We start from the raw sequence: 40,877 nt of genomic DNA on the forward strand, positions 1-40,877 counted from the left end.
GACGGCCGGCCGTGTCGCTGCTGCTGCCCGCCGCGACGATGATCGCGTGCCCGGTCGCGCTCGGCATCGTCGCCCGGCTCGCCGGCATGCCGTACGACTGGGTCGTCGCGCTGGTGATCGCGTACTGCGCGCCGCCGTCGAGCGGCACGTCGACGATCGCGCGGATGCTGTCGCTCGACGCCAGCGTTGCGCTCGTCGCGACCCTCGCGTCGATGGTGTTCGTCCCGCTCACCGCGCCGCTGCTGACGGCCTGGTTCAGCCACGATGCAGCCGTGTCGATCTCGCCATTGAATCTCGCGTTGCGGCTCGCGCTGCTGATCGGCAGCGCCGAGGGGGTCGCGCTGCTCGTGCGGCGGTTCGCGGGTTCCCGGCTCGACCGCTATGCGACGCCGATCGACGCGACCGTCGTCGCCGCACTGCTGGTGTTCGCGCTCGGCACGATGGCCGGCATGCAGCAATCGATCATCGACGCGCCGCACCGCGCGTTGAGCGCGATCGCACTCGCGTTTGCCGTCAACGCCGGCTTCCAGATCATCGCGTACGGGCTCACGCCCGGCGACGTCCGCACGCGGCTCAACGTCGCGCTGATCGTCGCCAATCGCAACGTCGGCCTGATGTGGGCCGCGCTCGGGCTCGCCGCGACGCCCACCATGGCGCTCGTGTTCACGTGCGCGCAGTTGCCGATCTATACGCTGCCGCGCGTCGTCCAGCATCTGCTGCCGCGCCTCGAAGCACAGCGCCTGCGCCGGCGCGCACGCTAGCCGGCATGCACCGTGCGATTTCCCGATCCATCCCCGCCTACGTTCACCATGACGACCCTGCTCTCCGCCACCTATCCGCGCACGCTGCGCACCTTGACCGACCGCTTCACGGCCGGCACCGCCACCCGTGTCGAGGCCTGGCTCTTCGAAGACGAAGCGGCGCGCCGCGACGCCGAGCGCACGCTGGCCGGCCGAGGCATCGACGCCGTGTTGCGCAGCGCGTACAAGCCGCTGGTGCATTTCTTCATCGAGGAATTCGAGCCGCCGCGCACGGGCCGGATCGTGATCCGCACGCCGGCGGGCGCACACCAGCGGTTCCGGCTCGAAGCGTATCCGCTCGCGGGCTGGCTCGCGCCGCTCGAATTCGCGTTCGAGCCCGGCGACGATCCCGCGCACTATGTCGTCGAAGCCGACGGTGCGACGCACCGCGTCTTCGCGCCGAATGACGCGACCGCGTCACCGTGCGGCTGGCTGCGCGTGTGGGACGGCAGCACGTTGATCGAGGACGCCCCGCTCGTCACCGAATTCGAGGCGGCCGCCGCCGCGACGCTCGACGCGCTGCGCGCGCATCCGTGGCCCGACCAGGCGCCGTTCTTCGACATCCTGCGGATCGCGATCGCGACGTCGGGCATCGAACGCACGCTGCCGTATGGCGAGGAACTCGTCAGCACGCTCGACGCATGGCACGAGGACGCCTACTTCGGCGCCGCCGAATTTTTCCACGCGCTCGCAGGCCGCGACGCATCCGACCGGACACTGCAATCCGGGCAGATCGTGCCCGACATCTCTCGCACGCAGGGCGATACGACGCTTCGGATCACGCTTGAAACGCATGTTCGCGCGACGACGGACGAGGCCGAAGCCGAAGCCGCAGCCGCTCCGGGTGAAGCGCTTGCATCGCCGGACGCGCTCGCGGCGGTTGGCCAGCCGTTATCGCCGCCCGACGTCGCTCGCGCGCTCGGTGCGCTGCCGGGAGAACGGTTCGCCGTCACGTCGCACCAGGGCCGCGGCGTGAACGGCATCCATGTTCGCGGCGCGTTGCCCGGGCTCGTCATCACCGCCGGCCAGCATGCCAACGAGACGTCGGGCGTCGTCGGCGCGCTGCGGGCGGCCCATGCGCTGAACCGGCGCCCGGACGCGCACTACGCGCTCGTACCGCTCGAGAATCCGGACGGCGCCGCGCTGCATCACCATCTGCGCGCCACGCACCCGGCACACCTGTCCCATGCCGCGCGCTATACCGCGCTCGGCGACGACCTCGAAGCACGCACGCAGCCGCCGTTCGGCGAAAAAGCCGCCCGGCTCGACGCGATCGAGCGTACCGGCGCGCGGCTGCACCTGAGCCTGCACGGCTACCCGGCACACGACTGGACGCGGCCGCGCAGCGGCTACATCCCGCGCGGCAGCGAACTCTGGTCGATTCCGAAGGGTTTCTTCCTGATCCTGCGTCACCATGCGGGCCACGACGGGCGGTCGTTCCTCGACGCATTGACCCGCGCACTGGCCCGATCGGATGAACTCGTGGCATTCAACGAGCGGCAAATCCACGCGTGGCACGCGCACGCAGGCGACCTGCCGTTTACGCGCATCAACGGGATTCCATGCGATGTGGTCGAGGATCACCGGTCGACCGTGCCGTTCACGCTCGTCACCGAGTTTCCCGACCAGACGATTCACGACGACGCGTTCCGGCTGGCGCATACGACGCAGGCGCGTGCGGTCGAATTGGCCGCCGAGTTTTACTGGGCCGGCCTGCTCGGATGACCGGCTCGTTCGAACCTTCATGACACCGGAGACCCGGGGCGGACGAGCAGAATCCGCACCCCGGTCCGCAGAAGGCCACGCGGCAATGGGCAAAAAACGAGGGCCGTACTCGGCAGCGCGGCAGCGCGACACCGCCGCCCGGGTCGGCGGCATTTTCATGGGCAGCGCGTTACCCGTCGGCTTATGGGTCGCACGCAAAACTGCGGACAGGCACCGTCACACGCTGCGCCCCAACAACTGCCCCGGCCAGCCGTCCACGTCGAAGGTTGAAATTCGCTCATATCCGCAGGACTCGTAGAAGCGCACCAGTGCGCCAGTCCCGCCGCCATAGCAGTCCACCCGCAGGCGCTCCACCCCGGCAGCCCGGGCGCGCTCATCCGCGAAGGCCATCAGGCGCCGGCCGACACCCCGCGCCCGCGCATCGCGCGACGCAACCAGCACGCGCACATAGATTTCCGGCTCGGTCGCGGGCGGCACGTAGGGCATGGACTCGCCGAGGATCAATGCGCCCAGGACGCGGCCCTCCTGATCCTCTGCGACCCACGCGTCGGGCAACGCACAGGCTTCGGTCACGAGCGCAACCCGCTTGGGTTGCGTCGACCACGGCTCGCGGCCCCATTGCCCTTCGTTACCGATGGAAACGAACCACGCAATCACGTCATCGAAGATCCCCAGCACGGCCGGGGCATCGAGCGCACTGGCACGACGAATCACCCGTTCATCCATTCCTGTCTCCGCCACGTTCAACACTCCTTCGCCGGATTCGACGACCGGCGCGCAATGGGATGGTGCGCCGAGCCCCCCAGGGACGTGCGATGGAAGCCCGGCGATCAAGCCTGCTACGGTACTGAACTTCGCCCCGGTTGATCAAGGCATGACGGCCGGCGAGTCGACATGACCGGTTGTCTTCCTGAAAATCGAGGAAGGTCAGCGCCAGGCGGGCTGTCAATCGCCTTTCGCATGCAAGGGCGCGGCCGACCCACACCAACGACCCGCAACTTCGCCAGTGGATCGGTACGGCACAAGCAGTTCAGTGCCGTGACGAGGGTGCCGAACAACCCTGCCGCAACGCATGACCGACCGCGCTCACCCGATCCGGCGGGCCGACGCGACGCCTGCGCCGCACCGAACCGCAGCGATTCGATTCCCGCGCGAATGCCCTCCTTCACGACAAAAAAACCTACAATCGACGCGATGCATCGCAGGCATGAAGCGCCAGCCGCCCACTTTCGCTCGCCACCATGAACGCACCCGCTGATTCCACTCCCTCCGCCCCGTCGGTACTCGGCGTCTATCGTCAACTGGCGGACCCGTCCGCCGGGCAATGGATCGTCAGCCGCTCCGAACGCGCGCACATGTACCGCATCCAGCATCACCGGGCTGACGGCAGCACGTCGGTCGATACGGTCGTCGATGCGGACAACCTCGATGCGAAGCTGCACAAGTGGATCCAGGAAGGCTTCGTCCGGCGCGACGCAGGCGACCGTGCGGCGCCCGCTCATCGCAGCGCGTTCATGCAGGCGCTACGGAGCGCACATGCGTCGCGACCGGCGGCAGCCGGCGATGCGGCGCAGGTCGCGTACGTGGGCGGCGTGCCGATGCCGCGCGGCCCGGGCGGGCCGCTCGCGCCGCCGCAGAACCCGGCCTACCTGTTCACCGCGCGCGCGACGAACGTGCTGGAAGACATCGTCGAGAACCGGCGCATCCTGCTGATCGGCCACACCGGCACCGGCAAGACGAGCCTCATCGAGCAGGCCGCCGCGCTGGCCGGCCATGGCGTGCTGCGCTCGAACATGAACGGGCAGACGACGGTCGGCGATTTCGTCGGGTTCTGGACCGTCAAGGGCGGCGAGACGATCTGGGTCGACGGCGTGCTGCCGACCGCGATGCGCGAAGGGCTGTGGCTCATCGTCGACGAGATCGACTTCGCGGAACCGGCGATCCTTGCGGTGCTGACCGCCGTGCTCGAACCGGCCGGCCGCCTGTTGCTGAAGGAGAAAGGCAACGAGATCGTCGTCCCGCACCCGTCGTTCCGGCTGTTCGCGACGGCCAATGCGGTGGGCGCGATGGGGCAGTTCCGCCATCTGTACCAGGGCGCCAACGTGATGAACGAGGCGTTTCTCGACCGCTGGCGCGTGTACCGCCTCGACTATCTGCCGCCGCCCGACGAGGCGCGCGTGCTGCAGCGCACGTTCGGCGCGGCCATGACCGCGGCGATGGCCGACACGCTCGCGGCGATCGCGGCCGACTGCCGCGCCGCGTTCGTCCGCGAGGATCTGGCCAGCGCGTTCTCGACGCGGCGCCTGATCGACTGGGCCGAGCTGATGCTGCGCACCGGCGACCCCGAATCGGCCGCCGGCCCGACGATCTATGCGAAGGTCAGCACGGAAGACGCCGACCTGATCCGCAGCATCATTCGCCACTACATCGACGTCGAGGCCTGACGCGATGGACCAGGACGACGACGCGCGGTCGCTCCACCTGACCCGGCTGGCCCGCACGCTCGCGCAACGGCACGGCATCGAAGTGCGGTTCGCGCGCCATGCGCCGGCCGCGCAGCGCGACTTGCTGGTGCTGCCCGACACGCTGCTCGCCGGCGACGTCGACGACGACGCGATCACCGGCCTCGTCGACCTCTACGCGGCACGCGAGCGCTTCGGTGGGATCGATGACATCGCTGCACTGGCGTCACCCGCGGTGCGGGCCATCGCGCAGGCGATCGACGACCGCCGCGCGGCGGGTTGCCTCACTGCGATCTATCCCGGCGCCATGACGTTCCTGCGGCGGATGCGCACGGCGACGGCTGCCGGCACGCTCCACCGGTGGCCGCGAATGGGATGGCGCGACAGGCTGGTGTGGCGCGTCGAACGCGCGCTGTGGGACGAGCCGCCGTCCGCCATCGAGCGCGTGCCGTCGCTCGACGCGACGATGGCCGCATCGGGCGATCTCGTCGAAGAGGCACGCGCCGCGACATCGACCGCCGACAGCATCCGCGCCGCGCAGCGAATCGTCGAACGCGTGCGCGCGCTGGCGTCGGCCGGTGCGAACAACATGATGTTCACGGCCGACCCGGGCAGCACGCTCGACAGCGACAGCATCGCCGCCGAGTTCGACCAGGACGGACAGGGCGCCCCGGACGACTCACGTGCGCCGGTTTCCGCCGAATCGGGCGCCGGTGCGATCGCCGACACGGCATCGTCGGCCGAAGCGCCGACGCCGGGCGATGCGATGCCCGGCACGATCCGCCTGTCCGCGGACAACCGGCCGCTGCTGTCGGTCCCGCTGACCACCGCGTTCGACACGGTGACGGACTTCACCGGCCAGGGCGAACCGGCGCGCTGGCACCGCCTGCGAAGCGCGGCCCGCGCGCAGACCGAGCCGCTCAAGCTGAAACTCGAACGCGCGTTGAAAGTGGACGAGCAGACGCGCTGGAAACGCGAACAGGAACGCGGCGAGCTCGACCGGATGTCACTCGCGCGCCTCGTCACCTCGCCCGGCTATCGCACGCCATTCCGCGTCCGGCGTGCGGCCCCCGGGCGCGACGCGGCCGTCAGCCTGCTGATCGATTGCAGCGGGTCGATGGCCGGCAAGAAGATCGAACTCGCCAGGCTGTGCGCGGCGGCGCTGTGCGATGCGCTGACGCAGCTCGGTTTCGCGTGCGAAGTGCTCGGCTACAGCTCCGTCGAGGACGCCGCGATGCGCGCGCACTACCAGCGCTGGATCGACGCCGGCCGCGATACGTTCGGCTACAACCGGTTCGTCGAACGGCTCGACCTGCGCGTCTACAAGCGCTTCGATTCCGACAACCCGAGCGGCCTCGCCTGCATCGAATGCGGCCACGAGAATCCCGACGGCGAGGCGTTGAGCTGGGCCGCCGGGCGGCTGCTGGCGAAGCGGGCCCGGCGGCGAATCCTGATGGTGCTGTCGGACGGCTATCCGGCGACCGGCGACGGCAACCCGGCAATCCTGCGCACCGACCTGCGTGCACGCGTCGAGGCGCTGCGCGAGCGGCGCGTCGAACTGATCGGCGTCGGGATACTCGACGATTCGGTCGAAACGTTCTATCCGGTCAGCAGCGTGGTCGAGCATCTGCACGAGCTGCCGGGCGCGGCGTTCAGCGTCCTGGGCGATACGCTGCTGGATCGGCGCTAGCCGCGCGCGCGACGGGGTCGAAGCAGGCTTCGAGTCGCACGGGCGTCACATCGGACGGTGAATATCGTCGATGGCAGAGTCGAATCGCCGCCGTTGCGCAGGCCCCTGCCTTCCATTGTGTTCGATCGGCCGCCTGGTTCCGATGCGCACGCGGCCGGCAGCACGAACCTTGCCCCGCGGCCCATTTCGATTTTCAACTCGACGGCGGATTCGGCCGAATCTTCCTGCCACGGCCGGCCGCCGGCAAGAGACTGCACATGCCCAGGAAAAAAACCAGCCTCTGGTTGCGGCATCTCGAGCTGCTCTCCGTCGCAACCGGCACGCGCCCGACGAAGCGCACGAGCAAGCCGCGAGCGGCCGCCAAACGGGCGGGCAAGCCAGCCGTCATCGCCCGTACCACCAGACGCACGGGTACCGCGCCCGCCCGCGCACGGACGGACAAGGCACCCGGCACGTGGCTCCGGTCGTTTCATTCCGCCGGCCCGAGTGCCGGTCGCTACGTGAACCACCTCGCCTACGCGCTGTATCTTCCCGCCGCGCCGGCGACGACGGCCGGCATGCCGGCCGTCGTCATGCTGCACGGCTGCAAGCAAAATGCCGAATCGTTTGCCGCGGGCACGCGCATGTGCCGTCTCGCCGAGCGGTCGGGGTTTGCCGTGCTGTTTCCCGAGCAAGCCGCGACGGCCCATGCGCACCGTTGCTGGCACTGGCATGGCGACGCGACGCAGTCCGAAGCCGCGGCCGTTGCATCGCTGGTCGACGCAGTCGTGCGACAGCACGGCTTCGACCGCGACCGGATCTACCTGGCCGGCATGTCCGCCGGTGCCGGGCTCGCCGCGACACTGGCCATACGGTATCCCGATCGCTTTGCGGCAATCGGACTGCACTCCGGCCCGGCCATCGCTCCGCCATCGTCGACGTTGGCGGCGATGAATCTGATGCGTCGAGGCCTGCGCGACGACCCGATACGCGCGGTCGACGCCTGCGCCGATGTCGCGTCCTATCCCGGCATGCCGGCCCTCGTCATGCACGGCGCACTCGATACGGTCGTGACCGACCGGAACGCGACACAGCTCGGCATCCAGTTCGCGCGGCTCAACCGGCTCGTCGACGAACACGGCGGGATCCGCGTCGGCGAGCAACGCATCCATGCGCGCGACGATGCCGACACCATCGACTATCTCAAGGCCGGGCGTCTCGTCGTCCGGGTCTGCATCGTCCGCCGGCTGCCGCATGCATGGAGCGGCGGCGACCCGCGCGAGCCGTTTCATTCCGCCACGGGGCCGGACGCCAGCGCGATGTTCTGGCATTTCTTTCGTCGCCAACGCCGCAAGCGACTGCAATGACGTGCGAAAACCGCGCCGGCCTGTGGCGCGCGACGCTGTCACGCGATCACGCCCGTTGCGCCAGCTCGGCCGCGTTCGCGCGATCGCCGGCCCGCCGGATCGGTATGCGGACACAGAACGTCGTGCCGCGCCCCGGCTCGCTCGTCACGTCGATGGTGCCGCGATGGCGCTTGACGATGCCGTGCGATACCGACAAGCCCAGCCCCGTGCCCTGCCCGACCGGCTTCGTCGTGAAGAACGGATCGAAGATCCGCCGGACGACGTCGGGCGTCATGCCCGTCCCGGTGTCGCTGATCGCGATCGACACCTGCTCGCCATCGCTCGACGTGCGAATCGTGATCACGCCGCGCTCGGGAATCGCGTGCGCCGCGTTCACCAGCAGGTTCATGAAGACCTGGTTCAACTGCGACGGCAGGCATTCGACCTGCGGCACGTCACCGTAATCGCGCACGATCTCGGCCTTGTACTTGAGTTCGTTGTGGACGACGTTGAGCGTGCTTTCCAGGCCCGCGCGGAGATCGACCACGCTCCACTCGTCGCTGGCCGGACGCGAGAAATCGCGCAGGTCCTGCACGATGCGCCGCACGCGCAGCGCACCGTCGATCGATTCGTCGATCAGCGTCTCGATCTCGCCGCGCACGTAGTCCAGGTCCGCCGCGCGGCCCATCGCCGCCAGCGCGTCGCGCGCGGCCGGGTCGAGCTGCGGCAGCGCGGCTTCATGCGCGGCGATCACGTCGAGCAGACTGCGCACCCACGTCTTCAACGTATTGAGGTTCGCACTGACGAAGCCGATCGGATTGTTGATCTCGTGCGCGACACCGGCCGCGAGTTGACCGATCGACGCGAGCTTTTCCGACTGCAGCAGCTGCACGTGGGTTTCCTCGAGCGCATGCAGCAGCCGCCGCTGCTCCTCCTTCTCCTGTTCGAGCCGCGCCTGCGCGACCTTGCGTTCGTCGATCTCGGTCGCCATGTTCTCGCGCGTACGCTGCAGCATCGCCGTCGTCTGTTCGTAGCGGTGCAACGCGCGTTCCAGTTCGACGGTGCGCAAGCGCACGAGCCGCTCGAGCGTATCGGTCATCCCGCGCAGGAAGGTTGTGCGCGCATCGAATCGGCTCAGCAACAGCGTGACGACCAGGGTCGCCGTCGTAAACAGCGTGACCGTCGTCGCGAGCCACGGCGTGTCGACGCCGTTCGCGGCCCCGCACCGCGCGTCCGGCGCGAAATGCGCGGCCGCCATCGCCGTGTAATGCATACCGGTAATGCCGATGCCCATGACGAAGGCCGCGCCGATCCGCTGAGCGGTCGCATGGCGCGCCTGCTGCGCGCGCAGCGCCTGTGCGATCCACAACGCGGCAGTCGACGCGATCACCGCAATGCCGATCGACGCGGCGAACAGCGCGGCATCGTAGCGAATGCCGGGCTGCATGCGCATCGCGGCCATCCCCGCGTAATGCATGCCGGCGATCCCGCCGCCCATCAGCGCGCCACCCACGAGCAGCCGCCGCCAGCCGAGCCGCGCGCGCGTGACGACCGTCAGTGCGAAGTACGACACGAGCACGGCAATCGCCAGCGACGCGCCTGTATCCGGCAATGCGTAGCCGAGCGGAATCGGCAGCGAAAACGCGAGCATGCCGACGAAATGCATCGACCAGATGCCGGTACCCATCGCCACCGCGCCGCCGCCCAGCCACGCACGCTTGAGTTTCAGGTTGTCGAGCAGCGAAATGAAGGCGGCCAGATCGAGCGTCGTATAGGAGGCCAGCGTCGCGATCGCGAGCGACAGCAGGACGAGCGGGAGATTGTAGGTGCCGTACATGATCGAGCGCCCGAATCGAGGTGAGTGCGTTGCCGCGGCGCGCAATCGCGCACCGCGGCCATCAGGCCGCGCGTCCGGGCTCAGGCCGGCGGCGCGCCCGCATTCGGTGCGCTCGACGCAGCCTTCGCCGCAGCCTGGCCGGCCAGCACGAGGATGTCGAACGACGTCCCCTCGCGCGTCTCGAAGCGGCGCACGAGTTCGATCTGGTGCGCCGACATCACGCTGCCCTTGGTCATCAGCAGTACGCCGCGATGCGTGCGCAGATCGTCGGCGAGCTGCATCCCTTCGCGCAACTGCGCGGACTTGATCTCCGCGACGGACGCCGCGATGCCGAGACTCGCCGGGTCCTGCATCAGTTCGATCAGGCCGTCGACGATCTTCGGGTCGTAACGCACGCCGCCCTGCGAGCGCATCGCGTCGAGCGCCTGCTCGACCGCATGCGGCACGCCGATGTCGCCGTTGCGCAGCCCTTCGAAATCGCGCGCGACCGCCAGGATTCGCGAGCCGAGCGGGATCGAGTCGCCCGCCAGGCCGTCGGGCGTGCCGCGTCCGTTGAAACGCTCGTACTGGTGCAGCACGATCGATGCGACCTTGTGCAGTTGCGCGACCGGCGTCAGCACCATCTGCGCGCGCAGCGGATGCTGCAGGAACAGGCCGTGTTCCTCCGCCGTCATCTTCGTGAGCGGCTTGTGCAGCAATTCGTCCGGCAGCGACAACTTGCCGATGCCGTGCAGCAGCCCCGCGAAATAGACATCCTGCGCATGCAGCTCGCTCATTCCGGAGGCCAGCGCGAGCCGCCGCGCAATCTCGCCGACCCGCATCGCATGCCCACTGGCGGACCCGCAGCGCAACTCGATCATGCTCGCGCAAACCTGGACCATCGCGGTGAAACTGCTTTTCAGGTCGCGTTGCGCGGCTTCGAGGAACATCACGGTCTGGCCGAGTTCCTCCGTGCGCGCCCGAACCTGCGTTTCGAGTTCCGTGTTGAAACGGCGCAGCGTTTCGTTCTGCGCTTCCGTCAGCGCGGCCAACCGGCCCGCTTCACGCCGCAGGCGCCGCTGCTCCAGCGCCTGTTCGATGGTCAGCAGCAGGTCGTGATCGTCCCACGGCTTGTTCAGGTAGCGATAGACGCCGCCGTCGTTGACGGCCTGCACGACCGACGCGATTTCCGCATAGCCGGTCAGCAGGATGCGCATCGTGTCCGGATAGAGCGACCGTGCGCGAGCCAGGAACTCCGCGCCGCTCATGCCCGGCATCCGCATGTCGGACACGATCAGGTCGACTTCCGTCGACGCCAGGACCTCGAGCGCCGCCTCGCCGCTTTCCGCGGTCAGGATCTCGTAGCCGGCGGGCCGGAACACGCGCCTGAGCGCCGACAGCACGCTCGGCTCGTCGTCGACCAGCAGGATCGACGGTACGCCACCCGCATCGTCGGATGTCGCTGCCGCCCCGGTCGTTTCAGGCGATACCGCATTCAGTCCGTTTGTTGCAGATGTGGTCATGATGGCCTCGGATCATGAATTTATATTCTCTCTGCATCATCGGCATGCGCCGCGTATTCCGTATCCGGGAAAACGCTGATGCGCTCGCCCGGATCGCACCGCGGATGCGATCTACACCGTCGCCGCACCCGGTGCGCGCACGTAGTAGATGTCCCACTCCGCTTCGTCGGCCTGCACGAAGCCGTGCCGGGCATAGAAGCGGTTCGAATCGCTGCCGCGCAGCGCGCCGACGCGAACAGGCATGCGCTGCGCATCTGCATCGGCAAACACCTGGTGCAGCACGGCTGCGCCGATCCCCTTCCCCTGATGCTCGGGCACGATGTACAGATGGTCGAGCAACCAGTGATCTTCCTGCGGCCGAACCACGAAGAAGCCCGCGTTCACGCCATCGACTTCGATCAAGCGGCATAGCACCGGGTCGAACGACGCGAGAAACCGGTCGCGCGCGCGCTGCGGATCGAAGCGGCCGATGCGCTCGAGGCTGTCGCGCATCGCGGCGATGCGAATCGCAACCAGCGCTTCGGCATCGGATCGAGTGGCGGGGGAAAAGGTCAGGTTCATGGGCAGGTTGTGCACTTGCGGATAAACGCCCGGCATCCCGGCGCGGGCGTCGAAACTCAGCCGCGACGCCGGCCGGCGGGCGGCACGAATAACGCGCGTCAGGGCGTCTCGATGCCTTCTGCCCGCGTCGCCAGGAATCGCAGGTACTTGCCGTCCTCGTCCTCGAACAGTTCGGGCCCGCCACCCATGTACGCGCGCATCAGTTCGTCGGCCGCGCGGTCGAGATCGCCCAGTTCGAACTGGCACTGACCGAGCCGCAGGTGCAGGAACGGGTTGCCGATCGCGTTCGGAAAATGCATCGACTGGGCGAGATTGTCGCGTCCGGCTGCGTAATCCTCTTGATGGAAATTCACGTCGCCGATGGCGGCCATCAGCCAGGTTCCGGCTTCCCAATTGGTCTTGGGTTCGGGAAGCAGGTCAAATCCTGCCCAGAATTTCGCCAGCGCGCCTTCGTAGTCGCCGTCTTCCATCAATGCATCGCCCGCGTCGCTCAGCGCGCCGATCCGTTCGTACAGCGCGTTGTCCAGTTCTGCCATGTCGAGTCCCTGTTCCGGAGTTGATATCGGCCCGGTGTGGCCGGTGGTTGCGATGCAATCGCGGTGATTGTGTGCGGTTTTGCTGCCCGGGTCGGTCATCCGGACGGCATTCATCCAGCATACTCGAGCTGTATGACGCGTGCGCCTCGACTTTCAGCGCACCTTCGTATGCGCGGGCACACCGCGTGTCGCATTACACTATCTGCCGCAACGCTACGCGTCCCGACAATCCGTGTTGCCGGGCCTGCTGCTTTCCGTAATCTGGGCCGTGCTCGCCCGCAAATTTTCGTTTGACTACCGATCCATGCTCCGCTTCGACAATCTCGGCAAGCGCTACGACAAGCGCGTCATCTTCCAGGGACTCAACTACGCATCCGGTGCCGGATGCGTGGCGCTATACGACGAAACCGGCAGTGGCAAATCGACGTTGCTCGCGATTCTCGCCGGCACGCTCGACGCGGACGAAGGCGAGGTGTGGATCGGCGGCCATTCGCTGCGCACCGCGCCGCACGATGCGAAATCCGCGCTCGCGTACGTGCCCGACGATTGCCTGGCGTATCCGCTCCAGACCGGTCGCGAGTTTCTGGATCTCGTGGCGGACGCCAGGCATACCGTCGTCGACACCCGTACGCTCGAGCTGGCCGATCGATTCGGGCTTGCACCGCATCTGGAGAAGCGCTTCGAACAGATGTCGTTCGGCACGCGCAAGAAACTGTTCCTGACGGCCACAGCGCTCGGCGCGCCCGCCGTCGTGATCGCCGACGAACCGGACAGCGGGCTCGATGCCGCGTCGCGTGCAGTGCTGATCGATCTGTTCAAGACGTTGGCTGCAGACCGTGTCGTCATCTTTTCGAGTCACGATCCGGCGCTGGCGCGCGCCTGCGACGCAAGGATCACCACTTTTGCGGACCTTGGATTCGCTGGATAGACGGTGTCGTTGCCGGCGCAGTCACTGAAAGGCCGGTGTCGCTGGGGGATGGAGGAAGGAAACGCACCGGTGCGATTCGCGCGGCAGGTGCGGTATGGGCGGCCAGCAAGGCCCCCGAGTCTATTGCGGGTTCGTGCGGACAATCACGACTGCGCCTCACGGCAGGAAAGCGGCCGACCCAAGCCATTCGGCAACCGGAGAAGCTTCTGCAATCGTCACGCCAACGATGCAGCAGCCACCCACTCCAACGGCATCATTCACGTTGACCGTTGATCTGCGCACCAACAATCGATCACTGCCTTTTCCCGGAAGGAAGTGCGAAACGGACCATCCTGCTTCGCACTTCCGTGACCTTCCCGATGCGCATGTCCGGCGTGCCGGGTCCCGATCAGCCGACTATCCAACACTCTGGCCGGCTATCGTTCGACCCGTGCACACGCCCGGGCATGCTCACCGTCAGGCCTTCAACGCCCCGAACACCTCATCCAGCATCTTCTTCGCGTCGCCGAACAGCATCCGGTTGTTGTCCTTGTAGAACAGCGGATTGTCGACGCCCGCATAGCCGGACGCCATGCTGCGCTTCATCACGATCGAGGTCTTCGCCTTCCACACCTCGAGCACCGGCATGCCGGCGATCGGGCTGCCCGGATCTTCCTGCGCTGCCGGGTTCACGATGTCGTTCGCGCCGATCACCATCGACACGTCGGCTTCGGGGAAGTCGCCGTTGATCTCGTCCATCTCCATCACGATGTCGTAAGGCACCTTCGCCTCGGCGAGCAGCACGTTCATGTGCCCCGGCATGCGGCCGGCCACCGGGTGGATCGCGAAACGCACGTCGACGCCCTTCTCGCGCAGCACCTTCGTGAGTTCATGCACGGTGTGCTGCGCTTGCGCCACGGCCATCCCGTACCCCGGCACGATGATCACGCTCTTCGCATCGCGCAGCAGCTCGGCCGTCTCCAGCGCGCTCACCGCCACCACTTCGCCGGCCGGCTGTGCACTGCCGCCCGCCGCCGCCGGCGTCCCGCTGCCGGTGCCGAACCCGCCGGCAATCACGCTGATGAAGTTGCGGTTCATCGCGCGGCACATGATGTACGACAGGATCGCACCCGACGAGCCCACCAGTGCGCCGATCACGATCAGCAGGTCGTTGCCGAGCATGAAGCCCGTGGCCGCCGCTGCCCATCCCGAGTAGCTGTTGAGCATCGACACCACGACGGGCATGTCCGCGCCGCCGATTGCCATCACCATGTGCACGCCGAACAGCAGCGACACGACCGTCATCACGATCAGCGGCATCATGCCGTCCTGGATCGTCTCCGCATGCAGGAACGCGCGGCCGAACACGATCACCACCACCAGCGCGGCCAGGTTCAGCCAGTGCCGTGCCGGCAACAGCAGCGGCTTGCCGCCGATCTTGCCCGAGAGCTTGCCGAACGCGATCACCGAGCCCGCGAAGGTCACCACACCGATCAGGATACCGACGTAAATTTCCACTTCGTGGATCGCATGCTCGGCACCCGTGAACTGCACCGACGTATCGATGTAGCTCGCGAAGCCCACCAGGCACGCGGCCAGGCCGACCAGGCTGTGCATCAGCGCAACCAGCTCGGGCATCTGCGTCATCTGCACTTTCTTCGCGGCGTAGAGGCCGACCGCGCCGCCGACGACCAGTGCCGCCACGATGTACGGAATGCCCTCGACCGACACGCGCGGGCCGAGCACCGTGGCGAGCACGGCGATCAGCATGCCGATCATGCCGAGCAGGTTGCCGCGCCGGGCGGTCTCCGGGTTGGCCAGCCCGCCAAGGCTGAGGATGAAGAGAATCGCCGCGCCGATATAGGAGACGGTAGTCAGATTGGAAGTCATTGTGGTCGTCTCCTTACTTGCGGAACATCGCCAGCATGCGGCGCGTCACCGCGAAGCCGCCGAACATGTTGACGGCCGTGAGCGTCAGCGCGCCCACCGCCAGGCCCAGGATCAGCCCCGAAGGACGGCCCTCGGCCGCGGCCTCGCCCAACGGCGGCGCGACCTGCACCAGCGCGCCGATCGCGATGATCGACGAGATCGCGTTGGTCACGCTCATCAGCGGCGTATGCAGCGACGGCGTGACGTTCCAGATCACCATGTAGCCGATGAAGCAAGCGAGCACGAACACCGTGAAGTGCGCCAGGAACGTGGCCGGCGCGAACTGGCCGACCAGCAGGAACGCGAGTGCGCCGACGGCGAACACGATCGCGAGCGACTTGGCCGACATCGGCGCGCCGCTGCCGTGGCCGTGGCCCTTCGACGCGGCGGCTGCGACCGGCGCCGCCGCGGGCTTCGCTGCGACGACCGGCTGCTGGATCGGCGGCGGCGGCCACGTGACGTTGCCTTCCTTGATGACCGTGAGGCCACGGATCGCGTCGTCGTTGAAGTCGACGTCGATCGTGCCGTCCTTGGTCTTGCACAGCTCCTCGACCACGCGCAGCAGGTTGGTCGCATACAGCGTCGACGACTGCCGCGCCAGGCGCGACGCGAGATCCGTGTAGCCGACGATGGTCACGCCATGACGCACCACCGCCTCGCCCGGCACCGTCAGTTCGCAGTTGCCGCCTTGCTCGCCGGCCATGTCGACGATCACGCTGCCCGGCTTCATCGACTGCACCATCTCGGCCGTGATCAGCTTCGGCGCCGGCTTGCCGGGAATCAGCGCGGTGGTGATGATGATGTCCGCTTCCTTGGCCTGCTGCGCGTACATCGCGCGCTGCGCCTGCTGGAAGCCTTCGCTCATCACCTTCGCGTAGCCGCCGCCGCCCGAGCCTTCTTCCTCGTAGTCGACCTTGACGAATTCGCCGCCCAGCGACTTGACCTGGTCGGCCACTTCCGCGCGCGTGTCGTTGGCGCGCACGATCGCGCCGAGGCCTGCGGCCGTGCCGATCGCCGCGAGGCCGGCCACGCCGGCGCCAGCGATGAACACCTTGGCCGGCGGCACCTTGCCCGCGGCCGTGATCTGCCCGTTGAAGTAGCGGCCGAACGCATGGGCCGCCTCGATGACGGCGCGGTAGCCGCTCACGCCGGCCATCGACGTGAGGGCATCCATCTTCTGCGCGCGCGACAGCGTGCGCGGCAGCGAATCGATCGCCAGCACCGTGGCCCGCTTCGCGGCCAGCTGCTGCATCAGTTCAGGATTCTGGGCCGGCCAGACGAAGCCGATCAGCGTGCCGCCCTCGCGCATCAGCGCGACTTCTTCGCTGCTCGGCGGACGCACCTTGAGGACGATATCGCTGCGGCCCCATAGATCGGCGGCCGTCGGCACGACTTCGGCGCCGGCCGTGCGGTAGTCGTCATCGCTGAAGTTCGCGCCGGTGCCGGCGCCGCTTTGCACGGCCACCGAAAACCCGAGCTTGATCAGCTTTTCGACGACGTCGGGAACGGTCGCTACGCGCCGCTCCTCGTGGGCCGTCTCCAGAGGGACCCCAATCTGTAATGTCATATCCTGAACTGTCAGTAGTGGCCGTCGCGAGGAGTTACGGCCTGCGTTTCAAGTCACCCAACTCAATCCATCCGTGTACGACTTTGCTTCGCGCGCAGCTTGGCACTGCCGCGCGGATTGCACAAACGGTCCATCCTCTAATTGATCGGCTTGTCAGAGCAAACCGGTCATGCTCTTGCCTGATTATCCTGACGAATATCCGGCGTCTGTTCCGATCGGATTAGACCTGCGAAGCATATCCCGTGCCAGCGTATTGCCAAAATTTATATTTTGAATCGACGCGTATTCAATCCATGAATTCCCTGTCTGGACACGATGGGCCGGCAGCCTCCCGTTCTTTCACCGAAGCCGCGCCGCGCGCCGTCTGGCCCCGTGCCAGCCGTCGCTCCATCTTCACGATCTCGAGCTCGACCTGGCTTCGTCCATGCGAAAAACGACCGTGCCCGACGACCTCGAACCCCTGTCGCTCATAGAAAGGCCGGGCGTTCGTCGTGGCCTCGAGATACGCGCGCACGTGGCCGCCGTTCGCGATCTCCGAGACGGCATGTTCGAGCAGCCTGGCGCCGACACCGCTCCCCGCCGCATTGCCACGGACGAACAGCTTGGTGACCTCGTCGCCCGCGGTCTCGACGAAGCCGCATATTCCGCCGTCGTCGGCAACCCAGATCGCGCCATCCGTTACGGCGGCCAGGTACATCGACGGATCCCGCCCGTCCAGCCAGCCCTCGATCTGTTGCTGCGTGTAATGGCCGGCGCAAAGATTGACGACCGAGTCGCGGTGTACCGCGTAGATGTCCCCGACGTCTTTTGCGACGGCGGCCCGAATCACCGGGGAATTCATTCGATTGGCTCCCTGAGGCATGTAGTTCGAGTCTTGCAAGACAGCTGATTTTTCAAGGCCATGACAGCGTGACCTGACAGCGGAATCGGTTTCATCGCGCATCCTCCGCGCGCCGGCACGATGCGATTTGTCGCGCCGCGACGACACACGCGGCGTCGCAGAGATCTTTCGCGCAACCGAGTTTAAACGAGGATGTGGGGTATTCCTGTTTAACCCCGCAACTGTCATCCGGGCTCGGCGTCGATACGGGCATGTACGCCGCGCTAGATCAGCTCGGCCACGTGCACGATGACGAGCGCGGCCGGAACGAGCACCGCCTGCGCACACAACGTGCCGAGCACGCGCGCACCCGCGAGTGTCGTGATGGCGCGTCGAAAACTGTTCTCCGATATCCGACCTTCGATGACGTCGTCGGTCATGACGGAAACCTGCGGGTCGATGACGACCGCCAGCACGACGGTCGCGAAACCGTTGATGACGGACGACAAGTTCGCGCATGTCACTCTCAGGTCGGGCTTCAGATAGCCCGCATACAGCGACGCGAACACGCCGACCGTCCAGATCGCCATGGCAGCCACGTTCAACGCGATGACGCCCCACGACACGCCGGTGTTCGCGGTCAGTTGCGTGACGTTCTGGCTCGAAGGCAGCCGTGCGCCGACGCGGAGAAAGTTGATACCCGCACGACTGCACGCGTGCAGCAGCAGGCGGGGAATCGAGCGGTTCGCCTGAAAGTGTTCAACGGCGCGACTGAAGTAACGCTGGAACGTCGGGATCAGGAATGTCCCGACGATGGTCGCCACGGTGGCGGACAGCAGGAACCACCGGAAGTCGGTCAGCAACCCGCTCCCCATCCGGTGCGCGATGTCCATTTCAACGCGTTTCGCGATGAACGGCCCCTGAAAGGAATTGGCCGTTCGGGACACGAGCGCGATGATCCCAAACAACGAAAACGACAACGCGATGCGACGCGTGCGCACGCCGGCGATCCGCACGGCATAAGCCAGTGTCGCGATCACATGGATGACGAAGGTGAGCCCGCAGATGATCCAAAGCTGACTGTCCATGCTGGTGCCGCGTGAGTGACGGGTGCCCGAGTGTACCCGAGCGTGGCCCGCGCCCGGCGCATCGGCCTGGCAAGGCCGCGTTCGCAGGAGAAACGGTTTGTCGATGAGCGTCAGGCTCTGTCGTGCGGCGCCAATCCGCGGGCTTCATTCAGCATCCATCTCGCGAAGGCCTGCAACGGCCCCTCGGCCAGTTCGATGGGTTCGGGCAGGACGAGGCAGAAGTTTTTCGTCACCGCCTTGCCGGCCGGCCACGGGGCGACCAACCGGCCCTGCTCGAGCTCCGCGTCGATGTACAGGCGCGGCACCAGCGCGACACCCAGGCCGGCCAGCGCCGCTTCGATCAGCATCGAATGGAGATCGTAGCGCGCGCCCACCGCCGAATTGGTCAGCACGATGCCGGACTCCTGCGCATAAGCCTGCCATGCGTCCGGGTTCTGTCGCCGGTGAAGTCGCGGCAGCGCATCCAGCGACGGATTCGCCCCGGCGCCCGCGAGCAGCGCCGAACTGCAGACGGGCACCAGCACCTCCTCCAGCAGCGGATGCAGATGCATCCCCGCCCATGCCGGGTGCTCGAAATGAATGGCTGCGTCGAAACCGCTCCCGGCCAGCAGGAACGGCTCCATCCGCTCGGCGATATGCACCGTGATGTTCGGATGCCGGTCCTGAAAGTGTTTCAGCCGGGGGATCAGCCAGCGGGTGGCAAAGGTTGGAATGGCGGCGATATCGATGCTTGCGCCTTCGATCGGCTGCCCCATCAGGTACAGGCTGTCCCGTTCGAGCCGATCCAGAATCTCGCGAACCTGCACCGCGTATCGCGCACCGTTCGGCGCAAGCCGCACCCGATTGCCGATCCGCTCGAACAGCGTGACGCCCAGGAACGCCTCCAGCCGGCCGATCTGACGGCTGACGGCGCCCTCCGTCCGCGCCAGTTCCTCGGCGGCGCGGGCAAAGCTGCCGTGCCGGGCCGCGGCTTCAAACGCCTGGAGCGCGGAATTGCTTGGGATCTTGCGGGACATGGGTGTCTCGTTGGTCGGAGTGTGATCGCCATCAGCTTGAGAAAATGTCACTGAAGGCTGACTTTATTTCGTTTTATCGCGCGAAATGGCGAGCTTAGCATTACGTTACTGCACTGAACATCGCAATTCCCGGATGGATGTGCATTCTGCCCAAAGGACAATCCAATGATCTACACCGTGGAATGCAGCTTCGCCGACCTCGACAGCGAAGCCGAATGGAACGACTTCTACAGCCTTGAAAAGCTGCCCGCCCTGATCTCGGTGACGGGGTTTCACACGTCGCAGCGATTCAAGGCGATCACGGGCGGTTGCCCTGTCTATCTGGCGATCCACACGATCGACGGCCTCGATGTCCTGACCGGCGACGAATATCGCCGGAAAGGCGGCGGCAATTTCGCGAAGTGGCAACAACACATCACCGACTGGCATCGGAATCTCTACAGCGATATCGGCTTTGCGCCGGCGGTAAAGGAAGGTGAACACCTCGCCCTGAGTGCCGGCGGCCCTGATTCGCTGATTCGGTTGGGCCTCGAATCGCTGGCCATGCAGGCCGTCGCGCTGGAGAGGTTTCCGGAGCGCCGCTGGCTCGCCGTCGTGCCGCGGAACAGCGCGCGGCTGGTCGAGACGCTCCCGGAAGGCATTGACCTGTACGTGCCGATGACCGAGCAACTGACAAGCACACGCTCCCTTTCGGCTACACAGGAGTAGACCGCGATGCCGAACGTCACTTTCTCGATCGACGCGACGCGGATGCCGGCTGATGAAAGCCTTGCCGGGCTGTCGCGCGATTGCGTCGAGCTCTGTACGCATGTGCTCGAGGCCGAGCTCAAGAACGTCCACGTCATTTTTCTGGCGGTTCGGCATGGGCATGGTCATCCCGTCTTCGCGGACATCCGGTATCGCGCCGGAACGCCTCGCACACCGGCGGTCATGGAGCGGTTCATGGAAGCGCTGGATCAGGCAATCGCTCGCCGCACGGGCCTGACGGCGCGCATTCGGTGTTTTGGTTACACCGCGTCGAACATTCACGCTCGCAACTAGCCGCTTCGGAGAAACACGATGTCCACTGTTACCTTTCCTGTTCAGCACGTCGGGGATGTCACGATTACCGCCATCAGCGACGGATATCTCACTGCCAGTCTCGACTTCCTGTCGAATATCGATTCGGATGACGCATCAAAAATTCAGCGGGATGCCGGGCAGAACGAGCCGGCGGCGGTGCATATCAATTGCTACGTCGTACGCGGAGCCGGCCGCACCGTGCTCATTGACGGCGGGGCTGGCGGGTTCAAACAATGGGGTGGCCAACTCCGGACGAACCTGGTGCTGGCAGGTATCGAACCCGCTGCGATCGACACCATCCTGCTGACCCATGCGCATCCCGATCACGTTGGAGGGTTGGTCGATGGTGCAGGACAGGTCGCGTTTCCGAATGCGGAACTGGTTGTGCATCAGCGAGAGGTCAGGTTCTGGCAGGACGACGGAAATCTCGGTCGTGCCAGCGAGCGGGCTCGCGGCAACTTTGCGAAGGCGCGTCAGGTGTTCGATGCCTATGGCGATCGGCTTCGCATGTTCGGAGACGCAGACGGACCCGTGCTCCCCGGTATCAGCGCGCTGCCGCTGCCGGGACACACCGATGGACATACCGGGTATGTCATTGAATCCCGCGATCGAGGCCTGCTTGTGTGGGGGGACGTGGTGGATTTCCCGCATATCCAGATTCAGCGGCCGGACGTGTCGATTGCATTCGATCACGACGCGTCGCTGGCAGTTGCTACGCGGTCACGCCTGCTCGATCAGGTCAGCTCCGACGGGCTGTTGATCGCCGGCATGCATCTGGGGGAACTCGGGTTCGCACGCATCAAGCGGACGAGCGGCGGGTACGGGTTGCATTACGAGAGCGACAGCTGAAGCCGCACGTGTACGGCCATGCAATGCCACCGCCCAACACCGGGATGCATGAGTCGTTCGATTAATCTGATTGGCGTTTTTTGAGGGTTATACGACCTTTGCGCCATACGCTTCGCGTTCCATACTTCGCGTGGAAGATCGAGTTGAGAAACGTAAAGACGCGATTGCGTTTTGAGTTTTCGGCCCGATCAATCACGACGTAGAAAGGAGCAGAAGATGAGGCTTAAAAACAAGTCAGCGTTAATCACAGGTGGTACCAGCGGCATCGGTCTTGCCACCGCGAAGCGGTTCATTGCGGAAGGCGCCCGCGTAGCCGTGACCGGTCGCGACGATGCCGTATTCGAGCGCGTGAAGGCCGAGCTCGGCGAGCATGCGCTAGTTCTCCGGGGCGACGTCCGTTCGATCACGGACATGCGAGCGATTGCCGCCGAGGTCAAGGAGAGGTTCGGCGGTCTGGATATCGTGTTCGCGAACGCCGGCTGGGCGTTCCCGTCCGCCATCAACGACATCGACGACGCACTCTATGACGAGATCATGGACATCAACGTCAAGGGCGTGGTGTTCACGCTGCAGGCGGTGCTGCCGGACTTGCGAGAAGGCGCCTCGTTCATTCTCAATACCTCGTTCGTCGCGCAGACCGGCAAGCATGGCATCTCGTTGACTGCAGCCGCGAAGGCCGCCGTACGATCGCTTGCCCGCAGTTGGTCGTACGAGTTTCTCGACCGGAAAATCCGCGTCAACGCGATCGCCCCCGGCGCGATCGACACGCCGCTGCTCACCAGGTGGGGCATGCCCGACGAATGGGTTCGCGACCGCAAGGCCGAGTTCGCCGAAGCCATTCCGGTGGGCCGCATGGGCAAGGCCGAGGACATCGCCAACGCCGCGGTCTATCTCGCCAGCGACGAATCCTCGTACGTCATCGGCACCGAACTGGTCGTCGATGGCGGCGCCTCGCAGCTTTAAGCCAGCGGCACCCGAACCCAGAGCCCGTATGTCATCGCGGCTCATCCACCCATCTGATCCCACGTCCGCCACGCCTTGAGTCGCGGCGGTTATTCCATCCGGCCCAGCCTGGTTGCGCTCGCAGCGGGGCCGGCGTGCAAGGAGAATTGATCTTGACCGACAGTAGCGAAAACAACTCTTCAGGACAGCCACTCACCAGAGCCGGTCGTTCGCGCCGCGATGTGCTCAAGTTTGGCAGCATCGCCACGCTCGGCGCCGTCCTCGGTGGCGGAGCCCTGCTTGGGCAGGCCACGCCTGCGCTTGCCCAGCCAGGCAGCGACGGAGCACTTGCCCCGAACGACCCGCTCAATATCCTGATCGTCAATTACGACGGCGGGACGCTGCTCGACTTCGCCGGCCCCAGCGAGATCTTCCATCGGCTACCGAATACGAACGTTCGCTACGCGAGCCTCAACGGTGGCAACGTGACGCTCGAATTCGGCGTCGTGTACGGCAAGACCGAGCGGCTGGCCGATATCGACAAGACAGACGTGCTCCTGGTCCCCGGCGGGTCCGATCTGTCCGCGCCGATGCAACCCGCGTATCAAGCGCAGATCCGGCGCCTGGCAGAGAGCGCGAAGCACGTGACGTCGGTCTGCAACGGATCGCTCGTGCTCGCCGCAACGGGCGTTCTCAAGGGCAAGCGAAGCGCCTGCCATTGGGCCTTCGTCAACAAGCTGGCCGAATATGGCGCCATTCCCGTGCCCGATCGCTTCGTCGAAGACGACAACGGCCGGTTCATGAGCGGCGGCGGCGTGACGGCGGGCATCGACTTCGCGCTGCGCGTGGCGGCGAAACTGCGCGGTCGGGAAGCCGCCGAATTCACGCAGCTCGTGATCGAATATGATCCCGCGCCGCCGTTCCACTCGGGCCATCCGAGAAATGCGCGGCCGGAAGTCGTCGCGATGGTCGACAAGGAACTGCCTGGTGCATCGAGGGGGCTCGCGCGCATACCAGGCGTTCGCTGAAACGCTGGCAGGCAATGTGACCCGCCCATCTACAGACTGCAAGGAATACCGCAACCGACATTGCCGGCCTCATCCTTCTATTTTCGTAGTCCTCTCCATTCAAGCCATGCTCGGACATCACTCGATGCAAAAGACTCGTATTTTCACAGCTGCTCTTGCAGCCTGCGCCACCTTTTTCGCGTTTGCAGCGCCGGCCACTGCCGCCAGTTCGCAACGCCCGCCCGAAGCGGCCATCAAGGCCGAGAATGCACGATGGGCGGATGCCTTTGCGCGAGGGGATTACGAGGCGATCGGCCGCCTCTACACCCACGACGGCACGCTCTTGCCGCCCGGAGGCGACAAGATAACGGGGAGCAGCGCGATCGTCGGGTACTTCACCAACGGGTATGCTGGATCGAAGCCCGCCACCGTATCGTTCAGCAACTACGAGTTCTACGGTAACGACCGGATCGTGACGGAGGTATCGGATGCGGAAATCCATGACCACGATGGCAAGCTCAAATACCGCGGCAAGCAGATTCTCATCTTTCTGAAAGAGGGCGGCGCATGGAAGTTGCATCGCGACATGTGGAACGATTACGGTCCGCTGACGACGGATGGCCATTGAGCATCTGGCGAAACGAATAGTGACCTGCCCACCGCGTCGCTAGTCCGTTAGAAGGACGCTGGCCCGGCAGCGCGCTGATCGGCCGGCGGTCGCTCAGCGCGCGCCGTTCGATCGGCTCTCGCGTCGAATCGCTTGCGGTGGATGCCCGTGCAGTTTGATGAAGGCCCGCCGCATCCGTTCCGGGTCGGTGAACCCGACCGCCAGCGCAATCTGTTCGATCGGTTCGCTGCCGCCCTGCAGGCGCAGCCGCGCCGCTTCGACGCGCAAGCGCTCGACCGCCTTGGCAGGTGTTTCACCGGTTTCCCGGCGAAATGCGCGCCCGAACTGTCGCAGGCTCAAACTTGCGGCTTCGGCGAGCCGTTCGACCGGCAACGCTTCGGCCAGATGTTCCCTCGCAAAATTCAGCGCGATGCGGATGCGATCCGATTCCGGCTCCATCTGCGACATGGCCGAGAATTGGGACTGACCGCCAGGCCGACGATACGGAACAACCAGGAGCCGGGAGACAGTGCGTGCCACCTCCGCGCCCATATCTCTTTCAATCATGCCGAGCGCCAGGTCGATTCCGGACGCGATGCCCGCCGACGTCCAGATGCGGCCCTCCTCGATATAGATACTGTCGCCCTCGACCCGGGTGCGCGGGAAGCGCGACTGCAATTGCGCTGCGTATCGCCAGTGTGTCGTCGCTCTCAAACCGTCCAGCAAGCCGGTTTCTGCAAGCAGAAACGCCCCCGTACACACGCTGGCCACCCGCGCGGCCCGCGCGCCCAGCTTCCTGGCGGCGGCGATGTTCTCCGGTGTCTGCATCGGGTCGACATCGCCGCCCACGAACACGACGGTGTCGAACGTGCGCCTTCCGATCAGCTTCGTTTCGATCGACAGGCCCGTATTGCCCGTAACCGGGCCGCCCGACTGCGAGACGACATGGAGATCATAGGGTGTGTGGCCCGCCGCCGTGGCGACCTGGTTGAAGGCCGACAGCGGCCCGCCCAGATCGAGCGCATCGTAGCCACGACAAACGAAGAATCCGATTCGATGCATGACGAAGTCGTTGACTGAAAACCCCGGAAAGTCGCATTTTATCGAGAACCCTCAAATAGCGCCATTCAGCCTGAAATGAGGGAAAAACGTCGTTGACGTCGTGATCGATTGTCCGTATATCCGCTTGGACTCGAAGTCGGCAGAGCAACTTTTTCAGCAGCATCTGCGCCCTCCCTGCCGAGGAATCGAATCATGCGCTACGCTGCGAGCGACACCACCCCGTTCCCCCCGCAACTTTCTCTCTGAGTTGCTCCAAACATGCACGATAAAGAATTGAAGGTGACCTCGCTGCCACATCGGTTTCTCGAAGCATCACTGGCTTTGCTCAATTCGGCGTTCGAGCAAGACCCTACGCTCGGCTGGTGCCTGTTCGCCGGAAGCCCGGGATTCGACGAGCGGCGGGCAAACTATCTCGAGTGCTACCTGAAGTATCACTACGATGCCCGCATGCCGGCATTGGGCGCGTGGCGCAATAACGACCTTGTTGCGGTCAGCTACTTCGCACCAGCCTCCAGCAGCGAATCGCCCCGCATGCTTGCGGAGCTGGGGCGCGGTATCGCGATCGGTTGCGGCGCATCATCATTGAGCAGGATCGATTTGCTTCGCGACACTCCGCCCGCGAATTCACCGGACACGGATTGCAGCCGGATCGAATTCATCGGTGTCTCCCCGGTTCGGCAAGGCGAAGGAATCGGATCGGTGCTTCTCGGTGCGACGTTGTCACATCTTCGGGACATCGATCCGTCGGCGAAAATATCGCTGGAAACGGCTGAGCCGCGCAATATCCCGTTCTATGCGCGCCACGGGTTTTCCGTCAAGGAGCGGATGGAATATGCCGGACTGACGCAATACAGATTGCAGACCATCTAACCGCTGACATCGGCCCGGCCTGAATCGGCGTCACTCCCACCCTACTCCGCATTCACCTTTCGCCACTGCATCGGCGACATCTCGTACCGTCCGCGAAACGCCCGACTGAACGCCGCTTCCGACGTATATCCGACACGACCGGCAATATCCGAAATCGGCGCGCGGCTGTACCGCAACAACTCCGCCGCCCGATCGAGGCGCCAGGTCGTGAGATAGCTCAACGGTGCCTGCCCCACGACACGCTGGAACCGGTCCGCGAAAGCCGACCGCGACAGATTCGACAACTCGGCGAGATCACTCACGCTCCACGCGCGTCCGGGATCGGCATGAATCGCTGACATCGCCGGGTTGATCCGGCCATCGATCGCACCGGACAGCCACCCGTGCCCTGCCGCGCCCTCCGTCGCCCAGGTGCGCAGCAACTGGACGAAGATGACATCCAGCAATCGGGAGATCATCGCGGCGGCGCCCGCGCGCGGGCTCAACGCCTCGTCGAGGATGAAATGGCAGCTCAGTTCCAGCCACTCGAACGGCCGTTCCCGCAACCCTTTCAGCACCAGCACCGGCGGCAGCACGGACAGCAACCGTTGCGACAGCCGGTCAGCCCTCTCCTTCAATCAATTGCCTGCGCCGAGACCATCCAGCAACGTCTGCGTCACGCCGACCCATTCACCGGCTCCGCCATTGCTGCTGTTGTATTCGACCGCGGGGTTCTGCCCGCCCCAGATCACGAACCCGCTCGCCGTCGTGCCCCTGATGTCGTTCAGCAGGTATTGCCACTGGCTGCCCGGCACGAGCACGGTGTTCCGGTCGTAGTACTGCGGCCACAGATACGGGAACACCGGATGCGTTCCCGTGCTGCTCAACGCATCCGCCTGTGCGGCCGATGCGATGTTGCGATTGAGCTGCGTCGCCCAGTCCACGCCCGTCCACGAATCGGTCCCGTTCGCGCGAATGTATGCGCTCGGGAAATGCGCGGTACGCCCGCCATCGAGGTCCATCAGTTCGGCCACGCCCCGATACGCGGCATTCGGATCGGTGCTGCTGATGTGCGCGGTGTTGACGAGCCCGTACCAGCCGAGCACACGATTGGGCCGCACTTCGCGCGCCCATGCCTGCAGCTGCTTGAGTATGGCCAGGTGATTCGCGACCGTCGCGCTGCTGCCGGTCAGGTACAGCTCCTCGCAATCGAGCACGAGATAGCCCGGCGCGTCGGCGGGCGTCGGATCGTACGTGTTGATCAGGTTGACCCACGCGCTGCGGGACGGCAGCACGGCGCGACCGCTCGCGTCGACCGTGATCGGCTTGCAGTACCGCGCCGGGATGAAATTGATTTTGACGGCGCCGTGGCCGATCGACACGTCCGTATAAGCCGTGTTGTCCAGCACGGTGAACAGTCCGGCGGCCAGCGCCCCGGGTGCGGCAATGCACGCGCCCAGGGCCAGCAGCGCGACGGGAAGACCGATCCGCGCGGCGGCCCGGCGAACGAATCCGATTTTCTTCATGGTCATTACCTCGATCGTTGGATACAGGAAATCCGGCCCGGCATCCGTACCGGGCCGCTCGACGCCGCTCGTCAGAACAGCGTCTCCACGCCGGCATACAGGCCGCTCTGGCCTTGCCCCGGCGGCGGATTGGTGCCCCAGCCGGCGCCGCCCGGCCCGCGCCCGGGGTTCTGCGGATTCACGCCGAAATTCCCCTGCGCGCTGTTGAAGACGTGGGCCGCCATGCTGTAGAGGAAGGTGCGTTTCGACAGGTTGTACATGCAACCCACTCCGAGCATCGTCGTGCGCGCTGCGCCGTCGTGATCGTCGGTCCATCGCCCCGGCCCGACGCGCATCGTGTAGACGGCACCATGCACATGCAGCGCGGGATTGACGTCGTACGAGAGCCCTGCCCACCAGAGGTCGGCGCTATCCGACAGGCCCGCCGGCGTATCCGGCGCCGAATAGTGCGTGTAGGCGGCCTGGACCTGGAACGGGCCGTAGCGGTTGCGGATGCCGACGAACGCTTCACGCGAATAGCGGAACAGGTTGTCTTCCTTGCCCTGCGCGTTGCGAATCTCGTCCCACAGCACGCGCACCTGGAAATCGCCGTTCGTATAGGCGGCCGCGAAGCCGTCCGCCCGCCCGGCCTTGCCGGCATTGTTCGGATCGCCGGAATTGAAATTGACCGAACTGTTGCCGAGGTTCAGCTCCGCCTCGAACGAAAACCCGTGCAGGTCGGGAGACAGGTAGCGAATCCCGTTCGACAGCCGCGACCCGTTGCGATACGCAACGAACGACTGCGCGCCGAAGTTCTCTTCGAGCAGCGGGTCGAATTCCCACACGTAGTTGTTGACCATCGGCCCCTGGCCGAAGCGGATCGTGCCGAGCCGATCGTTCTTCAGCGCCACCCACGCGGCGCGCTGGAACATCAGCCCGGCCACGAGCGAGCCGGTCGGCGTGAACGCCGACTCGAGCAGAAACATCGCGTGATTGCCGTTCCCGAGATCCTCGGTTCCCTTGAAACCCAGGATGTTGACGCCCCAGTCGCTGCCCTCCGCCCATCTCGCGCCCGCGCCGCCGTTCGCCTTCTGCACGTTCGACGTGTACTGCACGTCCCCGCCCAGCCGGCCCCATACGAGCACGCTCGACTGCGCATGCGCGAACGCGGCCCACGACAGCGCCACGCCCAACAGAATCCCACGCTTCATGATTTAGTTATTCGAATTTATGAGAACAGCATGCCCGGGCGCACCCCGTCGCCCGGCGGTCGATACCCCGTTACAGCGCGGCCGCGACCGCGGGCTGGCGCTCCGTGCCGTCCACGCCGCTCGTGCCGTCGGCGCGCCGCTGCGCGTCGCTCAGGCCGAAGAACCAGGTCAGCACGAAGCCGCTCGAATACGCGACCGCCACCGCCGCGCAGTAGGTCGCGACGCTCGCCACGAGCCCCATCGGCCCTGTGACGAGCGGGATCAGCATCAGGTTGGCCGGGCCAATCGTCGTCGCGCCCACGTCGTGCCCGTGCGCGGCGCAATAGCCGAGCACGAGCGCGCCCATCCCGCCGCCCAGCGATGCCGTGATCAGCGGGCGGCCGAGCGGCAGCGTGACGCCGTACAGCAGCGGCTCGCTCACACCGAGCATGCAGGTCGGCAACGTATTCCGGATCGTCTGCTTCAGGCGCGGGTCCCGCGTGCGGAAATACAGCGCGAACGCGGCGCCCGCCTGCCCGCATCCGGACATCGCGAGAATCGGGAACAGCGCGGTGTAGCCGTACTGCGCGATCAGTTGCGCGTGGATCGGAATCAGCGCCTGATGCAGGCCGAACATCAACAGGCCCACGAACGACGCAGCCAGCACGAACGCGGCCGGCATGCCGCCCGCGCGCAGCAAGGTCGCGGTCAGGCTGCCGACCGCCTGCGTCAGCAACTCCGCAACCGGCATGATCACGAACAGCGTTGCGATACCCGCGAGCCCCAGCGCGACGGTCGGCGCGAGCAATGTCTGGGCGGCCGAGGCGATACGCGCGCGCACGCTGCGCTCGATGCCGGCCGTCAAGGCGCCGGCCAGCAGCGCGCCCATCAATCCACCCTGCCCGGGCTTCAGTGCGATTTCGCCGATGATCGGCAGCGCGAATGCGGGCAGCTTCGCGATCGCGGGCAGGATCAGGATGCCCGCGGTCGCACCGCCGAGGCATGGCGTGCCGCCAAACTCGGCGGCCGCGTTCATGCCGACCTGGATGACGAGGAACGCGAAAAACGCCGAACCGACGATCGATGCGACCGTCGCGGCGAACGTCAGCGTACCGGCTCCTCCGGCAGGCGCCTGCGCCACCCAGACCTTCAACAGCCCGGCGATCGCGTTGAGCAGTCCCGCGCCGATCAGTGCAGGGATGAGTGGCGTGAAGATGCTCGCGATGCGCCGCAAGAACCGGTGCGCAGCCGTGTTCCTGCGGGCGGGGCGACCTACCGGCTCGCGCGTACCGGTAGCCGGCGCGGTCGCAGCAGTCACGGCGGCCGGGCGGCCGACATCGGCCGATGCGGCCTCGGCTTGCGTCGGCTGCTCGGCCAGCACGGCGGCAAAGGCGGCCGACGCCTGCGCGACCGCCCCCGGGCCGATCACGATCTGCAGGGGTTCGCCGGGCACGACGCCCAGCACCGCCGGCAATGCCTTCAGCGCGGCAACGTCGGCCCGGTCGGGATCGACGAGCACCAGGCGCAGGCGTGTCATGCAATGAAAATGACGGCGGACGTTCGACGCCCCGCCGATCGCCCCGAGTATTGCGCGAGCCAGCGCGTCGAATCGCGCGCTCTCATCCGAAGTCATGCCTTGCTCCTACAGATCGGTCCGTTGAATCACGCCTGCCCGCCGCTCAGGGCGGCTCACACAGGCTCCATGCGAAAGGTATGGATTCGCAATAATTGGACCGTACCAAATATCAAGAAACTCGCAAAATCGTTCTTCTGATATCGATATTCCACGTTTGGAGAATTTTCACGAAACCCTCGTGTTCACGGGGCCTTACCAGTTGACTCGCAGCTCGCCGTCCGGCTCGCGGAGCGATCATAGCCGCCATACCTGTTTCAAAACATGTCCGTACCAATTATCATGAGACGAACTTCTTCCGGGAGAGCGGACGGCCATGCATCTGGAGCACCTTGTCACCGAGCAGCCCAACGGGCAAAGCGCGAATCTCGACGCGCTCGGTATCCCTGACGCCCTGGCGCTGATGAACCGCGAGGACGCCGGCATCGCAGCGCGCGTCGCGCACGCGCTGCCCGCGATCGCTTCCGGCGTGGCGGTGATTGCCGATGCGCTGCGCGCGGGCGGGCGGCTGATCTACATCGGCGCCGGCAACAGCGGCCGCATCGGTTATCTCGATGCACTCGAATGCCAGCCCACGTTCGGCACGCAGCCGGGCGAGATCATCGGCATCGTCGCGGGCGGGTTCGCGGGCATCACGGAATCGGTCGAGGATTCGGACACGCTTGGCCGCCAGGATCTCGACGCGGCCCGGCTCGCGCGCGGCGACGTGGTCGTCGGGCTTACCGCGAGCGGACGCACGCCGTACGTGCTCGGCGCGCTGCGTCATGCGCGAGACACCGGATGCCGGACCATTGCCGTCGCGTGCAACGTGGGCAGCGAGGCGGCCGCGCTCGCGGACGTGGCGATCGAGGTCGACTGCGGCCCCGAGGTGCTGACAGGCTCGACGCGACTGAAGGCCGGCACTGCGCAGAAAATGATCTGCAACATGCTGTCGACGGTTTCGATGGTGGCGCTCGGCAAGACGTACGGCAACCTGATGGTTGACGTCCAGGTTCATAATCACAAGCTTCGCCGGCGGGCGATCGGCATCGTGTCGCAAGCGGCCGGCGTGCCCGCCGACGTGGCGGAGCGCGCGCTCGAGCAGGCCGGCGACCGGCCTCGCATCGCGATCCTCATGCTCTGCGCGGGTGTCGACCGAGCCGGCGCAGAGCGGCTGGCCGATGCCGCTGGCGGCTCGATCCGCAAGGCGCTCGCGACACTTGCACCCTCTACGCGTGCATGACGCCCGCACAAACCGCAACGACCCGTATGAAACCTTCAAATCCGATGCCGCGCGGCCGGCCCCGTGTCCGACCGGCCGGCCTGACCGACTTGTTCGACGCCACCCGGGCGGCGGAACTCCGCGCGCCGGGTGGCGACGGCGAATCGTCGATCTCGATGCGTCTCGCCCGCCTGCTGCGCGAGGCGATCGTCGAGGGCCGGCTGAAGACCGGAGAAAGCCTGCCGCCGGAACGCGAACTCGCCGAACACTTCCAGGTATCGCGGGACACCGTGCGGCGCGCGATCGACCGACTCACGCGGCAAGGCCTGATCGAATCCCGACGAGGCGCGGGCACGTTCGTCGCCGCCAGGGTCGAGCAGCAGCTCGCGCGGATCACCAGCTTCTCGGACGACATGCTGCGCCGCGGGCTCACGCCCGGGTCGCAGTGGATCAGGAGAACACTCGACCGCCCGACGCCCGACGAACTGCTCGCGCTCGGCCTCGCGCCGGACGCGCAGGTGTTGCGCCTCGAACGCGTCAGAACGGCGGACGCGGTGCCGATGGCCATCGAGCGCGCGACACTGCCGGCCGCACTGCTCGACTACAACGTCGATTTCGGCGAGTCGCTCTATCGCGCACTGCAGGACGCCAACGTCCAGCCCGGACGAGCGATCCAGCGCCTGCGGGCCGAGCTGGCGTCGGCCCGCGATGCCGAGCTGCTAGGTATTGGCACGGGCGATCCCGTGCTTTCCATCGAGCGCCGCTCGTTTTCGAGCGAAGGCTCTCCGCTCGAACTGACACGCTCGCTGTATCGCGGCGATCGCTACGACTATGTCGCGGTGCTCGAGCAACCGGCAGGCGGTGCCACAACGGCATGAAGCAGATTCGACGCACGCACGCCAGGCTGATCGGCCGGCGTGCACCGGCTTACGCTGCCTTGGCAAGCTCCGCGTCGATGGCAGCGACCAGCTTCGGGTCGTCCGCGGTCGTATCGGGCGAAAAACGCGCGACCACTTCGCCCGTGCGGCTCACGAGAAACTTCTCGAAGTTCCACAGCACCTCGGGCGCCGGATTCGGTTGAATACCGTAGCCTTCGAGGCGCGTACGGAACGGGCCGTCACCGGTCGCCTGCGGCTGCGCCTGGGTGAGCAAGCGATAGAGCGGATGCTTGTCGTCGCCGATCACGGAAATTTTCGAGAACAACGGAAACTTCACGCCGAAGGTGCCGGTGCAGAAAGACTGGATTTCCGCATCGGTGCCCGGCTCCTGGCCTTTGAAGTTGTTGGCGGGAAACGCCAGCACTTCGAGGCCTTCGGCGCGCTTGCCTTCGTAGAGCGCTTCAAGACCTTCGTATTGCGGCGTCAGCCCGCATTTGGACGCCACGTTCACCACCAGCAGCACTTTGCCCTCGTACGGCCGCAGGGTTGTTTGCGCACCGTCGATCGCGTTGACAGGAATATCGTAAATCGTGCTCATGTCTGCATCCTTCAATGGATTGAATTGATTGGTGAACCGCTGGAGTCGCGGTGTATCGCGCTCGTTGGAAAACCTTGCGCGTCGTCGGCAAAGGCGCACGCTCGACGCGCGTGATCTGCCCGTAGCAGAGCCCTATCCTACTGCGATCGGTCAAGTTCTTGCTTGCAGGCGCGGGGAGCAGGGGCAGACTGGCGGCCTCGAAAGACGCCAGCCTTCGATACAACGTCTGAGCGCTTGCAAAAGCACCGCCTTGTTGCTGGGGTATGCCATATGCGGATGCGGTGCTTGGCGATATCCGAACTGTGGTCAGACTTCCGAACGCTCCACGACCACCTCGCTGATTTGAAGCACGGGTTGTATATCAGTGTAATTGGCGATGTCGGCCATGATCTCCTGCGCGTGCGGGTCGCGTGCTGCCTCGAAAGCTTCGACAGACGTGCAGACGAAGTCGCACTTGGCCACGTAAACAGGATCAGCACCCGGCGCACCGCCTGCGATGCCCTTGTCCACCGTGTAGTACAGACATGCAGCGCCGAGCCGCTGTTTCACCATTGGCATGTGCCTCTCGCGGTAGTAGGCATGATCGAATCGCGCGCCTGCGGCGTACGGGTACATGACACTGACTTTGATCATCGGGTTCTCCTGTTTGTTGCTGCACGGTAATCGAGGCACCGCCGCCCGCGAGACGAGATCGAGGTCGCCGATATAGGGCGTGGCGAAGGCTTCTTGCAGAATCGGCGTAATCGTCCTGCTGATTGTAAGCACCGGTGAACCCGTCTTGCCGGTTTGATGGCGCTGGGTGTCGAACGATACGGGAGCGGTTCGGTGATGTCGGACGCTTTGTGAATCGGCAATCGGGTGAGGACGCCTTTCAAACGGGATATCACTCGATAGTGCTCAGTTGTGTCGGGACGCGAAACCTGCGGCGGCCTCACGGATACGCGGAGACTGCGACGTGGCGGCCAGTTGACGCAGCGTGTCGAGTAACGAAATGCCGCCAACTTCTTGTATGCCTGCATTTAGCAGTCGGCCAACCATGCAGACACCGAACTCGCTGGGCTGTCGTGCGAGGGACCGAAGAAGCGCCTGCTCATAATTCGGCAGCGATTCGAGTCCGTGGAGAACGCCCCATATCACGCCAAAGCCGTCTTCCTCTGGGTAGCGCTCAAACACGCTCAGAAGCTCCGGTATCGCCTGTTCTGGATGCCCTGCCCGCCAGAGCTCCGTAACGAGCAAATCCAGGGCACGCCAGTTGTCGTCTTCAGGAACGAAGGTGGCGATGTCGTGAGCGATATCCGCGGTGGTTCGATACATGGAAAAGAGCGGCGTAATGTTTCGCTTGAGAAATCTGAATCTATCTCGACTGGCCGTGCACGGCCAGCCAGTCGAGCAACGAAACCGCATGCCAGCGAACGCTTCTGGCCGGAAGCTGCCCGATATGCCCGACCGAGTCGCTATCCCCTTGTTGGCTACGAGACGCCCAAAGGCGACACTTGGCGGCGCGCTTAGGTTGCTGTAGCCGGTCTGCCACAAACGGGACAAACGATGCGTTTGGCGTAGCTGACGAGCGTGAGCCCGCAGCATGTTCCCTCTTGACCCGGCCCGTGCCCCTCGTCGACAAATTCCCCGGGATATTGAGGCCGCGCAAGCACAAGAAGCGTCCAAGGTGATGGTGCAGCAGACGCCTCATTGAATCGATGAGCCTCTGCGAGCACGAGTTTGGCCGACTGCCATTCCGGACGTCCCACTTCGGTTTCGCGTGCCTCCAACGCCCGAGCGATCACTTCGACCAACTGCCGCTCCGGCAGTGAGGTCAGCGCTTCCACAAGTTCTTGATTGTGCAAAAAACTCATCGAATTCACGATCCTATCCAGTCAATGACGCGGCGACGGCAGTTGCACAGCCTTCAGATCGTCGCGGTCAGTGCTTCTTGGTTCGCCGCGTGACCCAGCCTCTCTCCGATATCCGTCAACCTGGTAGTGCTGTCTTCATCCAGCGCTGCGCTAATCATGGCTCACTTGCTTCAGCCAAGCGTTCAATTCACGCGTACGATCACGTGTTCTGTCAATTTCGCAAGTCAGTAGATCAAGATTGCGATCTGCGCCTGCCTCGTTTATCAGATACCAAGCGGTACACTCGTTGTCGAGAAAACGGACCCATTGCCGCTGCGCCTCGACAAATTTCACCTTGAGTGCCGGATAGTTGACGTACTCGTCACGTGGCCGAGACATCGACTTCAAAACCTTTTGGTAAGTGCGGTTCAGCTCGTCGTCTGCTTGCTGAAATTCATCCTGGCTACGCTGCAGCAAGCACTCGGGCGCCACGCTATCAGGTGTGCAACTCCGCGCTTGCGCAGCGGTGAACCACGAAAATGTCAGTGCCATGGCGACGCCAAGCGCTGCGCGACGGTGGCTGAACGCCGATACACGAATCTGCACGCTTGCTCCCATTCCTGTTTTTCCCATTCATGTTCCAATCGGAGTAATTCTGGCAGCGATCTCGATCGACAGCGACGACCGAAGCATATATCGTTGACTTGCTTTAAACAAGCGCGACCAACTTTGGAAAAGCCGATTGTCACCGAACGACACGGCCACGTCGAGTGACTGAAAATGGCCGTTGGCTGCCCCATCCAGGCAAGCCAGGGCACCTTCGATCGTTGATTTTTTCAGGTTGATCGCGGAAATCCATGGACATCAGACGCAATCGGAGACGGCTTAATGCAGAAGCCTGGACTAGACCACACAGACACCATCAGGTCGTCTGACGTCAGAAGCAGATGAAAATCAGCACTCGATCTGGCGCTGCATGAGATAGAACCTCATGTCGTCGCGCCCCTGCATTGAAATCGGTTTCGGATCACGATTAAAGCCGAGCATTTCGTAGAATGGGTACGCCGATTCGCGCGCCGTGCACCAGAGCAACATTCCACGCTGTTCGCGGACATGGCGAATGGATAGATTGACCAGAAGGCGTCCGAATCCCAGCCCCCGTACCGATGGATGCACGGCCATGCCGCGAAGGCGCCACGCATCAGTGTTCAATACACCGGATTGTCCTTCTTTACACACTGACGCCACAGCAACAATGCCGTCATTATCACGAACGGCAAAGTGCATTGTCGTTGGGGCAAGGTCTCCATTCAGAGCGCTCCCCTCCTCATCTCCGGCCATCAAGATTGCGGCCCTGAGGGGATAGGTTTCTTCCGCACGAACGGCGCAGATGGTAAAGCGCACATCTTGTGAAGTCATCTAATTATCAGCTCTCTTCGTGACGCAGATTTTCTTCCGGTTCTCTTTCAGCATACCCACTCGCAAAATTAGCAGTTGCCGGGCGTTACCAGTAAGGGTAATTTCCTATCTGTCATTTCTTTTCCAATCATACGCTAACTGCGATCACAGATGACTTCGAAAGTCTCGACAGATGCAGAGCTTGCCTACGACGAGATCCGATCGAGGATCTTTGACGGCCGCCTTGCGCCCGGGCAGAAAGTATCCCATCGAGGCCTGTCGGACGAACTCGGCTTCGGCCAAATGCCCGTACGCAGCGCATTGCATTTGCTCGAGTCCGAAGGGCTGGTTGTCGTGATCGAAAAGAGCGGGACCTATGTCGCATCGCCAACGACGAGTGATCTCCGCGAAATTTTTGAAATGCGGCTGGCCCTCGAAAGCACAGCTGCGTTTCTTGCCGCCCGATCGGGAGTCACGGCAGACCTTCGCGAGGCGGCACAGAAAATGCAGGTGCTGATCGACCAGGACGTCGCGGACATCATGCTCGAGCAACGTATCGGTTGGGTATTTCATCAAGCATTGTTTGCCGCCGCACGGAACGTGCGAATCTCATCGGCGTATGGTCTATTGCGGGCCCAAACCCTGGCGCTTAACGAACTCCCGCGTAGCGACGCTGAAACCGTTCGGCGCGGCACGATCGAGCACCTGCACATCTTTCACGCAATCGAAGCAAACGACGGCGAGCTTGCGCGTCAGCACATGTGGAATCACATCGTTGACGGCACACCCGCACGGATAAAACTACTAAAGGCGCGGCATGAACACGAAAAATAAGGGGCTTTCCCTTCCGATGCAAATGCTTGGCGGGCTTGTCCTGGGCGTCGCTTGCGGCGTGTTTGCGCCTGGCTTTGCCCCGAAGCTAAGCTTTTTGAGCGCAATGTTCGGCCACGCGATCAAGATGGTCGTCATGCCGTTGATTTTCCTGTCGGTCACGGTCGGCGTCTTTCGTGCGGGCCGGCTTCGCGAGCGGCTTGGAAAAGTCGCACTGTCCAGTATCGCCTTCTTCGTTTTGATGACTGGCCTGGCTGCATCGCTCGGCCTGCTGCTCAACTTTGCATTTCGACCGGGTCTCGGTGCGAGCGTCGCTCACACCGGGTCGATGCCCACGGCACTCGCGTCCAGCATCGACTGGACGAAATTTCTCGTTGATTTGATCCCCGCAAACATCGTCGCTGCGCTCGCGGCAGGGAATTCTCTCCCGGTACTCGTGTTCGGCGTAATTTTCGGTGCAGCATTGTCGGCTGCCCCGGAGCGTGCCGAGCCCGCGATTGCCGTTTTCGAGGCGCTGCTGTCGGGACTGTTCAAGATGACCCAGTGGGTGATCGCATGGTCGCCGCTCGCGATCTTCGCCGCGATCGCGCAGCTGTTGTCAGCCAAGGGCTTTGCCGGCGTGCACTCGCTTATCGAACTTCTGGGCGTCGCCTATCTCGGCATGGCGATTCTGGCGGTTGTACTCACCATCGTCATTCGCGTCGCCGGTCAGTCGCCTCTCGCCGTTCTCAGGAAGGTGAAGGAACCACTGATCCTTGGGTTCACGACGCGCTCGTCCGAAATTACCTACCCGCTGCATCTGAAGAAGCTGGTTGAATTCGGCGTTCCCCACGGCGTGGCGTCTACGATTTTGCCTCTTGCCTATATTTTCAATCGCGACGGCGCGGTCCTCTACACGGCTCTCGCGGTCGGCTATCTGGCCGACGCCTATCATCTTGCCTGGTCGTGGCCGCTGGCGATTACGATTTTGATTTTGACGATCATCACCATCGACGGAGCAGCCAATGTGCCCTCCGGGGCGATCGTAGCCATCACCATCGTTCTGACGTCGATCGGATTGCCGGCCGACGCGGTGCTGCTGCTGTTGGGTGTCGACGCCTTTTTCGACATGGGGAGAACCGCCCTCAACGTCTACGGGAGCACCGCGGCGGCGGCTGTTGCGGTGAAACTTTCCGGTACGGACGACAGTATCGCCGCAGAAACCGTGACTCGTCAGGCAAGCGTGTAAGTGCTTCGGAAGCTTCGGGCGGAGGGCGTTTCAATGTGTTGCGCCCGCCCATTGCAACGCGCTGGGGCACATCCACTCGAGCATCCAGGTAAGGCTCGGAAAACAGGATTGGATGAACGTTCGCTCTTATTCATCTTCAGTTGGTAGAGCGGCGTATCTTTTGCAGGGGAAACAGTATGGTTGGTTCAGAATCTGCAGAGTTTTTTATGCTGCGCTTGGGCACGCCGCATCCGACGTGGGCGTTGACCGATGACAGCAACATCATTGGCATTGGCGATTGTGACGGGGTGATGAGTGCCCTGTTCGAGCTCGATCGCAACCAAATCGCACGAATTAGAGGATTGGGGCAATCGGTGGAAAGAATCCGGTGTATTTGCGACCGCGCTGGCCGCGAGCTGAACTTTTATCTCCATGGCAGGCAGATGTCTCGAGGCGTGTGGGCCGGGGTCGCGTCGGCCGATCCTGACTATCTGCCGACTGACGCGATGATCGCAACCTGGAAAGTACCGAAGAAGCCTCACGATGCCTTCAAGTTTCCGAGCGTGAGTACCCGTCTGGTTGCATCCGCTTGCCCAGCCTAAACTGCGATCACAGATTATTGCGCAAGCTCGAGACGGAAAGGCCCCGATTTTCGGGACCGTTCGTTTGACACGACCGTCTGGCTGCACGCGCACGCCGTTCAGTGCCTACGGTTCTGGCACACTCAACCTCGGATCGCCAGGACCATTTTGCTGGCCAGTTCACCGGCCAGCGCTTTTCATTCGTGGGTATGTGATCGTTGAGCGACGCCCTTTCATCGCGAGGCTCAATCACGAGGCTATGCGAAAGCCCGCAAAAGCATCCCGCCAACAATGCAGCAGTACCAGCGCCGCACGTGACAAGACGCAACACGTGAAGCACGCCAAGCCCTGCGCCCACCCGTTCTGAGACCGATAACGCCGTCCGGTCAACCTCACTACGACGCTCACCGCATCGCCGCCCAAGTGCCCTGCTCGCCCCGGGCACTCCCCGTTCGAACAAAATCCGAAACATTGAGCGACACCGTATCGGCCTTCGCCTTTGAGCGCGTCTTCCGCGCGACTGCCAGGATCGGTGCCAAGTGCTCATAAAAGCATTCGAGCTGCCGCGCATCCGATGCCAATCGCTCAAGGTCGCACGCCTTTTCGAGAATCAATCGAGCAATATGAAAACGCTGAAGTCCGCGGCCGACTCGAATCTGAAACACGACGCCGTCGCTGCTATGCGGCACCCCCGCCCACACAAGCGAGCTGCAATCCATAAAGCCTCCGGAAAATCCTAATCGTCACATCAATATGCCAGCCATCTCCGACGCTGCATATTTGTATTTCAAAATTGTGGCGATTCATACATGGGCATATTCGCGAGATTGGAATATTGCGCCGCAGCAAAAGTGTCCGTAGACTGGGTTCGCGCGTCCGATGTAGTTGCCCCGCAGTCGCCCCATGACGGGAGAGCACGCCATGACGACTTCTTCACCAGCACTGAGCCAAGCGCCCCCGGCCCTCCATGTGTTCCAGCAAGACGGTGGTTGGCACTGGGGCATCACCGTTCCCCGCTCCGCGGGATCCGGCTTCAAACTGATCGCCTTCAGTACCGATATCTTTTCCACTGAGGACACGGCCCAACGCGACGGCGATCGAGCGTTGGCGTCCATCGTCGCAAGTGACGTGCATTGAACGTGGCGGATCGAGCAACTGCACTGTCCTTGAGTTTTCACAACCAACTGCCATACTCCTAACCCCCGTCGCCGCGAGACCCCGTACCGCGCCCGATGACGGACTCCGCCACTTGTCTCACCTACCCGATCGTCTGCGACGATCCAGGCCGGCCGCTCTCTTCCCGCGGCCCCGGTTGGGGTACGTTTCAATCAAGCTTCCGGCGGACGTCGTGCGAGAAAAATGCGGCACAGAGACTGCTGCACCCACGCCATGGCTCACCGTGTTTGAAAGCAATCGAGAGACGGTCACTACCGCAGTCAATCGACAGACGTTGCCGAAAGACGACCGGCAAATCCCACTCGACCCGTCAGACTTCTAAACCGAGGCCCGCTTGCGGGCCGGCATGCCGATAGCAGACAGGAGGCGTTACATGAACATCCGGATCTTGATTCCCTGCACCCTGGTTCTTGTTGCCCTCAGTGCTCACGCTGCGGATATCACCGGCGCGGGCAGCACATTTGCCGCACCGATCTACGCAAAGTGGGCCGATGCGTACAAGAAGTCGGGCGGTGGCAAGGTCAACTATCAAGGTATCGGCTCGTCGGGCGGCTTGAAGCAAATCAACGCGAAGACCGTCGATTTTGCCGGTTCGGACGCTCCGCTGAAGGATGACGAGCTTGCAAAGGAAGGCCTGTTCCAGTTCCCGACGGTGGTCGGCGGCGTGGTGCCGGTCATCAACGTGCCGGGCGTGAAGGCCGGTG

At 64.4% G+C, this 40,877-nt stretch carries 42 protein-coding genes; 20 read left to right on the plus strand and 22 right to left on the minus strand.

All coding sequences use genetic code 11. The features are described from left to right. Positions 1–761 (plus strand): hypothetical protein (locus tag G3O00_RS15740; protein WP_206143518.1); only part of this gene is annotated, 761 nt, incomplete at its 5' end. 48 nt (positions 762–809) lie between these two features. After that, positions 810–2,525: a hypothetical protein gene (locus G3O00_RS15745; protein WP_206143519.1), complete on the plus strand. Its 1,716-nt coding sequence runs from the start codon at positions 810–812 to the stop codon at positions 2,523–2,525. A gap of 216 nt (positions 2,526–2,741) precedes the next feature. On the opposite strand, the gene G3O00_RS15750 is transcribed toward G3O00_RS15745, so the two are convergent. After that, a complete protein-coding gene (locus G3O00_RS15750) occupies positions 2,742–3,251 on the minus strand; it encodes a GNAT family N-acetyltransferase (protein ID WP_206143520.1) in 510 nt (169 codons plus the stop codon). A gap of 515 nt (positions 3,252–3,766) precedes the next feature. Here G3O00_RS15750 and G3O00_RS15755 point away from each other — a divergent pair. From G3O00_RS15755 to G3O00_RS15765, 3 genes are all read left to right on the plus strand, one after another. Continuing rightward, positions 3,767–4,969 carry an AAA family ATPase gene (locus G3O00_RS15755; RefSeq protein WP_206143521.1) on the plus strand — a complete coding sequence of 401 codons (1,203 nt, stop codon included), beginning with the start codon at positions 3,767–3,769 and terminating at the stop codon, positions 4,967–4,969. A 4-nt stretch (positions 4,970–4,973) separates the two neighbouring features. Next, positions 4,974–6,677, plus strand: a complete 1,704-nt coding sequence (locus G3O00_RS15760; RefSeq protein WP_206143522.1) for a cobalamin biosynthesis protein CobT — start codon at positions 4,974–4,976, stop codon at positions 6,675–6,677. Between the two features lie 257 nt (positions 6,678–6,934). Beyond that, positions 6,935–8,023, plus strand: a complete 1,089-nt coding sequence (locus tag G3O00_RS15765) for an alpha/beta fold hydrolase (RefSeq protein WP_206143523.1) — start codon at positions 6,935–6,937, stop codon at positions 8,021–8,023. Positions 8,024–8,069: 46 nt separating this feature from the next. On the opposite strand, the gene G3O00_RS15770 is transcribed toward G3O00_RS15765, so the two are convergent. The 4 genes from G3O00_RS15770 to G3O00_RS15785 form a co-directional block, all read right to left on the minus strand. Beyond that, positions 8,070–9,839 (minus strand): histidine kinase, encoded by a 1,770-nt coding sequence (locus tag G3O00_RS15770; RefSeq protein WP_174929310.1) that lies wholly within the window; start codon positions 9,837–9,839, stop codon positions 8,070–8,072. 80 nt (positions 9,840–9,919) lie between these two features. Continuing rightward, entirely contained in the window at positions 9,920–11,341 is a 1,422-nt protein-coding gene (locus tag G3O00_RS15775) for an HD domain-containing phosphohydrolase (RefSeq protein ID WP_206143524.1), read from the minus strand. Positions 11,342–11,452: 111 nt separating this feature from the next. Beyond that, on the minus strand, positions 11,453–11,902 hold the full coding sequence (locus G3O00_RS15780) for a GNAT family N-acetyltransferase (RefSeq protein WP_206143525.1): 450 nt from the start codon (positions 11,900–11,902) through the stop codon (positions 11,453–11,455). A gap of 98 nt (positions 11,903–12,000) precedes the next feature. Continuing rightward, positions 12,001–12,537: a hypothetical protein gene (locus tag G3O00_RS15785; RefSeq protein ID WP_241025164.1), complete on the minus strand. Its 537-nt coding sequence runs from the start codon at positions 12,535–12,537 to the stop codon at positions 12,001–12,003. Between the two features lie 205 nt (positions 12,538–12,742). Between G3O00_RS15785 and G3O00_RS15790 the strand changes: the two genes are divergently transcribed. Beyond that, positions 12,743–13,366, plus strand: coding sequence for an ABC transporter ATP-binding protein (locus G3O00_RS15790; RefSeq protein WP_206143526.1), 624 nt, complete (start codon positions 12,743–12,745; stop codon positions 13,364–13,366). 456 nt (positions 13,367–13,822) lie between these two features. On the opposite strand, the gene pntB is transcribed toward G3O00_RS15790, so the two are convergent. From pntB to G3O00_RS15815, 5 genes are all read right to left on the minus strand, one after another. Further along, positions 13,823–15,235: a Re/Si-specific NAD(P)(+) transhydrogenase subunit beta gene (pntB, locus tag G3O00_RS15795; protein WP_206143527.1), complete on the minus strand. Its 1,413-nt coding sequence runs from the start codon at positions 15,233–15,235 to the stop codon at positions 13,823–13,825. 13 nt (positions 15,236–15,248) lie between these two features. Continuing rightward, positions 15,249–16,841: a Re/Si-specific NAD(P)(+) transhydrogenase subunit alpha gene (locus G3O00_RS15800; RefSeq protein ID WP_206143528.1), complete on the minus strand. Its 1,593-nt coding sequence runs from the start codon at positions 16,839–16,841 to the stop codon at positions 15,249–15,251. 286 nt (positions 16,842–17,127) lie between these two features. Continuing rightward, the gene (locus G3O00_RS15805) at positions 17,128–17,682 is read right to left on the minus strand and encodes a GNAT family N-acetyltransferase (RefSeq protein ID WP_206143529.1); all 555 of its coding nucleotides are present in this window, start codon (positions 17,680–17,682) and stop codon (positions 17,128–17,130) included. A gap of 263 nt (positions 17,683–17,945) precedes the next feature. Then, the gene (locus tag G3O00_RS15810; protein ID WP_011349917.1) at positions 17,946–18,749 is read right to left on the minus strand and encodes a lipid II flippase Amj family protein; all 804 of its coding nucleotides are present in this window, start codon (positions 18,747–18,749) and stop codon (positions 17,946–17,948) included. A gap of 110 nt (positions 18,750–18,859) precedes the next feature. Further along, positions 18,860–19,765 carry a LysR substrate-binding domain-containing protein gene (locus G3O00_RS15815; protein WP_206143530.1) on the minus strand — a complete coding sequence of 302 codons (906 nt, stop codon included), beginning with the start codon at positions 19,763–19,765 and terminating at the stop codon, positions 18,860–18,862. Positions 19,766–19,930: 165 nt separating this feature from the next. On the opposite strand from G3O00_RS15815, the gene G3O00_RS15820 reads away from it, so the two are divergent. From G3O00_RS15820 to G3O00_RS15845, 6 genes are all read left to right on the plus strand, one after another. Further along, positions 19,931–20,473 (plus strand): sugar ABC transporter, encoded by a 543-nt coding sequence (locus G3O00_RS15820; RefSeq protein WP_206143531.1) that lies wholly within the window; start codon positions 19,931–19,933, stop codon positions 20,471–20,473. Between the two features lie 6 nt (positions 20,474–20,479). Further along, positions 20,480–20,806: a hypothetical protein gene (locus G3O00_RS15825; RefSeq protein ID WP_206143532.1), complete on the plus strand. Its 327-nt coding sequence runs from the start codon at positions 20,480–20,482 to the stop codon at positions 20,804–20,806. Positions 20,807–20,824: 18 nt separating this feature from the next. Further along, positions 20,825–21,676, plus strand: a complete 852-nt coding sequence (locus G3O00_RS15830; RefSeq protein ID WP_206143533.1) for an MBL fold metallo-hydrolase — start codon at positions 20,825–20,827, stop codon at positions 21,674–21,676. Between the two features lie 216 nt (positions 21,677–21,892). Continuing rightward, positions 21,893–22,639 (plus strand): glucose 1-dehydrogenase, encoded by a 747-nt coding sequence (locus G3O00_RS15835; RefSeq protein ID WP_206143534.1) that lies wholly within the window; start codon positions 21,893–21,895, stop codon positions 22,637–22,639. Positions 22,640–22,791: 152 nt separating this feature from the next. Further along, positions 22,792–23,646 (plus strand): DJ-1/PfpI family protein, encoded by an 855-nt coding sequence (locus G3O00_RS15840; RefSeq protein ID WP_206143535.1) that lies wholly within the window; start codon positions 22,792–22,794, stop codon positions 23,644–23,646. A 124-nt stretch (positions 23,647–23,770) separates the two neighbouring features. Continuing rightward, on the plus strand, positions 23,771–24,253 hold the full coding sequence (locus G3O00_RS15845) for a DUF4440 domain-containing protein (protein ID WP_174929297.1): 483 nt from the start codon (positions 23,771–23,773) through the stop codon (positions 24,251–24,253). A 93-nt stretch (positions 24,254–24,346) separates the two neighbouring features. Here the strand turns inward: G3O00_RS15845 and G3O00_RS15850 are convergent, their stop codons facing one another. Further along, positions 24,347–25,294, minus strand: a complete 948-nt coding sequence (locus G3O00_RS15850; RefSeq protein ID WP_174929296.1) for a GlxA family transcriptional regulator — start codon at positions 25,292–25,294, stop codon at positions 24,347–24,349. A 258-nt stretch (positions 25,295–25,552) separates the two neighbouring features. Here G3O00_RS15850 and G3O00_RS15855 point away from each other — a divergent pair, with 258 nt between their 5' ends. Next, entirely contained in the window at positions 25,553–26,164 is a 612-nt protein-coding gene (locus G3O00_RS15855) for a GNAT family N-acetyltransferase (RefSeq protein WP_206143536.1), read from the plus strand. Positions 26,165–26,205: 41 nt separating this feature from the next. Here G3O00_RS15855 and G3O00_RS15860 read toward each other — a convergent pair whose 3' ends face one another. The 4 genes from G3O00_RS15860 to G3O00_RS15875 all read right to left on the minus strand — a co-directional run bounded on the left by G3O00_RS15860 (position 26,206) and on the right by G3O00_RS15875 (position 30,471). Next, positions 26,206–26,781, minus strand: a complete 576-nt coding sequence (locus tag G3O00_RS15860) for an AraC family transcriptional regulator (protein WP_206143537.1) — start codon at positions 26,779–26,781, stop codon at positions 26,206–26,208. After that, positions 26,782–27,669 carry a hypothetical protein gene (locus G3O00_RS15865; protein WP_206143538.1) on the minus strand — a complete coding sequence of 296 codons (888 nt, stop codon included), beginning with the start codon at positions 27,667–27,669 and terminating at the stop codon, positions 26,782–26,784. Positions 27,670–27,740: 71 nt separating this feature from the next. Next, on the minus strand, positions 27,741–28,859 hold the full coding sequence (locus G3O00_RS15870) for a porin (RefSeq protein WP_174929290.1): 1,119 nt from the start codon (positions 28,857–28,859) through the stop codon (positions 27,741–27,743). A gap of 70 nt (positions 28,860–28,929) precedes the next feature. After that, positions 28,930–30,471 (minus strand): PTS transporter subunit EIIC, encoded by a 1,542-nt coding sequence (locus tag G3O00_RS15875; RefSeq protein ID WP_206143539.1) that lies wholly within the window; start codon positions 30,469–30,471, stop codon positions 28,930–28,932. A 316-nt stretch (positions 30,472–30,787) separates the two neighbouring features. Between G3O00_RS15875 and murQ the strand changes: the two genes are divergently transcribed. Together murQ and G3O00_RS15885 are read left to right on the plus strand one after the other, a co-directional pair. Further along, the gene (gene murQ / locus G3O00_RS15880; RefSeq protein ID WP_206143540.1) at positions 30,788–31,693 is read left to right on the plus strand and encodes an N-acetylmuramic acid 6-phosphate etherase; all 906 of its coding nucleotides are present in this window, start codon (positions 30,788–30,790) and stop codon (positions 31,691–31,693) included. Between the two features lie 89 nt (positions 31,694–31,782). After that, positions 31,783–32,550, plus strand: a complete 768-nt coding sequence (locus G3O00_RS15885) for a GntR family transcriptional regulator (RefSeq protein WP_241025165.1) — start codon at positions 31,783–31,785, stop codon at positions 32,548–32,550. Positions 32,551–32,599: 49 nt separating this feature from the next. On the opposite strand, the gene G3O00_RS15890 is transcribed toward G3O00_RS15885, so the two are convergent. The 6 genes from G3O00_RS15890 to G3O00_RS15915 form a co-directional block, all read right to left on the minus strand. Next, positions 32,600–33,148 carry a glutathione peroxidase gene (locus G3O00_RS15890; protein ID WP_206143549.1) on the minus strand — a complete coding sequence of 183 codons (549 nt, stop codon included), beginning with the start codon at positions 33,146–33,148 and terminating at the stop codon, positions 32,600–32,602. A gap of 306 nt (positions 33,149–33,454) precedes the next feature. Continuing rightward, positions 33,455–33,781, minus strand: coding sequence for an EthD family reductase (locus G3O00_RS15895; protein WP_206143550.1), 327 nt, complete (start codon positions 33,779–33,781; stop codon positions 33,455–33,457). Between the two features lie 264 nt (positions 33,782–34,045). After that, positions 34,046–34,462: a hypothetical protein gene (locus G3O00_RS15900; RefSeq protein ID WP_206143542.1), complete on the minus strand. Its 417-nt coding sequence runs from the start codon at positions 34,460–34,462 to the stop codon at positions 34,046–34,048. Between the two features lie 191 nt (positions 34,463–34,653). Further along, a complete protein-coding gene (locus tag G3O00_RS15905; protein WP_206143543.1) occupies positions 34,654–35,010 on the minus strand; it encodes a hypothetical protein in 357 nt (118 codons plus the stop codon). Positions 35,011–35,151: 141 nt separating this feature from the next. Beyond that, positions 35,152–35,613 (minus strand): lysozyme inhibitor LprI family protein, encoded by a 462-nt coding sequence (locus G3O00_RS15910; protein ID WP_241025166.1) that lies wholly within the window; start codon positions 35,611–35,613, stop codon positions 35,152–35,154. Between the two features lie 321 nt (positions 35,614–35,934). Then, the gene (locus tag G3O00_RS15915; RefSeq protein WP_206143544.1) at positions 35,935–36,399 is read right to left on the minus strand and encodes a GNAT family N-acetyltransferase; all 465 of its coding nucleotides are present in this window, start codon (positions 36,397–36,399) and stop codon (positions 35,935–35,937) included. Between the two features lie 150 nt (positions 36,400–36,549). Between G3O00_RS15915 and G3O00_RS15920 the strand changes: the two genes are divergently transcribed. The 3 genes from G3O00_RS15920 to G3O00_RS15930 all read left to right on the plus strand — a co-directional run bounded on the left by G3O00_RS15920 (position 36,550) and on the right by G3O00_RS15930 (position 39,018). Next, positions 36,550–37,212, plus strand: a complete 663-nt coding sequence (locus G3O00_RS15920) for a GntR family transcriptional regulator (RefSeq protein WP_011349937.1) — start codon at positions 36,550–36,552, stop codon at positions 37,210–37,212. Continuing rightward, positions 37,196–38,437 (plus strand): dicarboxylate/amino acid:cation symporter, encoded by a 1,242-nt coding sequence (locus G3O00_RS15925; protein WP_063712405.1) that lies wholly within the window; start codon positions 37,196–37,198, stop codon positions 38,435–38,437. Before G3O00_RS15920 ends, G3O00_RS15925 begins: the two co-directional genes overlap by 17 nt. A gap of 176 nt (positions 38,438–38,613) precedes the next feature. Then, positions 38,614–39,018, plus strand: a complete 405-nt coding sequence (locus G3O00_RS15930; RefSeq protein ID WP_206143545.1) for a hypothetical protein — start codon at positions 38,614–38,616, stop codon at positions 39,016–39,018. A gap of 383 nt (positions 39,019–39,401) precedes the next feature. Here the strand turns inward: G3O00_RS15930 and G3O00_RS15935 are convergent, their stop codons facing one another. Further along, entirely contained in the window at positions 39,402–39,716 is a 315-nt protein-coding gene (locus G3O00_RS15935; protein WP_206143546.1) for a hypothetical protein, read from the minus strand. Between the two features lie 202 nt (positions 39,717–39,918). On the opposite strand from G3O00_RS15935, the gene G3O00_RS15940 reads away from it, so the two are divergent. Next, positions 39,919–40,134 carry a hypothetical protein gene (locus G3O00_RS15940; protein WP_206143547.1) on the plus strand — a complete coding sequence of 72 codons (216 nt, stop codon included), beginning with the start codon at positions 39,919–39,921 and terminating at the stop codon, positions 40,132–40,134. Positions 40,135–40,546: 412 nt separating this feature from the next. Next, positions 40,547–40,877: substrate-binding domain-containing protein (locus tag G3O00_RS15945; protein ID WP_206143548.1), on the plus strand; the 331-nt coding region annotated here is incomplete at its 3' end.

The sequence above is a fragment of the Burkholderia sp. Ac-20384 genome, assembly GCF_017104605.1.
Classification (GTDB): domain Bacteria; phylum Pseudomonadota; class Gammaproteobacteria; order Burkholderiales; family Burkholderiaceae; genus Burkholderia; species Burkholderia lata.

What these genes read in the sequence shown, in the direction of transcription:
- G3O00_RS15745 (WP_206143519.1), top strand. Translation starts at nt 810, where the DNA reads ATGACGACCCTGCTCTCCGCCACCTATCCGCGCACGCTGCGCACCTTG.
- G3O00_RS15750 (WP_206143520.1), bottom strand. Translation starts at nt 3,251, where the DNA reads ATGGATGAACGGGTGATTCGTCGTGCCAGTGCGCTCGATGCCCCGGCC.
- G3O00_RS15755 (WP_206143521.1), top strand. Translation starts at nt 3,767, where the DNA reads ATGAACGCACCCGCTGATTCCACTCCCTCCGCCCCGTCGGTACTCGGC.
- G3O00_RS15760 (WP_206143522.1), top strand. Translation starts at nt 4,974, where the DNA reads ATGGACCAGGACGACGACGCGCGGTCGCTCCACCTGACCCGGCTGGCC.
- G3O00_RS15765 (WP_206143523.1), top strand. Translation starts at nt 6,935, where the DNA reads ATGCCCAGGAAAAAAACCAGCCTCTGGTTGCGGCATCTCGAGCTGCTC.
- G3O00_RS15770 (WP_174929310.1), bottom strand. Translation starts at nt 9,839, where the DNA reads ATGTACGGCACCTACAATCTCCCGCTCGTCCTGCTGTCGCTCGCGATC.
- G3O00_RS15775 (WP_206143524.1), bottom strand. Translation starts at nt 11,341, where the DNA reads ATGACCACATCTGCAACAAACGGACTGAATGCGGTATCGCCTGAAACG.
- G3O00_RS15780 (WP_206143525.1), bottom strand. Translation starts at nt 11,902, where the DNA reads ATGAACCTGACCTTTTCCCCCGCCACTCGATCCGATGCCGAAGCGCTG.
- G3O00_RS15785 (WP_241025164.1), bottom strand. Translation starts at nt 12,537, where the DNA reads ATGACCGACCCGGGCAGCAAAACCGCACACAATCACCGCGATTGCATC.
- G3O00_RS15790 (WP_206143526.1), top strand. Translation starts at nt 12,743, where the DNA reads ATGCTCCGCTTCGACAATCTCGGCAAGCGCTACGACAAGCGCGTCATC.
- pntB (WP_206143527.1), bottom strand. Translation starts at nt 15,235, where the DNA reads ATGACTTCCAATCTGACTACCGTCTCCTATATCGGCGCGGCGATTCTC.
- G3O00_RS15800 (WP_206143528.1), bottom strand. Translation starts at nt 16,841, where the DNA reads ATGACATTACAGATTGGGGTCCCTCTGGAGACGGCCCACGAGGAGCGG.
- G3O00_RS15805 (WP_206143529.1), bottom strand. Translation starts at nt 17,682, where the DNA reads ATGAATTCCCCGGTGATTCGGGCCGCCGTCGCAAAAGACGTCGGGGAC.
- G3O00_RS15810 (WP_011349917.1), bottom strand. Translation starts at nt 18,749, where the DNA reads ATGGACAGTCAGCTTTGGATCATCTGCGGGCTCACCTTCGTCATCCAT.
- G3O00_RS15815 (WP_206143530.1), bottom strand. Translation starts at nt 19,765, where the DNA reads ATGTCCCGCAAGATCCCAAGCAATTCCGCGCTCCAGGCGTTTGAAGCC.
- G3O00_RS15820 (WP_206143531.1), top strand. Translation starts at nt 19,931, where the DNA reads ATGATCTACACCGTGGAATGCAGCTTCGCCGACCTCGACAGCGAAGCC.
- G3O00_RS15825 (WP_206143532.1), top strand. Translation starts at nt 20,480, where the DNA reads ATGCCGAACGTCACTTTCTCGATCGACGCGACGCGGATGCCGGCTGAT.
- G3O00_RS15830 (WP_206143533.1), top strand. Translation starts at nt 20,825, where the DNA reads ATGTCCACTGTTACCTTTCCTGTTCAGCACGTCGGGGATGTCACGATT.
- G3O00_RS15835 (WP_206143534.1), top strand. Translation starts at nt 21,893, where the DNA reads ATGAGGCTTAAAAACAAGTCAGCGTTAATCACAGGTGGTACCAGCGGC.
- G3O00_RS15845 (WP_174929297.1), top strand. Translation starts at nt 23,771, where the DNA reads ATGCAAAAGACTCGTATTTTCACAGCTGCTCTTGCAGCCTGCGCCACC.
- G3O00_RS15850 (WP_174929296.1), bottom strand. Translation starts at nt 25,294, where the DNA reads ATGCATCGAATCGGATTCTTCGTTTGTCGTGGCTACGATGCGCTCGAT.
- G3O00_RS15855 (WP_206143536.1), top strand. Translation starts at nt 25,553, where the DNA reads ATGCACGATAAAGAATTGAAGGTGACCTCGCTGCCACATCGGTTTCTC.
- G3O00_RS15865 (WP_206143538.1), bottom strand. Translation starts at nt 27,669, where the DNA reads ATGAAGAAAATCGGATTCGTTCGCCGGGCCGCCGCGCGGATCGGTCTT.
- G3O00_RS15870 (WP_174929290.1), bottom strand. Translation starts at nt 28,859, where the DNA reads ATGAAGCGTGGGATTCTGTTGGGCGTGGCGCTGTCGTGGGCCGCGTTC.
- G3O00_RS15875 (WP_206143539.1), bottom strand. Translation starts at nt 30,471, where the DNA reads ATGACTTCGGATGAGAGCGCGCGATTCGACGCGCTGGCTCGCGCAATA.
- murQ (WP_206143540.1), top strand. Translation starts at nt 30,788, where the DNA reads ATGCATCTGGAGCACCTTGTCACCGAGCAGCCCAACGGGCAAAGCGCG.
- G3O00_RS15890 (WP_206143549.1), bottom strand. Translation starts at nt 33,148, where the DNA reads ATGAGCACGATTTACGATATTCCTGTCAACGCGATCGACGGTGCGCAA.
- G3O00_RS15895 (WP_206143550.1), bottom strand. Translation starts at nt 33,781, where the DNA reads ATGATCAAAGTCAGTGTCATGTACCCGTACGCCGCAGGCGCGCGATTC.
- G3O00_RS15900 (WP_206143542.1), bottom strand. Translation starts at nt 34,462, where the DNA reads ATGTATCGAACCACCGCGGATATCGCTCACGACATCGCCACCTTCGTT.
- G3O00_RS15910 (WP_241025166.1), bottom strand. Translation starts at nt 35,613, where the DNA reads ATGGGAAAAACAGGAATGGGAGCAAGCGTGCAGATTCGTGTATCGGCG.
- G3O00_RS15915 (WP_206143544.1), bottom strand. Translation starts at nt 36,399, where the DNA reads ATGACTTCACAAGATGTGCGCTTTACCATCTGCGCCGTTCGTGCGGAA.
- G3O00_RS15920 (WP_011349937.1), top strand. Translation starts at nt 36,550, where the DNA reads ATGACTTCGAAAGTCTCGACAGATGCAGAGCTTGCCTACGACGAGATC.
- G3O00_RS15925 (WP_063712405.1), top strand. Translation starts at nt 37,196, where the DNA reads ATGAACACGAAAAATAAGGGGCTTTCCCTTCCGATGCAAATGCTTGGC.
- G3O00_RS15930 (WP_206143545.1), top strand. Translation starts at nt 38,614, where the DNA reads ATGGTTGGTTCAGAATCTGCAGAGTTTTTTATGCTGCGCTTGGGCACG.
- G3O00_RS15935 (WP_206143546.1), bottom strand. Translation starts at nt 39,716, where the DNA reads ATGGATTGCAGCTCGCTTGTGTGGGCGGGGGTGCCGCATAGCAGCGAC.
- G3O00_RS15940 (WP_206143547.1), top strand. Translation starts at nt 39,919, where the DNA reads ATGACGACTTCTTCACCAGCACTGAGCCAAGCGCCCCCGGCCCTCCAT.